Origin of the sequence: Verrucosispora sp. WMMA2121 (assembly GCF_027460185.1) — a bacterium.
In the GTDB taxonomy this organism is placed as follows: domain Bacteria; phylum Actinomycetota; class Actinomycetes; order Mycobacteriales; family Micromonosporaceae; genus Micromonospora; species Micromonospora palythoicola.
In genome coordinates, this window is record NZ_JAPZBH010000006.1 from 2,474,027 (window position 1) to 2,531,068 (window position 57,042).

Annotated in this window: 52 protein-coding genes, 3 tRNA genes and 1 pseudogene (1 of these 56 running past the window's edge); 22 read left to right on the forward strand and 34 right to left on the reverse strand. The window is 71.2% G+C overall.

Going from position 1 to position 57,042, the window contains the following annotated elements:
- The 15 genes from O7605_RS20260 to O7605_RS20330 all read right to left on the reverse strand — a co-directional run.
- Positions 1-139, reverse strand: partial view of a rhodanese-like domain-containing protein gene (locus O7605_RS20260; RefSeq protein WP_269740617.1) — the beginning only. Its footprint begins 197 nt before the window's first position; the window shows 139 of its 336 coding nt (coding positions 1-139); its start codon is at positions 137-139; the stop codon falls past the left edge of the window.
- 79 nt (positions 140-218) lie between these two features.
- Positions 219-1,184 (reverse strand): LCP family protein, encoded by a 966-nt coding sequence (locus O7605_RS20265; protein ID WP_443083948.1) that lies wholly within the window; start codon positions 1,182-1,184, stop codon positions 219-221.
- A gap of 169 nt (positions 1,185-1,353) precedes the next feature.
- Positions 1,354-2,538: an LCP family protein gene (locus tag O7605_RS20270; RefSeq protein WP_269740618.1), complete on the reverse strand. Its 1,185-nt coding sequence runs from the start codon at positions 2,536-2,538 to the stop codon at positions 1,354-1,356.
- A gap of 173 nt (positions 2,539-2,711) precedes the next feature.
- Positions 2,712-3,938 carry an LCP family protein gene (locus O7605_RS20275; protein ID WP_269740619.1) on the reverse strand — a complete coding sequence of 409 codons (1,227 nt, stop codon included), beginning with the start codon at positions 3,936-3,938 and terminating at the stop codon, positions 2,712-2,714.
- Between the two features lie 64 nt (positions 3,939-4,002).
- Positions 4,003-4,977: an NAD-dependent epimerase/dehydratase family protein gene (locus tag O7605_RS20280; RefSeq protein WP_269740620.1), complete on the reverse strand. Its 975-nt coding sequence runs from the start codon at positions 4,975-4,977 to the stop codon at positions 4,003-4,005.
- 45 nt (positions 4,978-5,022) lie between these two features.
- Complete coding sequence (locus tag O7605_RS20285) at positions 5,023-5,637, reverse strand: flavin reductase family protein (RefSeq protein WP_443083949.1); 615 nt, start codon at positions 5,635-5,637, stop codon at positions 5,023-5,025.
- A gap of 26 nt (positions 5,638-5,663) precedes the next feature.
- A complete protein-coding gene (locus tag O7605_RS20290; protein ID WP_269740621.1) occupies positions 5,664-7,355 on the reverse strand; it encodes an ABC transporter permease in 1,692 nt (563 codons plus the stop codon).
- Positions 7,340-8,104, reverse strand: a complete 765-nt coding sequence (locus tag O7605_RS20295) for an ABC transporter ATP-binding protein (RefSeq protein WP_269740622.1) — start codon at positions 8,102-8,104, stop codon at positions 7,340-7,342. Before O7605_RS20295 ends, O7605_RS20290 begins: the two co-directional genes overlap by 16 nt.
- Before the next feature lie 104 nt (positions 8,105-8,208).
- Entirely contained in the window at positions 8,209-9,849 is a 1,641-nt protein-coding gene (locus tag O7605_RS20300; protein ID WP_269740623.1) for a sodium/solute symporter, read from the reverse strand.
- A 1-nt stretch (position 9,850) separates the two neighbouring features.
- Positions 9,851-10,297, reverse strand: a complete 447-nt coding sequence (locus O7605_RS20305) for a hypothetical protein (protein WP_269740624.1) — start codon at positions 10,295-10,297, stop codon at positions 9,851-9,853.
- A gap of 121 nt (positions 10,298-10,418) precedes the next feature.
- Positions 10,419-12,497, reverse strand: a complete 2,079-nt coding sequence (locus tag O7605_RS20310; RefSeq protein ID WP_269740625.1) for a carboxypeptidase regulatory-like domain-containing protein — start codon at positions 12,495-12,497, stop codon at positions 10,419-10,421.
- A 138-nt stretch (positions 12,498-12,635) separates the two neighbouring features.
- Positions 12,636-13,415, reverse strand: a complete 780-nt coding sequence (locus tag O7605_RS20315) for a LytR/AlgR family response regulator transcription factor (RefSeq protein ID WP_269740626.1) — start codon at positions 13,413-13,415, stop codon at positions 12,636-12,638.
- Positions 13,412-14,638, reverse strand: a complete 1,227-nt coding sequence (locus O7605_RS20320) for a sensor histidine kinase (RefSeq protein ID WP_269740627.1) — start codon at positions 14,636-14,638, stop codon at positions 13,412-13,414. Before O7605_RS20320 ends, O7605_RS20315 begins: the two co-directional genes overlap by 4 nt.
- Before the next feature lie 50 nt (positions 14,639-14,688).
- Positions 14,689-16,260: a sugar transferase gene (locus O7605_RS20325; protein ID WP_164448911.1), complete on the reverse strand. Its 1,572-nt coding sequence runs from the start codon at positions 16,258-16,260 to the stop codon at positions 14,689-14,691.
- 267 nt (positions 16,261-16,527) lie between these two features.
- Positions 16,528-17,388: an Fpg/Nei family DNA glycosylase gene (locus O7605_RS20330; RefSeq protein ID WP_269740628.1), complete on the reverse strand. Its 861-nt coding sequence runs from the start codon at positions 17,386-17,388 to the stop codon at positions 16,528-16,530.
- 24 nt (positions 17,389-17,412) lie between these two features.
- Here O7605_RS20330 and O7605_RS20335 point away from each other — a divergent pair, with 24 nt between their 5' ends.
- A complete protein-coding gene (locus O7605_RS20335; protein WP_269740629.1) occupies positions 17,413-18,723 on the forward strand; it encodes a glycosyltransferase family 4 protein in 1,311 nt (436 codons plus the stop codon).
- 115 nt (positions 18,724-18,838) lie between these two features.
- Here O7605_RS20335 and O7605_RS20340 read toward each other — a convergent pair whose 3' ends face one another.
- From O7605_RS20340 to O7605_RS20360, 5 genes are all read right to left on the reverse strand, one after another.
- Complete coding sequence (locus O7605_RS20340; protein ID WP_269738909.1) at positions 18,839-20,167, reverse strand: IS4 family transposase; 1,329 nt, start codon at positions 20,165-20,167, stop codon at positions 18,839-18,841.
- A gap of 157 nt (positions 20,168-20,324) precedes the next feature.
- Positions 20,325-21,041: a CDP-alcohol phosphatidyltransferase family protein gene (locus O7605_RS20345; RefSeq protein ID WP_269740630.1), complete on the reverse strand. Its 717-nt coding sequence runs from the start codon at positions 21,039-21,041 to the stop codon at positions 20,325-20,327.
- Complete coding sequence (locus tag O7605_RS20350; RefSeq protein WP_269740631.1) at positions 21,025-22,092, reverse strand: iron-containing alcohol dehydrogenase family protein; 1,068 nt, start codon at positions 22,090-22,092, stop codon at positions 21,025-21,027. Before O7605_RS20350 ends, O7605_RS20345 begins: the two co-directional genes overlap by 17 nt.
- Positions 22,080-22,811: a phosphocholine cytidylyltransferase family protein gene (locus O7605_RS20355; protein WP_269740632.1), complete on the reverse strand. Its 732-nt coding sequence runs from the start codon at positions 22,809-22,811 to the stop codon at positions 22,080-22,082. Before O7605_RS20355 ends, O7605_RS20350 begins: the two co-directional genes overlap by 13 nt.
- Positions 22,812-22,987: 176 nt before the next feature.
- Positions 22,988-23,437, reverse strand: a complete 450-nt coding sequence (locus tag O7605_RS20360; protein WP_269740633.1) for an NUDIX domain-containing protein — start codon at positions 23,435-23,437, stop codon at positions 22,988-22,990.
- 117 nt (positions 23,438-23,554) lie between these two features.
- Between O7605_RS20360 and O7605_RS20365 the strand changes: the two genes are divergently transcribed.
- The 4 genes from O7605_RS20365 to corA all read left to right on the forward strand — a co-directional run bounded on the left by O7605_RS20365 (position 23,555) and on the right by corA (position 27,161).
- A complete protein-coding gene (locus tag O7605_RS20365) occupies positions 23,555-23,947 on the forward strand; it encodes a CBS domain-containing protein (protein WP_269740634.1) in 393 nt (130 codons plus the stop codon).
- A gap of 105 nt (positions 23,948-24,052) precedes the next feature.
- On the forward strand, positions 24,053-24,508 hold the full coding sequence (locus O7605_RS20370; RefSeq protein WP_269740635.1) for an ester cyclase: 456 nt from the start codon (positions 24,053-24,055) through the stop codon (positions 24,506-24,508).
- A gap of 128 nt (positions 24,509-24,636) precedes the next feature.
- Positions 24,637-25,731, forward strand: coding sequence for an aminotransferase-like domain-containing protein (locus tag O7605_RS20375; protein ID WP_269740636.1), 1,095 nt, complete (start codon positions 24,637-24,639; stop codon positions 25,729-25,731).
- Between the two features lie 371 nt (positions 25,732-26,102).
- Positions 26,103-27,161: a magnesium/cobalt transporter CorA gene (corA, locus tag O7605_RS20380; RefSeq protein ID WP_269742700.1), complete on the forward strand. Its 1,059-nt coding sequence runs from the start codon at positions 26,103-26,105 to the stop codon at positions 27,159-27,161.
- Between the two features lie 115 nt (positions 27,162-27,276).
- Here corA and O7605_RS20385 read toward each other — a convergent pair whose 3' ends face one another.
- Positions 27,277-28,065, reverse strand: a complete 789-nt coding sequence (locus O7605_RS20385) for a hypothetical protein (RefSeq protein WP_269740637.1) — start codon at positions 28,063-28,065, stop codon at positions 27,277-27,279.
- 59 nt (positions 28,066-28,124) lie between these two features.
- Between O7605_RS20385 and O7605_RS20390 the strand changes: the two genes are divergently transcribed.
- Both O7605_RS20390 and O7605_RS20395 read left to right on the forward strand, forming a co-directional pair.
- Positions 28,125-28,652: a peptidylprolyl isomerase gene (locus tag O7605_RS20390; protein WP_164448853.1), complete on the forward strand. Its 528-nt coding sequence runs from the start codon at positions 28,125-28,127 to the stop codon at positions 28,650-28,652.
- Positions 28,653-28,799: 147 nt separating this feature from the next.
- Positions 28,800-29,711, forward strand: coding sequence for a rhomboid family intramembrane serine protease (locus O7605_RS20395; protein WP_269740638.1), 912 nt, complete (start codon positions 28,800-28,802; stop codon positions 29,709-29,711).
- Between the two features lie 63 nt (positions 29,712-29,774).
- Here O7605_RS20395 and O7605_RS20400 read toward each other — a convergent pair whose 3' ends face one another.
- Positions 29,775-30,218 carry a PH domain-containing protein gene (locus O7605_RS20400; protein ID WP_269740639.1) on the reverse strand — a complete coding sequence of 148 codons (444 nt, stop codon included), beginning with the start codon at positions 30,216-30,218 and terminating at the stop codon, positions 29,775-29,777.
- Between the two features lie 126 nt (positions 30,219-30,344).
- On the opposite strand from O7605_RS20400, the gene O7605_RS20405 reads away from it, so the two are divergent.
- From O7605_RS20405 to O7605_RS20425, 5 genes and pseudogenes are all read left to right on the forward strand, one after another.
- Complete coding sequence (locus O7605_RS20405; RefSeq protein ID WP_269740640.1) at positions 30,345-31,517, forward strand: thiolase family protein; 1,173 nt, start codon at positions 30,345-30,347, stop codon at positions 31,515-31,517.
- A gap of 189 nt (positions 31,518-31,706) precedes the next feature.
- A complete protein-coding gene (locus O7605_RS20410; protein WP_269740641.1) occupies positions 31,707-32,216 on the forward strand; it encodes a hypothetical protein in 510 nt (169 codons plus the stop codon).
- A gap of 70 nt (positions 32,217-32,286) precedes the next feature.
- A complete protein-coding gene (locus tag O7605_RS20415) occupies positions 32,287-32,979 on the forward strand; it encodes a response regulator transcription factor (protein WP_269740642.1) in 693 nt (230 codons plus the stop codon).
- A gap of 1 nt (position 32,980) precedes the next feature.
- Positions 32,981-34,359: pseudogene (locus tag O7605_RS20420) on the forward strand (sensor histidine kinase); the annotation flags it as partial.
- Positions 34,360-34,462: 103 nt separating this feature from the next.
- On the forward strand, positions 34,463-35,053 hold the full coding sequence (locus tag O7605_RS20425; RefSeq protein WP_269740643.1) for a hypothetical protein: 591 nt from the start codon (positions 34,463-34,465) through the stop codon (positions 35,051-35,053).
- Between the two features lie 80 nt (positions 35,054-35,133).
- Here O7605_RS20425 and O7605_RS20430 read toward each other — a convergent pair whose 3' ends face one another.
- Positions 35,134-36,732, reverse strand: a complete 1,599-nt coding sequence (locus O7605_RS20430) for a ricin-type beta-trefoil lectin domain protein (protein ID WP_269740644.1) — start codon at positions 36,730-36,732, stop codon at positions 35,134-35,136.
- 164 nt (positions 36,733-36,896) lie between these two features.
- Positions 36,897-39,080, reverse strand: coding sequence for a hypothetical protein (locus O7605_RS20435; RefSeq protein WP_269740645.1), 2,184 nt, complete (start codon positions 39,078-39,080; stop codon positions 36,897-36,899).
- A gap of 215 nt (positions 39,081-39,295) precedes the next feature.
- Between O7605_RS20435 and O7605_RS20440 the strand changes: the two genes are divergently transcribed.
- On the forward strand, positions 39,296-40,000 hold the full coding sequence (locus tag O7605_RS20440) for a glycosyltransferase family 2 protein (protein WP_269740646.1): 705 nt from the start codon (positions 39,296-39,298) through the stop codon (positions 39,998-40,000).
- 98 nt (positions 40,001-40,098) lie between these two features.
- Here O7605_RS20440 and O7605_RS20445 read toward each other — a convergent pair whose 3' ends face one another.
- Together O7605_RS20445 and O7605_RS20450 are read right to left on the reverse strand one after the other, a co-directional pair.
- Entirely contained in the window at positions 40,099-40,986 is an 888-nt protein-coding gene (locus O7605_RS20445; protein WP_269740647.1) for a transketolase family protein, read from the reverse strand.
- Between the two features lie 2 nt (positions 40,987-40,988).
- Positions 40,989-41,714: a transketolase gene (locus tag O7605_RS20450; protein ID WP_269740648.1), complete on the reverse strand. Its 726-nt coding sequence runs from the start codon at positions 41,712-41,714 to the stop codon at positions 40,989-40,991.
- 46 nt (positions 41,715-41,760) lie between these two features.
- Between O7605_RS20450 and soxR the strand changes: the two genes are divergently transcribed.
- The gene (gene soxR / locus O7605_RS20455; RefSeq protein ID WP_269740649.1) at positions 41,761-42,198 is read left to right on the forward strand and encodes a redox-sensitive transcriptional activator SoxR; all 438 of its coding nucleotides are present in this window, start codon (positions 41,761-41,763) and stop codon (positions 42,196-42,198) included.
- Between the two features lie 39 nt (positions 42,199-42,237).
- Here the strand turns inward: soxR and O7605_RS20460 are convergent, their stop codons facing one another.
- Positions 42,238-43,215: an NAD(P)H-quinone oxidoreductase gene (locus tag O7605_RS20460; protein WP_269740650.1), complete on the reverse strand. Its 978-nt coding sequence runs from the start codon at positions 43,213-43,215 to the stop codon at positions 42,238-42,240.
- A gap of 148 nt (positions 43,216-43,363) precedes the next feature.
- On the opposite strand from O7605_RS20460, the gene O7605_RS20465 reads away from it, so the two are divergent.
- A tRNA-Ser gene (locus tag O7605_RS20465) sits at positions 43,364-43,450 on the forward strand.
- 43 nt (positions 43,451-43,493) lie between these two features.
- On the opposite strand, the gene O7605_RS20470 is transcribed toward O7605_RS20465, so the two are convergent.
- On the reverse strand, positions 43,494-44,222 hold the full coding sequence (locus O7605_RS20470; protein WP_269740651.1) for an SDR family oxidoreductase: 729 nt from the start codon (positions 44,220-44,222) through the stop codon (positions 43,494-43,496).
- 76 nt (positions 44,223-44,298) lie between these two features.
- Between O7605_RS20470 and O7605_RS20475 the strand changes: the two genes are divergently transcribed.
- Complete coding sequence (locus O7605_RS20475) at positions 44,299-44,664, forward strand: MerR family transcriptional regulator (RefSeq protein ID WP_269740652.1); 366 nt, start codon at positions 44,299-44,301, stop codon at positions 44,662-44,664.
- A 26-nt stretch (positions 44,665-44,690) separates the two neighbouring features.
- Here O7605_RS20475 and O7605_RS20480 read toward each other — a convergent pair whose 3' ends face one another.
- Complete coding sequence (locus O7605_RS20480; RefSeq protein WP_269740653.1) at positions 44,691-44,849, reverse strand: hypothetical protein; 159 nt, start codon at positions 44,847-44,849, stop codon at positions 44,691-44,693.
- Between the two features lie 149 nt (positions 44,850-44,998).
- Here O7605_RS20480 and O7605_RS20485 point away from each other — a divergent pair, with 149 nt between their 5' ends.
- Positions 44,999-45,532: a YbhB/YbcL family Raf kinase inhibitor-like protein gene (locus O7605_RS20485; protein WP_269740654.1), complete on the forward strand. Its 534-nt coding sequence runs from the start codon at positions 44,999-45,001 to the stop codon at positions 45,530-45,532.
- A 104-nt stretch (positions 45,533-45,636) separates the two neighbouring features.
- On the opposite strand, the gene O7605_RS20490 is transcribed toward O7605_RS20485, so the two are convergent.
- Entirely contained in the window at positions 45,637-46,347 is a 711-nt protein-coding gene (locus O7605_RS20490) for a class I SAM-dependent methyltransferase (RefSeq protein ID WP_269740655.1), read from the reverse strand.
- Positions 46,348-46,557: 210 nt separating this feature from the next.
- Between O7605_RS20490 and O7605_RS20495 the strand changes: the two genes are divergently transcribed.
- The gene (locus O7605_RS20495) at positions 46,558-48,384 is read left to right on the forward strand and encodes a hypothetical protein (protein ID WP_443083950.1); all 1,827 of its coding nucleotides are present in this window, start codon (positions 46,558-46,560) and stop codon (positions 48,382-48,384) included.
- Positions 48,385-48,398: 14 nt separating this feature from the next.
- Here the strand turns inward: O7605_RS20495 and O7605_RS20500 are convergent, their stop codons facing one another.
- Complete coding sequence (locus O7605_RS20500; RefSeq protein WP_269742703.1) at positions 48,399-49,115, reverse strand: hypothetical protein; 717 nt, start codon at positions 49,113-49,115, stop codon at positions 48,399-48,401.
- Between the two features lie 344 nt (positions 49,116-49,459).
- Here O7605_RS20500 and O7605_RS20505 point away from each other — a divergent pair, with 344 nt between their 5' ends.
- Positions 49,460-50,974 (forward strand): peptide deformylase, encoded by a 1,515-nt coding sequence (locus O7605_RS20505; RefSeq protein WP_269740656.1) that lies wholly within the window; start codon positions 49,460-49,462, stop codon positions 50,972-50,974.
- Between the two features lie 170 nt (positions 50,975-51,144).
- On the opposite strand, the gene O7605_RS20510 is transcribed toward O7605_RS20505, so the two are convergent.
- A complete protein-coding gene (locus O7605_RS20510) occupies positions 51,145-52,266 on the reverse strand; it encodes a globin domain-containing protein (protein WP_269740657.1) in 1,122 nt (373 codons plus the stop codon).
- Positions 52,267-52,421: 155 nt separating this feature from the next.
- Between O7605_RS20510 and O7605_RS20515 the strand changes: the two genes are divergently transcribed.
- Positions 52,422-53,192, forward strand: coding sequence for a CPBP family intramembrane glutamic endopeptidase (locus tag O7605_RS20515; RefSeq protein ID WP_269740658.1), 771 nt, complete (start codon positions 52,422-52,424; stop codon positions 53,190-53,192).
- An 84-nt stretch (positions 53,193-53,276) separates the two neighbouring features.
- Here the strand turns inward: O7605_RS20515 and O7605_RS20520 are convergent, their stop codons facing one another.
- Entirely contained in the window at positions 53,277-55,055 is a 1,779-nt protein-coding gene (locus O7605_RS20520) for a hypothetical protein (protein WP_269740659.1), read from the reverse strand.
- 142 nt (positions 55,056-55,197) lie between these two features.
- Here O7605_RS20520 and O7605_RS20525 point away from each other — a divergent pair.
- Both O7605_RS20525 and O7605_RS20530 read left to right on the forward strand, forming a co-directional pair.
- Positions 55,198-55,288: transfer RNA gene (locus O7605_RS20525), tRNA-Ser, on the forward strand.
- 34 nt (positions 55,289-55,322) lie between these two features.
- Positions 55,323-55,398, forward strand: a tRNA-Arg gene (locus O7605_RS20530).
- Between the two features lie 948 nt (positions 55,399-56,346).
- Here the strand turns inward: O7605_RS20530 and O7605_RS20535 are convergent.
- Positions 56,347-56,949 carry an HD domain-containing protein gene (locus O7605_RS20535; RefSeq protein WP_269740660.1) on the reverse strand — a complete coding sequence of 201 codons (603 nt, stop codon included), beginning with the start codon at positions 56,947-56,949 and terminating at the stop codon, positions 56,347-56,349.
- Positions 56,950-57,042 lie beyond the last annotated feature (93 nt).

Consider the following 57,042-nt stretch of genomic DNA (forward strand, 5'->3'; position numbering starts at 1 on the left):
CGGGGAGCTCCATCATCGGCAGGTGGTGGGCGCCGGGGGCGTGGCCGGCGGCCCACTCGTCGTCCTCCCGGACGTCGAGCAGGTACGTCTGATCGTTGATCTCGGAAACGGTCACGGTGGGTATCTGAGGTCCGAACACGGGTACCAAGCCTAGAACCTCGCCGCGCGGCTGCCCGCGACCGCACGGCGGCCACCGTCCGTTCCCGGCCCGGTGCCGGTCAGAGCCGGGTCACCCAGCGTGGATGGGCGCCGGCCCAGTCCGACATCCGGCTGCCGCGAACCGCCGCGAACAGCCCGTCACCCTCGTCGTCGAGCCGGACGTAGGACACCTGGTCGATCATCTGGGGGTAGGACGGTACCTGCACGCCCCGTAGTCCGTCGGTGGCCAGGCCGTGCAGGGCCAGCAACAGGTCCTCCACCGGCACACCGTTGGTGTCCACGGTCAGCGAGTCGCCGACGGCCCCGATCAGCCGGTGCAGCCGTACCGGGTCGGTGCGCAGCCGGGTCTCGCCGGCCTGTTCCAGCATCGCCCCCAGCAACTGCTGCTGATGGGTCTGCCGGTCGTAGTCGCCGCCCGGCAGGTCGTAGCGCTGGCGCACGTAGTCCAACGCCTGCGCGCCGTCCATCCGCTGGCAGCCCGGACGGAAGACCCGGTCGGTGTGGATCGACCGAACCTCGCTGCGTACGCACATCTCGACCCCACCGAGCAGGTCGATCACGTTTCGCAGGCCGGCGAAGTCGACGAGTGCGGCACCGTCGAAGCGGAGGCCGGTGAGTCGGGCCAGGGTGGCCGAGAGCAGGTGCGCACCGGGCTGGCCGCCGCCGCCGTACTCGTACGCCGTATTGATCTTGTCTTCGCCGCCGGGGTAGCCGCCGCCCGGCGGAATGGCCACCAGCAGGTCGCGCGGCACGGAGACCAGGTAGCCCTCGCGTAGCCCGGGCGGCACGTGCACGATCAGGATGGTGTCGGTGCGCTGCTCGGAGCCGGCGTCACCGGGACGCCGGTCCGAACCGACGAGCAGGTAGTTGAGCGGGCCGTCCAGGTCGGTGTGGTCGGCGCGGGCGCTCGGGTCGAGCAGCTCCGCCCGGGTCATCGTGCCTTCGTACCGGTCGGTGAGCACCCGCAGCCCGACCACGGCGAGCGTGGCCAGCAGCAGCACCGTCAGCCCGACGCCGAGCAGCACGCGGGGCCATCGCGGTCGTCGGGCCGGCGCGCCCGGCGACCGCTTTCCGCTCGTCCGTCCAGACCTGGCCGTGACGTCCCTCCCGCAGACCTGACATGAATCTTTCTCACGTCAGGTTACGGAAGCGTCGCCGGGAGTGTCGGCGGTTCGGTCATCACGAGCCGGCCGGTCACTTCCGTGAGGAGATCACCTCGGGGTTGTAGAACACGAACTCGGCGAGCTTGTCCTTGCGAACCGCCTGGAACATGTCCAGGGTCTGCTCGCTCAGCGCCTCGGTGCCGTTGCCCTTGGCGTTGTACGTGCCGCCGTTGGTCTTCAGCATGATCAGCTCGTTGCCGGTCACCCCGCGCATGGTGAACACGAAGTCCTCCACCGGCACCCCACCGGTGTCCAGGATGAACGCCTTGCCGGCCGCCTTGATCAGCTGGTTCAGCTTGACCGGGTTGGTCAGGCTGCCGTTCTGGGTGGCCTTCTTCGCCATCGCCTTGATCAGCTGCTGCTGGTTCTGCTGGCGGTCGTAGTCGCTGTTCTTGAGGCCGTACCGCTGGCGGGAGAAGTCCAGGGCCGCCCACCCCTCCATCTCCTGGCAGCCCTTCTTGTGCACCACCGGGGTGCGGGGCTTGCCGGTCTTCTTGGCGTCCGCGTTCCACATCGGCTCGCCGTCGACGTACGACATGTGGATCGAGGTGACCTCCTGCTTCGGGCAGATGCGCACCGAGCCGAGTGAGTCGATCACCTTCTTGAAGCCGCCGAAGTTGATGATGGCGGCACCGTCGAAGCTGACCCCGGTCATGCCCTTGATCGTCTGCGCCATCAACTGGGCGCCGCCCTCCCAGCCGCCGCCGTTCTGGGCACCGGCCTGGAACGCGCCGTTGATCTTACCGACGCCGCCCGGGTACCCGGTCTTCTCGAACGCCGGGATCCGCGCCTCGGTGTCCCGGGGAATCGAGATCAGGTACGCCTGGTCGTGGGTGGCCGGGATGTGCAGCACGATGATGCTGTCCGCGCGCACGTCGTCGGCCGCCCAGCGCTCCCGGGCGTCGACCCCCAGCAGCAGCATGTCGATCGGGCCCTTGAGGTCGGCGCCACCCTCCGCGGAGGTCTTGCCGGCATCGCCGAGCAGGTTGCGCTGGGAGATGCTGCCGGTGGCCTGACTGATCACCGCCTTGCTGCCGACGATCGCCACCCCACTCGTCATCATCAGCGCGGCACCGAAGACCACGGTGAGCCGGGCCCAGAGCGGATCCTTGCGCCGGGTGCGCTTCTTGCCGGATTTACCGGACCCGGCGTTGCGGGTGGGCGGGGCGGCGGACGCGCGCGGCGGCTCAAGCAGGGAGGGGCTGTGAACCGGCATGCGTGCTCCAGCTCGTGTACGCAGAAGGGGGCGGGAACACTTTACGTTCGCATTCCGGCGCTGGCGAGTTCACGTGGTGTCCAGTTCACGTTCTCTACCACGTCATCCTGCTGAAATGGCCGACCGTCCACAGCAAAGTAGACGATCGGCCGTTCCTGGCGTACCGGTCGTGGTCAGCCGTTGCCGGTGGTCGACGGTTTGTTGACCCGCATCCAGTCGGCCATCGTGTCCCCGGCCATCGCCCGGTACATCGTCAGCGCCTTCTCCCGGTCGGAGACGACCACCGACTCACCGTTGATGGTCTGGCTGCCCAGGTGCGGGCTGGTGACGAAGGTCAGGTTCTCGCCGCGCAGATTGCGGAACTGCACCGCCATGTCGGTGAGCGAGAAGCCCTGGTCGACGGTGACCGCTTCGGTGACCGACTGGAGGAAGGCGTTGAGCTTCTTCGGGTTGGTGAGCGTGCCGGTGCTCGCCGCCTTGTCCATCAGCGCCCGGAGGAAATCCTGCTGGTGGCGCATCCGGGCGAAGTCGCCGTCCGGGAACTGCTTGCGCTGACGGATCCAGTCCAGGGCCTCGGCGCCGTTCATGTGGTTGGTGCCCTTGGTGAACTTCCGGTACGGCTTGTGGATCGAGGTGATGGTCTGCTCCACCTCCAGGTCCACCCCGCCGAGGGCGTCGGTGACCTGCTTGAACCCGGCGAAGTCGATGGCCATCACGTGATCGATGTGCACGTCGGTGAAGCACTCGACCGTGCGTACCGCCAGGGGAAGACCACCGAACGCGAACGCGGCGTTGATCTTGCGCCGTTGGCCTGTCTCACATCCGGCACCGGCGCTCTCCGGGATCGGCACGTACAGGTCCCGAGGGATGGAGACGAGGTACGCCTGCTTGTGGTCGGCGGGGATGTGCATGACGATGATCGTGTCGGCCCGCCACTCACCGGCCCGGTCCATCGGCGCGTCCGGATCCCGCGAGTCGGTGCCCACCATCAGGATGTTGAGCGCGCCGTTCACCGCCTTGGCCGGCCGGTCACCGGTGATCTCCGAGAACGGGTCGGTGCGGGCCATGTTGTTGTCCAGGCTGCGGGCGTAGAACCAGCCACCCACGCCGGCGATCAGGGCCAGCACCAGCACCGCGACGCCGGCCACCAGCGCGATGCGGCGCCAGTGCGGTCGCCGCCGTCGCGGCGACGGACCGCCACCGGGACCCCCCGGACCCAGCGGACCGCGCGGTCCTCCCGGGCCGGCCGGTGGGACCGACTCGTCGTCGTACGCCGGGTGCCACCGGGTGTCGGCCGGTCCGCCGGCCCGGCCCCCGCGTCCCGGGCCCGGCACTGCCGCCCGGCCGGCGCTGCGGTGCAGGTGAAGGGCCGGCAGGGCGGCGGAAATGGTCGCTGACATGTAACTCAATGTACGCAGCACGAGCCAGTCTCGCCCCTACCGAGCGGTGCGCCGCCGCGTCGGGCTACCCCAACCGTTGGCGGAAGTGCTCGATGGTGCGCCGCAGCCCCTCCTCGGGAGCGACGGTCGGCTCGTAGCCGAGCGCTTCCCGGGCCAGGGTGAGATCCGGGCGACGCATCTCCGGATCGTCGGCACTGCGCGTGACGAATGTCACCTCGGATCGGCTGCCGCAGAGCGACACGATCGTCTCGGCCAGCTCCCGCATGCTCATCTCGTGCTCGGTGCCGCAGTTCACCGGCCCGCTCTCGGTCGAGTCGAGCAGCAACAGGATGCCCCGGACCAGGTCGGCGACGTAGCAGATGGAGCGGGTCTGGTTGCCGGTGCCGTGCACCGTGATCGGTTCGCCCCGCATCGCCTGCGAGATGAAGGTCGGGATGGCCCGCCCGTCGTCCGGCCGCATCCTCGGCCCGTAGGTGTTGAAGATCCGCACGATCGCGGTGTCCACGCCGCGACTGCGGCGGTACGCCATCGTCGCGGCCTCCGAGAAGCGCTTCGCCTCGTCGTAGACGCTGCGAATGCCGATCGGGTTGACGTTGCCCCAGTACGTCTCCCGCTGGGGGTGCTCCTTCGGGTCGCCGTACGCCTCCGAGGTGGAGGCCAGCAGGAACCGGGCGCCGTCGGTGGCGGCCCGCTCCAACAGGTGCAGGGTGGCCACCGACCCGACCCGCAGGATCTCCACCGGCAGCTTCTCGAAGTCGGTCGGGCTGGCCGGCGAGGCCATGTGCAGGATCGCGTCGAACCGCTCCGCCACCGCCGGATGGCTGGGCAGCCCGTCGGAGATGTCGGCCTCCACAAGCGTGAAGGTCGGCGTGTCGAGCAGGTGTGCGACGTTCTCCTTGGAGCCGGTGACGAAGTTGTCGAGGGCGACGACCGTGCAGCCGCGTTCGATCAGGGAATCCACCAGGTGCGACGGGACGAACCCGGCCCCGCCGGTGACCAGGATGCGGTGACCGGGACCGAAGCGCTGCTCAACCTTCATGAGTTGTCAGCCTAAAGGAGCGCGATGACCGCTCCGTCGGGACGGTCAGGCCAGTCCCCGGTAGCGGCCCCGGTGGTGCAGCAGCGGTTCCACGTCGTCGCCCAGTTCCACCCGCTCGATGGTCGCCTCCACCAGCAGACCCCAGCCGTACTGCCGGGCACCGTCGAGGCGGCAGCCGGCCCAGCCACCCGCGTCGTCCGGCACCGGCCCGTACGGCGTGTCCAGCCAGGCACCGATGGCGAAAAGGCCGCCCGGCGAGGGGAACAGGCCGGCGAACCGGTCGGCGAGCTGCCGGTGCGCCGGGCCGAGCGGGGCCACGGCGAAACAGCCGGCCTCCTCGACCGCCGCCCACAGCTCCGACTCGGCGTCCACCAGCCCGAGCAGACGTCCCGGCTCACCCTCGGCGACCAGGGTCGACGACACCGTCAGGCCGGCCGGCCCCGGCGCCGTCCAGAGGGTCACCGGCGCGGCGAGCCGACCCCGCAGCCGGCGTACGGGTGAACGATTCCCGGCCGGCGCGGCGAACGGGTCGGTGTGGTGGATCCGGGCACCCGGCTCATGATTCACGTGAAACATTGTGACCCGTCCGCCCGGTTCGACCGGCCCTGGCCGCGGCTTCGCGACATGCCGGCCCGGTGCGGTATCCCACGAACGGGACACCGCACCACGCCGCGTCCGGTGCGGCCTCAGCGTCGCGGGGTGACCAGGGCGAGCAGTTCGGGCTGGCGGCGGTCCAGCACGTCGCCGGCCAGGTACGCGCCGAGCAGCGCCGCGCCGACGCCGTAGGCCACGCCCAGCGGCAGGCCCAGCCAGAGCCACGCGTCGCCGAGCAGTGCCGCGGCGAGCACCATCGGTGCGGCGAGCGCCCCGGTCGCCACCATGGCCAGCAGGGTCAGTATGCCCTTGACCACCCCGGCTCCGCTGTTCATCGCGAACGGGTTGCTCGTCTCCGGCAGCGAGTACGCGCCCAGCACGGAGACGAACAGGTTGACCGCCAGCCCGGCACCGTAGGTGGCGACCAGCGCACCCGCCATGAATCCGATCCACGTCGGCCGACCGAGCACCAGCGCGATCACCACGGCGACCACCGCCAGCATCGGCAGCACGTAGAGCGAGAACGCGGTGATCCGGGCGCGCAGCTCCAGCCGCCCCGGCACGCCGGCCACCACGTTCGCCGCGTACGCGCTGCCGTCGAAGCCGAACTGGTTGGCCAGCGTCACCGCGGCGAGCAGACCGACGAAGAGCATGGAGAGGCTGACCAGCACCGGCGAGGTCTCCCCGGCAGGGCTGAATCCCTGGTCGCTGTCGAAGGTGAAGCCCTGCCCGCCGAAATTGACCATCACCGGCACGAAGAGACCGACCACCGCGATGGTGATCAGGTTGGCGCGTCGTCGGGCGTCCCGCCACCAGTAGCGCGCCTCCCTGGAGACCAGGGCGCCGAACCGGTCCCGGCTCAGCCAGCCGGCGGCCCGGGGGAAGAGCTGGGCCACCACGCCGCCGCTGACATCGGGCCTCGCCCTGGTGGGTCCGGCGCTCGCCGCGCCCACCATCGCCGACTCCAGCGAGCGTGACCACCAGGCCAGCAGCGCGACGATCGTCACCACGGTGATCAGCAGCTTCACGGGAGCGGCCCAGGCCCGGCCCTGCGCCACGTCGATACCCGCCGTCCACGGGGCACCGAGGGGGGTCCAGCCGATCACCGTCGCCACGCCGGTGAGCCGGTCCCAGTCGGTGTCCTGGATCGCGGCCAGGCCGGCGAGCTGCAACGGGCCGAGCGAGGCGGCGAGCACCGCGAGCAGGACGGCGGCCAGGTCGCGTACCCGGCGGGAGCGGAGCATGGAGGCGAACGCGCTGGTCACCGCTCGGGCACCGGCGACGCAGAGGAGCAGCCCGCAGACCACCCCGACGGCGGTGACCACGGCGGCCGACCAGCCGCCGAACACCCCGGCGGTGACCACCAGCCCGGAGAGGGCCAGCAGCGCGGCGACCGTGGGCACGCTCACCAGCGCCGCCGCGAACAGCCCGGTCACCAGGGTGCGTCGGGACAGCGGCAGCAGCGCGAAGCGGGCCGGGTCGAGGGTCTCGTCGACGCCGAAGAAGACCAGCGGCAGCAGCAGCCAACCGAGCACCGTCAGCCCACCGGCGAAAGCGGCGACCAGCAGGGCGTACCGGTCGTCGCCGGCCAGCCCGGGAGCGGCCAGGCCGAAGAAGGCGCCGACCGCGAACCAGAGCCCGATCAGTGAGCCGACCAGGAACAGCGCCACCCGCCAGCCCTGACCACGGAAGTTGTTGCCCATCACCCGCAGCTTGAGCCGGACGAAGTGACGCGCCGAGACCGGCCGCACCTGGCTCGCCGGTGCGGTCACCGGGACAGCCACGCCAGCTCCTCACCGGTGGCGGTACGGCCGCCGACCACCTCGACGAAGACGTCCTCCAACGAGCGGTCGCCGCGTACCTGCTCCAGCGTGCCGACCCGCTTGATGGTGCCGGCGGCGAGGATCGCCACGTGCGAGCAGAGTCGTTGCACGACCTCCATGACGTGGCTGGAGAAGACCACCGTCCCACCGCCGGCCACGTACCGCTTCAGGATGTCCCGGATGAGTGCCGCCGAGACCGGGTCGACCGCCTCGAACGGTTCGTCGAGCACGAGCACCCGGGGACCGTGCAACAACGCGCAGGCCAGACCGATCTTCTTCTTCATGCCGGCGGAGTAGTCGACCACCAGGGTCCGGCCGGCGTCGGCGAGGGCCAGCACGTCGAGCAGCTCCGCCGCCCGCTGGTCGACCACGGCCGGGTCCATGCCGCGCAGCAGACCGTGATAGGCGAGCAACTCGGCTCCGCTGAGCCGGTCGAACAGGCGTACCCCGTCCGGCATGACGCCGAGCAACCGCTTCGCGGTGACCGGGTCGGCCCACACGTCGTGGCCGAGCACCCAGGCGCCGCCGGCGTCGGGACGTAGCAGTCCGACGGCCATCGACAGGGTGGTGGTCTTGCCGGCGCCGTTCGGGCCGAGCAGCCCGTAGAACGAGCCGGCCGGGACGTCGAGATCCACGCCGGCCACCGCGACCTTGCCGTCGAAGCTCTTGGCCAGGCCGCGCAGCGCCAGCGCCGGGTGCTCACCAGTCATGCGCCCGACCGTATCCCGTGCCGACCAGCCCGCCGCCCGACCGGAGGAGGATCCGCAGCTCATCCCCGAGGCGGACCAGCGCCGAGCCGGTGCCGCAAGCGCATTCACGAGTGGAGGGCGTCGGGGGCGTGCAGGCGGAGCATGGTGCGGCCGATGTCGGCCGGGGCGCGACGGCGGGTGGCCAGCGAGACCGCGATCATCACCGTGAAGGCCAGCGGCACCGTCCAGGCGGCCGGCTGGGCGATGAGGGTGGCCGGCCAGCCGGTCAGGGCCGGCCCGAGGACGGTGACCAGGACCGACGCCACGGCGGCCCCGCCGCCGACGAGGATTCCGGCGGCGGCGCCCGCGTCGGTGAGACCCCGCCACCAGATGCCGAGCACCAGCAGCGGGCAGAAACTGGACGCGGCGACCGCGAACGCCAGGCCCACCACCTGTGAGACGTCCAGACCGGAGACGTTGAGGGCGAGGACCGTCGGCACCACTCCGGCGATCACCGTGGCCAGCCGGAAACCGCGCACCGAGCCTCGACCGAGCACGTCGGTGGAGATCACCCCCGCGACGCTGGTGAGCAGCCCGGACGAGGTGGACAGGAAGGCCGCGAACGCCCCGGCGGCGACCAGCGCCGCCAGTAGTCGACCGGTGGTCCCGGCACCGAGTGCCGCCTCGGGCAGCAGCACCACCACGGCGTCGGTCTGGCCGGTGATCAGCAGTTGCGGTGTGTAGATCCGGCCCAGCACGCCGTAGATGGTGGGCAGCAGGTAGAAGACGCCGACCAGGGCAAGCACCACCAGTGTGGTCCGGCGGGCGGCGGCCCCGTCGGGGTTGGTGTAGAAGCGCACCAGCACGTGCGGCAGCCCCATGGTGCCCAGGAAGGTGGCCAGGATCAGCGAGTACGTGCCGAACAGCCCCCGGTCGTCGGAACCGGCGTCGCTGGGCAGCAACCAGTCGGTGGCACCGTTGGCCACCCCGGAGACCTCCGGCACCGGTTCACCCTCGGCGAAGCTCAGCTCGTCGCCGGGGCGTACCTCCAGGGTCTGACCGTCGGCGAGGGTGAGCACGGCGCGTTGCTCGACCACGACGGTGGTCGCGGTGCGGAACGTGGCTCCCTCGGGCGGGGTCACCGCCGGGCGACCGTCGGCCTGCCACTGCAACGCGAGGAAGATCGCCGGTACGGCCAGCGCGGTCAGCTTGAGCCAGTACTGGAACGCCTGCACGAAGGTGACCGCCCGCATCCCACCCAGGGCCACGTTCGCGGTGACGACGGCGGCCACCACCAGCGCGCCGACCGGGTACGGCGACCCGGCCAGCGTGGCCAGCGTCAGACCGGCACCCTGGAGCTGCGGCACCAGGTAGAGCCAGCCGATGAAGATCACGAAGACGGTGGCCAGCGTCCGTAGCCGGCGGGACCCGAGCCGCAGCTCGCAGAAGTCGGGCAGGGTGAAGGCACCGGATCGACGCAGCGGCGCGGCAACGAACAGCAGCAGGGCCAGGTAGCCGGCGGCGAACCCGACCGGGTACCAGAGCACGTCCACGCCGTACTTGAGGATCAGCCCGGCGACGCCGAGGAAGCTCGCCGCCGACAGGTACTCGCCGCCGATCGCGGCGGCGTTCCAGGTGGGGCTGACCACCCGGGAGGCGACCAGGAAGTCGGAGGTGGTGCGGGCCAGCCGCAGCCCGTAGAAGCCGATGGCGACGGTGACCAGGGTGACCGCCACGATCGCCGGTACGACGAGATTGTTGCCCACGTCAGCGCTCCGGCCGCTGGACCAGGTCGGTGAAGTCCTGCTCGTTGCGCTCGGCCAGGCGGACGTACGTCCACCCGACGGCGACCAGGAACGGGAAGGAGAGCACCCCGAGCAGCAGCCACGGCAGGTTGACGCCGAGCACGGTCATCCGGCCGACCGAGGGTGCGATGGCGAACAGCCAGGGCAGCCCGCCCAGCCCGACCATCACCACCGCCGACAGTTGCAGGGCCAGCGCCAGCTGAGCGCGGACCAGGCCACGGACGAGCGCCTCACCGACCCGGGTCTGCTGGGTCAGCTCGGTGTGGGTGCCACCCGCCCAGCGCGACCGGCGGGACACCTCGGCCAGCACCACCCGGGTACGCGCCGGTGGCCCGGTTCCGACGGTCGAATCGGAGGTTGCGTCGGGTTCGGGTCGGCGGGGTGCCGGCGGTGCATCCTCGGCGGCCATCCCGGCAGTCTGGTCCGCCGGACGGGATTGTCAAGGGGCCTGTGGACAACTTGTGGATAACGAGGTGGAGCTGTGGACAACCGCATGGCCCGGGGGCGCCTGTCGCCCCCGGGCCATGCCATCAGCTGGTCGAGATGACCAGATCAGCGGTCATCGAACCCGATGCGGGCACGGTGAACCGGGCCAGCCGTCGGGTGCCGTCCGGGTCGGTCACCTGGTACCGGCCCGAGTACATCTGCTCATCGTCGAAGTACACGTCGTAGCTGAAGAAGATCCGCTGGCGGCCGGTCAACCGCATGGTGAACTCCCCGTTGGAGACCCAGCCGCTACCGGCGTAGTCACCGGTGTCCACGCTGTGGGCGAGCACCCAGCCGCTGCGCAGTGGCGTGCCTTCGGTGTTGCGGAAGGTGCCGTTGAGCTGCACGCCACGCCTGAGCGTCGCGTCGAGGTTGGCGGTGGCGCCGGCACCTACCTGCACCGGAGTCGCGCTGAACCGGCTTGCCGCACCGCCGGACCAGACGGTCGCGTACCCCCCACGGCTGAAGACCACCGGCCACTCGTACGGGCCGAGCCGGCTCAGCGTGTAGTCGCCCTGGTCATCGGTGACGGCGTCCTCGGCGCCGACGCCAGGATGGCCGGTAAGCACCGAGACGTTGACGTCCGGCAGGGCAGCGCCGGTCTCGGCGTCGGTGACCCGGCCGGTGACCTGGCCCGCCCGGTCGAGCTGGATCACCGGGCCGGTGGCCACCTGGCCGACGGTGGCGGTGACGGTCGCCGCCTCCCGCTCGTCGCCGGTACCGCCGGCGGCGCCCACCCACTGCCGGCCGTACGTCGTGTTCTGCGGTACGGCGAAGAGCTTGTACTCACCGGCGGTGAGCGGACCGACGCGAACCTGGCCGCTGCGGTTGCTGCAATTGCCGTAGCCGTCCCGCAGCGTCGCCCGCTTGGGCGCGAAGGCGTCCAGGCAGACCCCGGAGACGGGCGAGCCGCTCTGTCGGTCCAGGACGGTGGTGGTGATGACCGCGCCCGGACGGAGCTTGATGGTCAGCTCGGTGGTCTGGTCGGCACGCACCCGTACGCCGGTGCGCTCCCGGGGGAAGTACCGGCCGTCGGGCGCGTACACGTAGATGTCGTGCCGGCCCTGGGTCAGGTCGCTGATGGTCACCCGGCCGCTGCCGTTGCTGCACCCGTCGTGGGCGCAGAAGTTGGCCACCGGTGCTCCGGTCACCGAGTCCACCGCGCTGATCCGTACGGAGCCGGTGCCCAGCAGGCTGTCGGTGATGGCGGTTTGCTCGCCGCCGCGCACGGTGACCAGTTCGGCCTGGTCGGATTCGAGCTGCCCCGGGTAGTACTGGTGCCGCTCGTTCGTGTAGAGGCCGACCTTGTAGGTGCCGGCGAGAAGCTGGGCCTCGAAGGTGCCGTCGGCGCTGGTCCCGTCCGAGTGCACGCTGTACATGTTCGGGGTGTAGACGTAGACGTCCGCGTTCGTCAACGGTGCCCCGGCGGCGGTGGTGAACCGGCCAGACAGCGTGCCCACGGACAGTACGGTGTCGTCGGCCACGACCCGCGCGCCTTCGGTGACCTCGAAGAGGGTCGCGCTCTCCTCGTCCACCTGCCCTGGCACGTACTGCCTCTGGTAGGAGCCTTCGATCGGCTCGAATTGCACCCGGTACCGGCCCGCGACCACGTCCATCTCGTACCGGCCGTTTTCGTCGGTGCGTGCGCTGGCCACCAGGTTGGCGTCGGCCTCGATGGCGAGCACCCGCAGGTCGAACACGGGCTCACCGGCGGCGTCCAGGAGCTGGCCGGAGATGGTGCCGGTGGGCAGTAACTGTTCGTCGACCGTGGTCGTGGCACCCGCGGTCACGACGACCGGGTCGGCGTCCCAGGGTCGCAACTGTTGCCGGTAGTACTGCTCCGGACGGCTGTCGGGCAGGTATCCGACGGTGTAGGACCCCGGGTTGAGCTGGGGCAAGGTATACGCACCGTCGGCGTCGGTCATCGTGCTGGCCACGACGTCGTACTCGCCACTGGGATAGACGACGACCGGGACGTCAGGTGCGGCGGCGCCGGCGGCGGTGGTCAACCGGCCGCTGATCGTGCCGGTCGAGGCGGCCAGCGCGGGTGTGGCGCCCGGCAACAGCACGGCGGCGGCCGTGACGCAGGCCAGGGCGGCCCGGCGGATGAGGGGGATATGCATAGCTGTCCAAACCGGAGGGGGTGGGGCGGCTCAGGCAGGCACCGCGCCCACGCCGGTCCCGCGCCCCGTGTTGGACCGGCCACCGGAGGATAGAACAGCAATGATCTCTATAGGGGGCGAGAACGGCTCACCGGCCGGTCAGCGGCTCCACTCCTGCTTGGCGGCCCGGACCAGCTTGTCCTTCAGCTCGCGGGTGTGCCGCCGGCTCACCGGCAGCTCGGTGTCGTCGATGACCACCACGTAGCCGGAGTTGACCAGGCGGAGTTCGGCGATCAGCCGCAGCTGCACCAGGTACGACCGGTGGATCCGGACGAACCCCGCATCGGCCCATCGTTCGGCGAGCGTCGCCAGGGAGACCCGTACCAGGTGCGAACCGTCCGCCGTGTGCAGCCGGGCGTAGTCGCCCTGCGCCTCGACCCACCGCACTGCGGAACGGGGCAGCATCCGGGTGGTACCGGCCAGCTCGACCGGGATGGTGGGATCCTCCTCCGCCCGGGCCAGCGCCGCGGGATGGGTGGGTACCACCCGCGCGCCGACCACCCGGCGCAGCGCCTCGGCCAGCCGCTCGGCGCGTACCGGCTTGCGTACGTAGTCGGTGGCACCCACGTCGAAGGCGTCCGCGGCGCCGTCGTCGTACGCGGTGACGAAGACGATCGCCGGCGGTCGGGCGAAGCGGCGCAGTACCCGGGCCAGCTCCATGCCGTCGAGGCCAGGCATCCGGATGTCCAGGAAGACCACGTCCACGTCGTCGTCGCGCAGCACCCGCAGCGCCTCGGTCGCGTCACCGGCCGTGTGCAGCCGGGCCACCCGGGGGTCGGCCCGCAGGTGGTACGCCAACTCGTCGAGTGCCGGTGGCTCGTCGTCGACCGCCAGCACCCGCAGGAAGCCGGCGCCGGGGGCCGGGCCGGAGCCGGTCACGAACCGGCCCGTACGCCGGGGTGGAACTTCGGCACCCGCATGCTCACCTTCGTACCCGAGCCGACCCCGGTCTCGACGACCAGGCCGAAGCCGTCGCCGAAGACCGACCGCAGGCGCTCGTCGACGTTCGACAGCCCGACGTGCTGGCCCGGATCGTCCCCCGGGTCGCCGGTGGACCCGGCCAGCTCGGCGATCCCCGCGGTCAGCGTGGCCGGATCCATCCCCACTCCGTCGTCCTCCACCGTTATGTGGCATTCGGCGCCCGCGTCCCGGGCCTCGATGCTCACCATGCCCGTGCCCGGCTTGCGCGACAACCCGTGGCGTACCGCGTTCTCGACAAGTGGTTGCAGGCACAGGAACGGCAGGGTCACCGGCAGCACCTCGGGGGCGATCTGGAGCCGCACCTGGAGCCGGTCGCCGAACCTGGCCCGTTCGATGGTCAGGTAGCGGTCGATCGAGCGCAGCTCCTCGGCCAGCGTGGTGAACTCGCCGTGCGCCCGGAACGAGTACCGGGTGAACTCGGCGAACTCCAGGATCAGCTCCCGCGCCCGTTCCGGGTCGGTGCGGACGAAGGAGCCGATCGCGGTCAGCGCGTTGTAGATGAAGTGCGGGCTGATCTGGGCGCGCAGGGCGCGTACCTCGGCCCGGGCCAACCGCTCCCGGGACGAGTCCAGCTCCGCCAGGGCCAGTTGGCTGCCGGCCCAGTGGGCGGTCTCCAGGGTGGCCTGGACCAGACCGGGTGCCGGTGCGCCGTCGGTGACCGCGACCAGCGCACCGGCGATCCGGCCGGACGCCCCACCGAGCGGGGCCACCACCGCGCCCCGGACCGGACAGTCGATCCGGTCGCAGGTCAGCTCCGCCTCGCCCAGCACGGTGGAACGCTCGGACGCGATCACCCGTCGGGCGGCGGTCCGGAGCTGCTCCCGGTGGTGCGCGCCGCGTCCGTCCAGCGCGAGCAGGTCGTCGGCGTCGGTCAACGCCAGCCCTTCCGCGCCGACCAGGGTGCGCAGGTGACGGGCGGCCTTCGCCGCGCCAGCCGGGCTGAGTCCGGCCCGCAGCGGTTCGGCGGCCAGTCCGGCGGTGTGCAGCACCTCGTAGGTCGCCCGTTGTCCGGGCGTGGCGATGCCGCGCCGACCGCGCAGCCGACCGACCGCGTACAGCGCCCCGGCCAACACACTGACCAGTGAGAAAACGCCGATCACGGCGGAGATGTTGCCACCCACGTCGACGATCCTGCTGGTTGCGGGCGCTGCGGGAAAGGGGTGGGCGCCGGTCAGTAGGCGCCCTTGCGTGCGACCACCACGCCGACGGTGCGCCACAGGATGCTCAGGTCGTACGCCAGCGACCAGTTGTCGACGTAGTACAGGTCCAGCCGGACGGCCTCGTCCCAGGAGAGATCGGAGCGACCGGACACCTGCCACAACCCGGTCATCCCCGGACGGACCAGCAGTCGGCGTCGCACATCACCGAGGAAGTCACCGTCGTCGGCGGGCAGCGGACGCGGCCCGACCAGCGACATCTCACCCTTGAGCACGTTGATCAGCTGCGGCAGCTCGTCGAGCGACGAGGCGCGCAGGAAGCGGCCCACCGGGAACACCCGCGGATCCTGCTTCATCTTGAACAGCATGCCGTCGGTCTCGTTCTGGTCGACCAGGCTGGCCAGCCGGTCCTCCGCGTCGACGTACATGGTCCGGAACTTCCACACCCGGAACGTGCGCCCCTCGTGCCCCACCCGGGGTTGCCGGAAGAACACCGGACCCGGGTCGGAGATCCGGATCGCGATGGCGATCGCGATGAACACCGGGATCAGCGCGAGCAGTCCGAGCCCGGCGGCGACCCGGTCCATCATGTTCTTGGCCAGCAGCGCCGGCCCGGAGAGGGTGGGCTCCTCGACGTGCAGCAGCGGCAGGCCCTCGATCGGGCGGATGTGCACCCGGGGCCCGGCGATGTCGGTCAGCTGTGGGGCCACCACCAGGTCGACGCCGGAGCCCTCCAACTGCCAGGCCAGGCGGCGCAGCTCACCGGGTTCGGCGCTGGCCGAGCCGCAGACCGCGATGGTGTCGGCGCCCATCTCGCGGACCAGGGCCAGCACGTCGCGACCGGCGTACACCGGGACCGGGGTCTGCACGCCCTTGGCGGCCGCGTACCCGTCGGTGATGTGGATGGCGACCGGGACCAGCCCGGCGGCCGGGGTGCGGGTGACGGCTGTGTACACCTCCAGGCACTCCGGCAGGGTGCCGACCAGCACCATCCGGTGCGCCGCCTGCTGGATGTTGCGCCGGACGGTGTGCAGCACGAAACGGGCCAGGATCCGGCCCAGCAGGATCAGCAGCAGCGCCAACAGCAGCGCCGTGCCGACGGTGAACCGGGACAGGTCGGTCTTGGTGGCGAAGGCGAGGAACGACAGCGCCGCGCAGACGGCGACCCCAGCCCGGATCACGCGCTTGAACTCGTCCGGCCCCAGCCCGAGACAGCGCCGGTCGTAGGCCCCGTTGAACCAGAGGGTGACCAGCCAGCCGAGCGGCAGCAGCAGGAACGCCACCGTGTAGAACCAGGTCGGGTCGTTCTGGGCCTGGTGGAAACCCGCGGTGGCCTGGTCGAAGGTGCGGATCGCGGTGTAGCTGGCGAAGGCCGCGGCGGCGAAGTCGAGCAGCAGCAGGATCGCCGTGTACGGCCGGTGCCAGCGCGACACGCGACGCCGCGCCCGAGCCCACGCCGATCGGGGTACGCCGTTCGGAGACGGCGGGTTCGGCGGCTGGATCTCGAAGCTGTCGACGTGCCGCACGAGTCTGCTCCGGCCTTCGTTGGTCACCGGGCGCTGGAGGCTAGCCGTCACCTCACCCATGTCCTCCCGCATGACCCGTGGCGTTCACTCGCCGTGACCGCCCGGGTCGCCCACCGTTCCAGTTTCCCACGCGAGTTCCGTTCCGTCGCCGACCCGAGGGACATTGCGCGGCGGCCACCTACCGCCTGGGATCTGGCCGGCCCCATGCCATCCGGAAGCCGGGGACCGGGGCCACTATACCGATGGATGGCGGCCCCGGTAGAGCGCCGGACCGGTGGTTGCGCACCGCGCGTCCGATTCCGCTCCGTAATCAGTGAGTGGTGTTACTCACCGTACGAGTCTGGACAACCGTCGGTCAGCAAGCGGCTTTCCGCCGGTCTGGCAGGTGGGGCAGTACTGGAGGCTGGAGTCGGCGAACGAGACCTCCCGTACGGTGTCGCCGCAGACCGGACAGGGCAGCCCGGTACGGGCGTGCACCTTGAGCCCGGACCGCTTCTCGCCCTTCAACTCCGCCGCCCGCTGCCCCAGCGACCGGGTCACCGCGTCACCCAGCACCCGTCGGGTAGCCGCGTGCAGGGTCGCCATCTGGTCGTCGGACAGCCGGTCGGTCAACGCGAACGGCGACAGCTTCGCGGCGTGCAGGATCTCGTCGGAGTACGCGTTGCCGACCCCACCGAGCACCGACTGGTCGGTGAGCACCCCCTTGACCTGGCCCCGGCGGCCACGCAGCGCGCTGGCGAAGGTGGCCAGGTCGGCCGAGAGCGCGTCCGGCCCGAGCTTGGCCACCCCCGGCACCACCTGCGGGTCCGTAACCAGGTAGGCGGCGAGCTTCTTCTGCGTACCGGCCTCGGTCAGGTCGAAGCCGGAACCGTCGTCGAGGCGTACCCGGATGGCGATCGGTCCCTTGCCGGGGCGTAGCGGGACGGTCGAGGCGAACGCCTCCCGGTAGTGCAGCCAGCCGGCGCGGGCCAGGTGGACCACCAGGTGCAGACCACCGTCGAAGACCACGTCGAGGAACTTGCCGTATCGCCGGGCGTCGGTCACCGCCCGGCCCGCGACGGCGGTCGGCGCCGGGTCGTACGTCTTCAGGGCGCTGATGGCGGCGACCTCCAGACGGTCGACACGCCGGCCCACCGCACGCTGTCGCAGGTAACCGGCGAGCGCCTCCACCTCCGGTAGTTCGGGCATCGTCCAACGGTAGCCTTCTTTCCCGTGAGAATCGTGGTGGCGCACAACCGGTACCGAGAAGCTCAGCCGTCCGGTGAGAACACCATCGTCGACGCCGAGATCGCCCAGCTCACCGCCGCCGGGGTGGAGGTGCTGCCGTTCCTGCGCAGTTCGGACGAGATCCCGACGATGCCGAGGACGGCGAAGGCGCTGCTGCCGATCTCCCCGATCTACGCTCCCCGCGCCCAGCAGGAGCTGGCCCAGCTGCTCACCGAGCACCGGCCGGACGTGCTGCACCTGCACAACCCGTACCCGCTGCTGTCGCCCTGGGTGGTGCGGACCGCGCACCGGCACGGGGTGCCGGTGGTGCAGACGGTGCACAACTACCGACAGGTCTGCTCCTCGGGGCTGTACTTCCGGGACGGCATGATCTGCCAGGACTGCCGGGGTCGGGCCCTGGGCGTGCCGGCGGTGGTGCACCGCTGCTACCGGGGGTCGCGGGCGCAGAGCGCGCTGATGGCCACCACGCTGGCCGTGCACCGGGGCACCTGGAAGTCGGTGGACCGGTTCATCGCCCTGACCAGCGCCGTCGCGGATCACCTGCGCGACTACGGCATCCCCGATTCGCGGATCGTGGTGAAACCGAACGGGATTCCGGACCCGGGTACGCCCGCTCCGCTCGGCCAGGGTTTCCTGTTCCTCGGCCGGCTCTCTCCGGAGAAGGGGCTCGGCCTGCTGCTGGAGGCGTGGCGCCGGCACCCGGACGGCGCGCTGGGCCCGCTGCGGGTGGCCGGGGACGGCGAACTGCGCCCGCTGGTCGAGGCGGCGGCGGCCGAACGCGCGGACGTCACGTTCCTCGGCCCGCTCGATCGGGCCGGCGTCCGCGACGCGCTGACCGCGAGCGCCGTGGTGCTGGCCACCTCCACCTGGCACGACGTGCTGCCCACCGTGATCATCGAGGCGCTGGCCAGTGGGCGGCCGGTGCTCGGCACCGCGCTCGGCGGCATCCCGTACCTGCTCGGCGCGGACACTCCCCGCGAACCCGCCGGCACCGGTCCGGCGGTGACCGCCTCGGCACCCGCCCCGCCCAGCCCCGGCGGGCCCACAGCCCCCGTTGCGCAGGCCGGCGGGGCGGTTACCCAGCCGCAGACCGGCCTCCCGGTCGGGATCCGGGCCGGCGAGGCCGGCTGGGTCGTGTCGCCGGACCCGGCCGCGCTGGCCGCTGCGCTGCCGATAGCCGCCGCCGGAGCCGCCGCCCTGTCCAGTTCCGCCCGGAACCGCTACGAGCGCACCTTCCACCCCGACGTGGTCACCAAACGCCTCATCGACGTCTACGCCTCCCTAACCCACCCCTGATCAACCCCACCAACAGCCTGGTTGATCATGAGGTTGGCGGCACTAATTGATCTTCAAGGTGCCGCTAACCTCATGATCAACGGGGTGGGGCAGGGTTAGCGGCAACGCCGCTCAGTTAGGGCGGTGGGTTGGTTGTCAATGCTGCCGCGTCGAGGATGTTGATCTTGAATGTGGCGTGGTAGGTGGTGCGGTCGATGGTGCCTTTGGCGCGGTGTTTGGAGATCGCGCGTTTGACCACGCGGGGGCTGATTCGGGTGCGGCGTGGGGGGAGCAGGTCGGCCAGGACGGCGCGGCCGATGGCTCCGACGAGGTCGATGACGGTGTCGGCGATGACACCGGCGGCGTGGGTGATCTGGTCTCGGGCGGCGTGGACGGCGATGGTGAAGCTGGCCCGGTCGGGGTTGGTCGTGGGCCGGCTGGCGGTGGCGTCAGCCATCGCCAGCCGGACCGCTTGGTAGGTGGTGAGCAGGGCGTGGACCTCTTGACTGATCCCGTTCGGGGTTCGGGCTCGCAGGACCCGTCCGCCCAGCAGGGTGGACTTCAACTCCAGGTATGCCGTTTCGATCTCCCAGCGGTGGTGGTAGAGGGTGACCAGGTCCATGGCCGGGAAACGGCGCTGGTCGGTGAGGGTGGTGATCAGCCGGTACCGGCCGATGTGGCGTTTGCCGTTCATGCTCACGACGATCTCGGCGTCGACGACCCGGACGCTCATCGTGCCGATGACCGACAGCCAGGAACCGTCGTGATGGCGGCGGATGACGGGTAGCCGCCGGTCGTCCTTGTCACGGATGAGTAGGTCAGCGCCGGTGCCGGCGAACTGCTCGATCATCGTGCGGGCAGCGAAGCCCCGATCGGCCAGCAGCAGCATGCCCGGGTGCAGACAGCCCAGCAGACGAGCGGCGCAGCTCAACTCGCCGGTGCTGATGGGAGTGAACACCGCATCGATGAGGGTCCGCGTGCCGCACACGACGACCGCGACCAGCCGCAGCATCGGATAGCCCGAGCCGCCGTGAGTTCCGGCCTGACGAGGATAGACCGCGAGGTTCGCCGTGCTGTCGGGCACGAACATGCTGGTGCCGTCGATTGCACACACCAGCAGACCTCGCCATCGCCCAGCCCCGGCAGGCGGACCTGCCACCAGCCGGAACAACGCTGCCAAAGGTTTGTCCCCAACCCGACGGCGAGCCTGAGACAGGGCTGAGGAAGTCGGCATCGCCACCGGCAACCCGTCCAGACCAGCAACCAGCCGAGCCCACACCTGCCGATAACCCAACTCGGTGAACAACCCCGCCGCGAGCAGCAGATACACCACCACCCGCGACGGCAGATCCCGCACCCGCGCCTGCACCGCCCGCGTCTGCGCCAGGACGGCATCGACCATCTCGAAGGGCACCTGCTGCGTCAACTCACCCAGATGACCTGGCGCGAACCGGCCGGCTGCCACCGTGGCGGTCCGAGCAATGGCACACTGTTCCAACGGCGGGGCTCCCGGTCCAGAGGCTGTCTTGGAGTGACAAACCTCTATACCGAGACCCCGCCGCCCTCGTCTATCGACACGCTCTTGACAGACGCCCCGTCTCCCTAACTGAGCGGCATTGGGGTTAGCGGAGGGAGGTGTGGGCGGAGAAGGCGATGCTGGCCAGGAGGAAGGCGCCGTTGACCGCGGTGAAGGCGATCATCGCCCATAGGGTGAGGGCTGGGGCGACGGCCAGGACCAGGGCGGCCACGAAGATGACGGCGCCGTAGTCGCGGACCAGCTTGACCAGGCGTACCGGCAGGCTGGTGGAGGTGACCATGCTGGCCGCGTTCGGGCCGGACTGCATCACCGAGGTGACGAGGTTGACCATCCAGGTGCCGGCGAACGCCGCCACCAGCCAGGTCGGCGTCGTCGGCCGCTGCGCCACGGCGGTGGCGGACAGGGCGGCGACCAGGGCGATCTGGGCGGCCACGTCACAGAGCACGTCGACCCGGGCGCCCGCCGCGCTGCCCTGCCCGGTCACCCGGGCCAGCTGACCGTCGGCGCAGTCCAGGGCGTACGCGATCTGCCAGCCGACGAGTGCGACCAGCCCGACCAGCGGAGCCGGCACCTCCCCGGCGGCGACCGGCCCGGCGAGGGCGACCACGGTGACCGAGGTGGCCAGCCCGAGCAGCAGGTTGGTGATGGTCAACGCGGTCGGCCGGAGCCCGAGACGCTGGGCGACGAGCGCGAAGACCGCGCCGATCCACTGGCTGACCGACTCGCTGAACAGGCCACCGCCCCGGTTCACCCGGTGGAAGTCGGTGACCGTGGGGTGGGACGGCTCAGCCAAGGTGCTCACGAAGGGCGTCAACGTAGTCTCCCAGCCGGGTACGAAGGTCGTCGGCGGACAGCGTCAGGTGTTCGAGGATCGTGTAGCGGTCGGGACGGGTACGCGGGGCGAAGGCCACCGCCTCGACGAACTGCTCGTCGGTCAGCCCGAGGTCGCCGGGTCGGGTGGACAGCCCGTGCCGGTGCAGGCAGCGGGCGAGCTGGCCGAACCGTTCCAGGTCGCCCCGGAGGAAGGTGCAGAAGAGCGCACCGAGGCCGGCCTGCTCCCCGTGCGAGGCGGTGCTCGGGAAGAGGTGGTCGATGGCGTGCGAGATCTCGTGGTCGCCGCCGCTGGCCGGCCGGCTGGACCCGCAGATCGACATCGAGATGCCGCCCAGGATCAGCGCCTCGGCCAGCGTGGTCAGGAACCCGTCGTCGGTGATCTTCCCGGGATGGTTGACCAGTGCCTCCGCACCGGTGCGAGCCAGCGTCACGGCCAGCCCGTCGATCGGCTCGCCGCGAACCTCGTGGGCCAGCTCCCAGTCGGCGCAGGCGCTGAGGTTGCTCACCGCGTCGCCGATGCCAGCCTGGGTCTGCCGGTCCGGTCCGTTCTCCACGAAGTCGAGGTCGACCAGGACGGCGATCGGGATGTGCACCCCGTACGAGCCCTTGCCGCCCTCGTGCGTCAGCGACGCCACCGGAGAGGCGATCCCGTCGTTGGCGAGGCTGGTCGCCACGGTGACCATCGGGATGCCGTAGCGGGTGGCGGCGTACTTGGCGGTGTCGATGGTCTTCCCGCCGCCGATCCCGACCACGGCGTCGTAGTTGCGGCGGCGCAGCTGGTCCCCGAGCTCGTTGGCGGAGTCGACGCTGCCGCCGGCGACGGTGAACACGTCGGCCGACCCGAGCGAGGGCCGGCACAGCTCCACGATCTTCTCGCCCTGACCCGGGCCGACCACCACCGCGACGTCGCCGCCGCTGGAGATCCGACGATCGGCCAGCAGCGAGCCGAGGTCGGCCACCGCACCCCGGCGGACCTCGATCGACAGCGGCGTCGCGACGGTACGGGCTAGTAGCGGCACGCGATCTCCCGCGCCCGGGCCAGGTCGGCGTGGTTGTCGACCTCGACCCAGGCCACGTCACCGATCGGTGCGGCCCGGACCTCGCCGCCACGGTCGGCGAACTCCTGGTACCCGTCCTCGTAGTACAGGTTCGGGTCGCGTCGCCAGGTCGCCTCCAGGGCGTCGGCGAGCGGCTCGGCCACCTGCGGCTCGATGAGCGTGGCCCCGATGTACTCGCCGTACGCCTCGCCCGGGTCCATCAGCTTGGTGATCCGGGTGAGCTGGCCGGCGGCGTCGAAGGTGGTCTTCATCTCCTCCTCGGCCAGCGGCTTGAGGGTGTCGACCGCGAGCAGCACGCCCGGCCCCCGCTCGGCCAGCAGGGTCTTCTCGATGCTCACCGGGTGCACGGTGTCGCCGTTGACCAGCAGAACGCCCCGGGAGAACCAGGCCCGCGCCAGCCAGAGGGAGTACGCGTTGTTCCACTCCTCGGCCTTGTCGTTGGGCACCAGGGTGATCGTGACGCCGTACCGACGCTCCAGCTCCGCCTGGCGTTCGCGGACGGCGTCGGCGGCGTAGCCGACCACCACCACGACCTCGGTGAGCCCCACCTCGGCCAGGTTGCGCAGCGCGATGTCGAGGATGGTGATCTCGCCGTCCACCGGCACCAACGCCTTGGGCAGGGTGTCGGTGTACGGGCGCAGCCGGCGACCCGCGCCAGCTGCCAGCACCATTCCGACCATGCCCGCATCAGTTTCTGTTCTCGCAGCGTTCACCGAAGGAGGATAGCGCCGCCCGGGGCGGCGCTGTCGCCGGTCAACCGGCCACCGCTCGTCCCCGTCCGGCGGCGACCTCGGTCAGCCCCGGCAGAACCGCCGGGTCGGCTCGTCACCCGGTGACCGCGGCCCGGCCGCGTCGCTCACGAACCGGTGGACCGCAGGACGGCGAAGGCCCGCTCGGCGATGTGCCGGATCAGCCCGTCGTTGACCTCACGGTGCTCGTCGAGCAGGTCGAGGTCGCCGGGGCCGAGCCAGCGGTACTCGGTGTGCTTGCCGGCCTCCAGCACGGGTGCGGTCAGATCGCCGTCGACCCGGACCAGCCAGTCACTCTCGATCCGGGCCAGGCCGTCGTCCCCGACGTAGCGGTACTCGCCGATCTCGGCGATCACCTCGGTGACCCGCCAGCCGGTCTCCTCGGTGACCTCCCGGTGCAGCGCGTCCTGCACGGACTCGCCCGGTTCGAGATGCCCGCCGACGATGTCCCAGCAGTTGGGGAAGAGCCGCCGGTGTGGCGAGCGGCGTTGGAAGAACAGGCGTCCGTCGGGGGCGACGATCAGCGCTCCCGCGCAGCGCAGCGGCTCGGTGGGCACGTCAAGCACAGTAGTCGCGACCGTACCGCCACGACGATGTCCGGTCTTGTCCTGGAAACCTGCGGGGCTCACCATTGCGGGTAACCGGGTGCAGCCGTCCCAAAGGGGTGATGTGTCATGCAGGTTCGGGAAGCCATGTCCAGTGAGATCCTCGTGGTCGGTCCGGAGCACACGCTCCGGCAGGCGGCGCGGATGATGTCGGAGCGCGGTATCGGGTCGGCGGTGGTGATCGACCCGGATTCCGAGGGCATCGGGATCATGACGGAGCGCGACGTGCTCAACGCGATCGGAGCCGGGCTCGACTGCGATATCGAGCGGACCGGGGCCCACCTGACCTGGGACGTCGTCTACGCGGGGCCGGAGTGGACGATCGAGGAAGCGGCGGCGGCGATGGCCCGGGGTGGCTTCCGGCACCTCGTCGTCCTCGACGGTCGCGAGGTCGCCGGGGTGATCTCGGTACGCGACATCATGCGCGTGTGGGCAGCCAGCCGGATGGTCGGCACCGGCTGACCACGGTGGGCCACCGGTCGATCCGTCGCGGGTTGGGCAGGCTGATCGGCGGGTAATGCCCTAGCTGCGGGCGCGGGCGGAGCGTGTCCCGCGTGGGGAGGCGTGATGCGTGGCGCGGACCGGTTGATCCAGCAGCAGTACGAGATGCTCCTGCGGCGGGACGTGGCTCGCCTGCCGGAGCTGTACGCGACGGACGCCCACTACGCCATGCCGGGCGTCACGGTGCGTCCGCCCGAATTGCCGGCCCTGCTGCGTACCTGGACGGGTGCCTTTCCCGACCTGCGGGTCGAGCCGCTCGGTGCGGTACGCACGGCCGGTGGAGCGGCGGTCGAGCAGTTGCTGACCGGCACCCACACCGGCGTGCTGCACACGCCGTTCGGGACCGTCGCGCCCACCGGACGGGACGTCGCCTGGGAGGTGGTGGACGTGGTCCGGGTGCGCCGGGGGCGGATCGCCGCCTGGCGGTCCTACTTCGACTGGGGCCAGCTGATGACTCTGCTGGGTCTGCAGGTGGCGGGGACGTCCCGGCGGCCGTCGGAACCGGTGGGCGTTCCGGCCTGAGCTGCCGCACAGTCGGCGCGGGCGGGTCAGCCACCGGACGCGCCCGTTCACCCGACCCGGTGGCTCAGGATGCGGACATCGCCGTGCCTTCCGCGTACGTCCCACCTCCGCCCGTACGCTGAACAGCCATGACCGCCGAGCAGCTGATCTCCTTCGCCCGTGGCGCCCCCTCACTGGACATCGTCGATGTCGAGGGGCTCAAGGCCGCCGCCGTCCGCGCCTTCGACGCCGACCCAGCCGGGGTGACCGCGTACGGCACCTCCGTCGGTTACGTCCCGCTCCGCAGGTGGATCGCCGAGAAGCACGGTGTCGAGGCGGAACAGGTGCTGGTCACCAACGGCTCGTTGCAGGCCGACGCCTTTCTCTTCGACCACCTGGTCCGCCCCGGCGACGCGGTGGTGGTGGAGCGGCCCACCTACGACCGCACCCTGCTCAACCTGCGGAACATGGGCAGCGAACTGCACGCCGTCACCATCCAGCCGGACGGGATGGACACCGCCGAGCTACGCAAGCTGCTGGAGTCCGGGGTGCGCCCCCGGCTGGCCCACGTCATTCCGAACTACCAGAATCCGGCGGGTGTGACGCTGTCCCTGGAGAAGCGTCGCGAACTACTGGACCTGGCCGCCGAGTTCGGTTTCACGATCTTCGAGGACGACCCGTACGCCGACATCCGGTTCCGGGGTGAGGCGCTGCCGTCGATGCTGTCGATGGACACCCGCAGCGTGGTCGTGCACGCCTCCAGCTTCACCAAGACCGTCTGCCCGGGCGTTCGGGTGGGCTACCTGGTGGGTCCGGCCGACCTGATCGGCGACATCGCGAAGAAGGCGACGAGCCTCTACATCTCGCCCGGCATGGTGTCCCAGGCGATCGTGCACCAGTTCTGCGTGTCGGGGGACATCGGCCGGTCGATCGAGACGGTGCGGGCGGCCCTCGGCGAGCGCGCCACCGTGCTCGCCGAGTCGCTGCGCCGGCACATTCCGCAGGCCCGGTTCGTGGAGCCCGACGGTGGCTACTTCCTCTGGGTCGAGTTGCCGGAGGACGTCGAGGTCGACCGGCTGGCCCCAGCGGCGGCCGAGCGTGGCGTCGCGGTGGTCAAGGGCAGCGACTTCGTCCTGGACGGTGGGCGGCACGCCCTCCGGCTGGCCTATTCGGCGGTCACCGCGGACCGGATCGACGAGGGCGTTCGGCGGTTGGCCGACGCGATGACGTCGGTGCGTGGCTGAATTTCTGTCGGGTTTCTGACAGAACAGCAATACCGGTCGGCTCGGGTCTCCCGCTGACGGGGCTCGGGGCCCACAATGCTGCGAGCGTTACTCACCACGCGTAGGCACAACCCCCGCCCCCACGGCGCCGGGCGGGCCGGATCACCCCTCACCCCCCGATGCGGTCCGGTCCGTCCGGCGCCACCCCCGGCCGTCCGGCCATGATCGCTGTGGCGGCGTAACCTGCAAACCGCAGCCGGCGGGGGGAGGGCGTGATGACGGAGCGGACGCGGCGCACGGGGGCGACCGCCCCGGCCACCGCTGGCGACCGGACCGCGAGCGCCAACGGCAGCCGGGCCCTGCGGCCGCGGAGCTGGTCGCCGGTCCGGGCCGTGACTCGTCGGCTCAGCCCCGACGGATCGCAGTCCGGCCAGCCGCCGACCGAGCGGCGACGCAACGCCGTGGTCGACTGCGCGCTCTACCTCGACGGTCAGCGGCAGGCCGGCGACTGGGACTACGCCGACGCACTGGCCGCGGCGCGCGGTGCCGAAGCGGGTTTCGTCTGGCTCGGCCTGCACGAGCCGGAGCTGGCCGAGATGACCGAGATCGCCACCACCTACGGGCTGCACGAACTGGCGGTGGAGGACGCGGTCAAGGCCCAACAGCGTCCGAAGCTCGAACGTTTCGGCGAAGTCAGCTTCCTGGTGCTGCGCACCGCCCGCTACTGCGAGCACACCGAGCTGACGGAGAACTCCGAGGTGGTGGAGACCGGGCAGGTGATGCTCTTCATCGGCCCGCAGTTCGTGATCAGCGTCCGGCACGGTGACGCCTGCCGGCTGGCGCCCGTCCGCGAGGAGCTGGAGGCTCGCCGGGAGCTGCTGCTCAACGGCCCCTGGGCCGTCGCGTACGCGATCACGGACCGGGTCGTCGACCTCTACCTGGAGGTCGCCGACCAGCTCGAGGACGACATGGATGTGCTGGAGACGGAGGTGTTCGACCGCCAGACCAGCGGCCGGATCCAGCGGATCTACCAGATGAAGCGGGAACTCGTCGAGTTCAAGCGGGCGGTGATGCCGTTGCAGCGGCCGCTGGTGACGCTGACCTCCCAGATGAACCGGGACGTGCCCAAGGAGGTGCGCCGCTACTTCCGGGACGTGCAGGACCACCTCAGCCGCACCGTCGAGCAGGTCAACTCGTACGACGACCTGCTCAACTCGATCCTCCAGGCGCGGCTGGCCCAGGTCACGGTCGATCAGAACAACGACATGCGCAAGATCGCGGCTTGGGCGGCCATCGCCGCCGTGTGGACCGCGATCGCCGGCATCTACGGCATGAACTTCGACTTCATGCCGGAGCTGAGGATGACCTACGGCTACCCCGTGGTGCTGGCCCTGATGCTCAGCATCTCGTTGGCCCTCTACCGCTGGTTCCGCCGCAACGACTGGCTCTGACCCTCGCCCCACCCGACCGCGCGCCGCGCCGTCGCGTCGACCATGAAATTGTTGCCGCGCTCACCGGAGTGTCGCGGCAACAACTTCATGATCAACCCCGTCGGGGCGGGAGGGGTCAGGCGCGGGTGTTGGACTTGTGGTTGGTGGCCTTGCTGAGGTCGTCGGCGGGGCGGCCGGTGGTGGTGCGGGCACCCTCGGCGGTCGAGGGGACCTTTCCGGAGGTGGCGACGCCGGACGGGGTGGTAGCGGTGGTGGCGCTGTCGCTGGCGGCCACCGCCGAGCTGCCCGCGCCGGTCGAGACCTTGCCGGCACCGGCCGGACCGGCCGTACGCACCTCGATGGTCTCCACCTCCTCGTGCATCGGCTCAAGCGCGGCACCCGCGTCGTACTCGGCCCACTCCTGCTGCTCACGGTGCCGACGCAGGGCCATCGCACCGGCGAGACCGGCCACCGTGCCGGCGGCCAACAAGCCGATCATGGTCCCGCTCCGGCGGGACTTCTTCTTCGCCTTCATCTTCTTCGCCTTCCTGGTGACCGAGGCCTGCTTGGCGAGGGCTGCCTTCTTTCCCTTGACGGCCCGATCGGCCGCGTCGGACTGCGCGTGACGCACGGCCAGCGCGAGCGGCGCGAGAGCCGCGGCCGTCGACGCGAGGCCGCTCGATGCCCGGTCCCGGACGACGACGGCGGTCGGTGCCACCGCACCGCGAGCTGCCTGGAACCGAGGGCCGACCGTGTCGCCGGCGCCTCTCGCGGCATGCGTGGCGGCCTGCCGCAGGTGACCGATGCCGCGGTTCAGTTCGGTCCGGGCCAACTGCGCCTGGCTCTTGCGCCGCCAGTTTCCAAACACGGTCCCACCTCCTGGGAGTTGCTCTGTCTCATCCTCCACCTTCGGATGCCTCCGCATGTCCAGATCGGGCACATGGGAGGATCCGCATGGAACTGACCAACAAGTAAGGAGTACCCGTGGCCGAGGCTGTCTACGCCACCGTGCACACCAACGCCGGCCCGATCCGGCTGGAACTCTTCGCCAACCACGCGCCGAAGACCGTTCGCAACTTCGTCGAGCTGGCCGAGGGCACGCGTGAGTACACCGACCCGCGGACCGGGCAGCCGGGCAACGGTCCGTACTACGACGGCACCATCTCGCACCGCGTGATCAGCGGGTTCATGATTCAGATGGGCGACCCGACCGGCACCGGGCGTGGCGGGCCGGGCTACACCTTCGCCGACGAGTTCCACCCCGAGCTGCGGTTCGACCGGCCGTACCTGCTGGCGATGGCGAACGCCGGGCCTGGCACCAACGGTTCGCAGTTCTTCATCACCGTCTCGCCGACGCCGCACCTGAACAACCGGCACACCATCTTCGGACAGGTGGCCGACGAGCAGTCCGCGAAGATCGTCGAGGCGATCGCCAACACCCCGACCGGCCCCAGCGACCGGCCGCTCCAGGACGTCGTCATCGAGCGCATCGAGATCGAGCGCTCGGCCTGACCCGCGCTGGACCCGGCCCGCCGGCCGAGGCTGGGCGCGGCGGGCCGGGCGCGGGCGAGCTGGACGGGGCACACGCCTACCCGCCTGAGCGGTGGCTCGGGGTACCTTTGCTCGCATGACTGAGCGCTCGGGTGTCTGGGGCCAGCGATGAGCGAGTCCCCGCCGACCACGCCGGCCTGCTATCGCCACCCGGGCCGGGAGACGTACGTCCGCTGCACCCGCTGCGACCGGTCGATCTGCCCCGACTGCATGAACGAGGCGTCGGTCGGCTTCCAGTGCCCGGAGTGCGTGTCGGAGGGACGCCGTAGCGTGCGGCCGGCGCGCACCGCCTTCGGTGGCGGGGTCGTCGGTCGGCAGGGTTACGTGACCAAGACCCTGATCGCCCTCAACCTGCTGGTGATGCTGGTGTCGATCGCCTCGGACCGGGGCGGCGACGCGGCGGCCGGCGGCAACGGCTTCGGCGGGTTGATGGGCGGCGGCACCCCGTTGACCGAGTGGGGCGCGGTGCTGGGTCGGGCGATGTTTCTCGACGGCACCGTCGGCGGCGTCGCCGAGGGCCAGTGGTACCGCCTGGTCACCGCGATGTTCCTGCACTACGGCGTGGTGCACCTGCTGCTGAACATGTGGGCGCTCTGGGTGCTCGGTCGTTCGCTGGAGGCGGTGCTCGGGCCGCTGCGCTTCGCCGCCCTCTACTTCATCGCCGGCTTCGGCGGCAACGTCGCGGTCTACGTGTTCAGCGCGCCCAACCAGATGTCTGCGGGAGCGTCGACCGCCATCTTCGGCCTGTTCGCGGCGATATTCGTGATCATGCGGCGACTCGGGCGGGACACCTCGGCCATCGTCCCCATCCTGGTGATCAACCTGATCTTCACCTTCACCGTGCCGCAGATCTCGATCGCCGGTCACCTGGGCGGCCTGGTGTTCGGCGCGCTGATGGCCCTGGTACTGGCCTACGCGCCGCGCTCGCGCCGGACGCTCGTGCAGGTCGGCGGTGGCGCGATCATCCTCGTGGTGCTGCTCGGGCTGGCCCTGGTCCGCACCGCCGCGCTACTGGGCTGACCGCTGCCGGCGCCGTGCCGGCGGGACTGGTCCGCACCGCCGGCCCGGGTGCGCCGGAGCGGATCAACCGGTGCCGCCGGGACCCGCCGCCCGGGCGGCTCGCAACGCGTCGGCGACCTCGGCCGGATCGGTTCCGAGATCGAGCCGGCTGAACAAATGCAGCGAGTCGCCCGTGTCGATCTCCAAGGTCGGTCCGGCGAGTCCCCGCCCGGACCGACGGTGCACCTCGATGGTCGCCACCGTCGGCCAGGGCAGGTGCCGCCGGCTCAGCATTCCGGCCGGCACGGTGACGCCGGTCGCGTCCACCGCCAGCCGTACCGGTGCGAGCAGATCCCGCAGGCCCCAGCCGACGAGGACCGTCGCGGCCAACCCGCCGAGCACCGGCCGGAGCGGGTCACCCGCGGCGAGCAGCAGCCCCAGGGTGAGCACGACAACCGCCGCAACCAGCTTGAGGACGGGTAGGGCGGGTGGCACCCGCCACTGCTGTGCGATCGTGTCGTCCGCCACGGCACCAGCATGCCAGCGCCGCCGGGAACCGACATCCGCCCCGGGGCCGCGCCCGAGGGCGGGTCGGATAGGGCGGCCCGGGTGGGGCGTAGGATCGGGGGCAGCCCAAGTTACCGGGGAGTAGACATGAGTGACGCGGTCATCGTCGGTGCGGTGCGCACCCCGGTCGGGCGGCGCAAGGGCAGCCTGGCCACGGTGCACCCGGTGGATCTGTCCGCACACGTGCTGCGCGCCCTGGCCGAACGCACCGGGATCGATCCGGCCCAGGTGGACGACGTGGTCTGGGGCTGTGTGTCGCAGGTCGGGGAGCAGTCGTGGAACGTCGCCCGCAACGCCGTACTGGCCGCCGGCTGGCCGGAGTCGGTGCCGGGTACCACGGTTGACCGGCAGTGCGGTTCCAGCCAGCAGGCCCTGCACTTCGCCGCGGCCACCGTGCTCTCCGGCCAGGCGGATCTGGTCGTCGCCGGCGGGGTCGAGTCGATGACCCGGGTGCCGATGGGCTCCAGCGTCGCCGGTGGGATGCCGTTCAGCGAGCAGATCCTGAACCGCTACCGGGGGGTCGAGGGAGTCGCCGAGGACTCCCCGCTGCCCTTCAACCAGGGCGTGGGAGCGGAGCTGATCGCGCAGCGCTGGCGCCTGTCCCGGTCCCAGCTCGACGAGTTCGCGCTGACCAGCCACGAGAAGGCCGCCGCCGCGCAGGACGCGGGAGCGTTCGAGGCCGAGCTGGCCCCGGTGGCGCTGGCGGACGGCGGCAAGTTCGCGGTGGACGAGGGCATCCGGCGCGACACCTCGCTGGCGAAGCTGGGCGAGCTGCCCACTCCGTTCCGCCCCGACGGTGTGGTCACCGCCGGCTCGGCCTCGCAGATCTCCGACGGTGCCGCCGCGCTCGCGGTCACCACGAGCGAGTGGGCCAGCCGGCACGGGCTGCGCCCGCTGGCCCGCGTACACACCGCCGTGGTCGCGGCCGACGACCCGGTCGCCATGCTCACCGCGCCGATCCCGGCGACCGCGAAGGCGCTACGACGCGCGGGGCTGGGCATCGAGGAGATCGGGGTGTACGAGGTGAACGAGGCGTTCGCCCCGGTACCGCTGGCCTGGTTGGCGGAGACCGAGGCGGACCCGGAGCGGCTCAACCCGCGCGGCGGTGCGATCGCCCTCGGGCATCCGCTCGGCGGCTCCGGTGCCCGGATCATGACCACGATGCTCGCCCACATGCGCGACAACAACATCCGCTACGGCCTGCAGACCATGTGCGAAGGCGGCGGCATGGCCAACGCCACCATCCTCGAACTCCTCTAACCACCCACCCCACCCCACCACCCACGTCCCGCCACGTTGATCAAGAAGTTTTGGTCGGGCTGAGCGCGATCGGCGACCAGAACTTCTTGATCAACGCGGTGGGTCCGGGTGGGTCCGAGGGTGGGGTGGAAATTGCAGAAAGCAGGTTGAGGGCCGCGTCACCGCGGGGACCGGGTCGTTGGGCAGGTCATGGACGTCTTCTCCCGAACGTTCCTTCCGGCCGCCGCCGAGGCCGGCCTGGCGGTGCAGACCGCCAGTCGGCACATGCCGGTGTTCCGTCGCTGCGTGGGTTCCGGCGACGCCACCGTCCTGGTCACCCGGTGCAGCCGGCCCGACCGGCCGGTCCACGGGGAGTATCTGCTGCTGCTCACCCATCGACGGCTGGTGGTCACCCGGCAGACGCGGGTGCTGCACCGGCTCCGCCTGCACCTCAACACGGAGCTCCGCGAGCTGAGCCACGTCACCTGGAGTCCCGACCCGCGGCTGCACTGCGTCGAACTGGCCGCCACCGCGATCGACGGCATCCGCGAGCGGTTCCTGATCCGCACCCAGCGCCCGAAGCAGGTGTGGCAGCTGGACGCCTTGCTCGATCACGCGTTCCGGACCCGCGTCCGCAGCGCACAGCCACGGGTCGTGACCACCGTCGCCGAGCCCGCCACCGCTCGGCCGGTCACCTTCCAGCCCGTCGTGGCACGCTGAGCGGGTCTTCTTACCGAATCCGAACACGGCCTGACGCTGCCGGATCCCGTCGATCGGCAATCATGGCCCAGTGACCGCCGAGAACCCGCAACGCGGGCTCGTCCTCGTGGTGGAGGACGAACCGAGCATCGCCGACCTGGTCCGGCTCTACCTCAGCCGGGACGGCTTCGGCGTCCACGTCGAACGGGACGGCAGCGCCGGTCTCTCGGCGGCTCGCCGGCTGCGTCCGGTGGCCTGCGTGCTCGACATCGCCCTGCCGGGTCTGACCGGCACCGAGATCTGCCGCCGGCTACGCGAGGCCGGCGACTGGACCCCGGTCATCTTCCTCACCGCCCGCGACGACGAGGTGGACCGCGTCGTCGGCCTGGAACTGGGGGCCGACGACTACCTCACCAAGCCGTTCAGCCCCCGGGAACTCGTCGCCCGGCTGCGGGCGGTGCTGCGCCGCGCCGCCGGTCCGCCGGGTGGTGCCGGGCAGCCCGTCGTGCTCGGCACGGTCACCGTCGACCCCGACCGCAGGTCGGTCACCGCCGACGGCGTGCCGGTGCAGCTGACCTCCACCGAGTTCGACCTGCTGGCCCACCTGATGAGTCGGCCCGGTCGGGTCTTCTCGCGGGAGGAACTGCTGGCCGCCGTGTGGGGGTACGCGGCACACGCCGGCACCCGTACCGTCGACGTGCATGTGGCGCAGGTGCGGGCGAAGCTCGGCGGGGCCAGCGTGATCCGGACCCATCGCGGAGTCGGATACGCCGCCGATGGCTGATCGTCCCGGCCGTACGCTCACCGCTCGCGCGGTGTTGGTGACCTGCGCGGTGGCCCTGGTGTCGGTGCTGGTCACCGCGATGGTCGCGGTGCCGGTGGCGGTCCGCGCCGCCGAACGGCGGGACCGGCAGGCGCTCGCCGCACAGGCACAGGTCGCCGCTGAGCTGCTGCGGGCGCGCCCCGGCCGGGTCCGGGAACTGGCCGGCGAGCGGTTGATCCGCCAACTCGGAAACCAGGGCACCACCATCTTCCTGATCTCCGGCGGTGAGGTGGACCGTGCCGGCCTGCCTCCCCAGGTGGTGAGCCGGGTGTCCAACGGGCGGAATGTCTCCGGTCGGCGGTTGGTCGACGGGAAACGGGCGCTGGTCGAAGGCCGGGCACTGCCCCGCGGCGACGGCGTGGTGCTGACCCGTCCACTCGGCGCCGGGGTGTGGCGTGAGGTGCTGCGCGGCCTCTGGCTTCCGCTGCTGGCGGGGATGGTCGCGGGTGCCGTGGCCGGTTCGCTGCTCGCCCGTCGGCTGGCCCGGCCGATCCGCCGGGCGGCCCTCGTCGCGGCCCGGCTGCGAGCCGGCGACCGCACCGTCCGGGTGCCGGTCGAGTCGCCGGCCGAGGTGGCCGACCTGGCGTACGCGCTGAACGGGCTGGCCGCCGCACTGGCCACCAGCGAGGGACGACAGCGGGAGTTCCTGCTCTCCGTCTCGCACGAACTGCGTACCCCGCTCACCGCGATCCGTGGCTACGCCGAGGCGTTGGCCGACGGGGTGGTCGAACCGTCGGCGGCGGCCGAGACCGGTCGGACCATGCTCGACGAGGCGGAGCGCCTGGACCGCCTGGTCACCGACCTGCTCGCCCTGGCCCGCCTGGAGGCGGTCGACTTTCCCCTCGAACCGGTGCCGGTGGACCTGGTCGCTCTGGCGGCCGACGCCGGCCGGACCTGGGCGGACCGCTGCTCCTCGGTCGGGGTGACGTTCCGCACCGAACTGCCGGGGCAGCCGGTGCCGGTGTACACCGACCCGGGGCGGATCCGGCAGGTGATCGACGGGCTGCTGGAGAACGCGCTGCGGGTGGTGCCGCCGGGTGCGCCGGTGGTGCTGGCGGTCCGGCCGGCCGGTGCCGATCCGAGCGCCGGCGGAGTGGTCGAGGTCCGCGACGGTGGACCCGGGTTGACCGACGACGACCTGACAGTGGCCTTCGAGCGTGGGGCGCTGCACCAACGCTACCGGGGGCTACGGAAGGTCGGCAGCGGGCTCGGCCTCGCGCTCGCCGCCGGCCTGGTCCGCCGGCTCGGCGGTCAGACAAGCGCCGGGCACGCTGCCGAGGGCGGTGCCGCGTTCACCATCCGGCTGCCGGGATTCCTTACCTGACCCGAACGTCGGCCTGACGGTCGGCTCATCCGGTCGGTCCACGCTGAGGGGACGGATCCGCGCCGGCCCTGACGCGGCGCCACGAGATCCGACGGACCAGCACCGACGAGAGGACGAGGAATGGCACGCAGGGGATCCTTCACCGCCACCGGCGCGCTACTGGTGACGGTCGCGTTGGCCGCCGCCGGCTGCGGGGTGGGCCGGGCCGAGCGGGACACGCTGCAGGACAGCGCCGTCGAGGTGGTCGCCGCGCTGGGCGCGGAGGGCCAGGCACTGGCCGCGCTCGGTCTCGACCCCGAGGAACTGGACGCCGACCCGGGCACGGCCGCGCCGGTGGAGCCGACCCCGAGCGCGGCCGACAAGCGCAAGGAGCGGGTCGAGGAGTGGCGCAAGCGCCGGGCGGCCCGGGTGCTGCTGCGCAAGAACACGTTGCACGGCGACGTCGTGGTGCAGACCAAGGACGGCGGCACCAAGACCGTCTCGGTGCAGCGCGGCGAGGTGACCGCCCTGACCGACGACAAGATCACGGTCAAGTCGACCGACGGCTTCACCAGAACCTGGACCTTCACCGACGACCTGCGGGTGATCGAACGGCGCAAGTCGATCGCCGCCACGGACATCAAGGTCGGCACCAGGCTGGGCGTGGCCGGCACCGTGTCCGGCGAGCAGGCGCAGGCCCGTCTGATAGTCGTACCGTTCGAGCAGAAGTGACAGTGGGCCCGCCGGGCCCGGCGCGGTGATCGAACCAGACCACCCGGTGCCGGGCCCGGCGGGCCCGCCTGCTCCCGGCCTCAGTAGACCCGGGAGCCGATGAAGTCGTCCCGCCCGTACCCGACGGGCTGGGCGAACGACCGCGACTCGAACGACCACTGCTGCCGCGAACTGCTGGAGCAGGTGGCCAGCCGCAGTCGGGGCGTACCGAACAGCGGGTTGTCGAAGGCCAGACAGAGGTTGGTGGCACCGGCGGCGCGGATCTGGTTGCCGGAGATGGTGAACCGCTGGTTGGTGCCGCCGTGGCAGTCGTAGACGTTCACCGCCGTGCCCGAACTCAGCGATCCACCGGCGACGTCCAGGCAGCGGTCGTGGGAGAGTTCGGAGTGCAGCGACTGCCGGGTCGGGTCGTACCAGAAGCCCTGGTTACGTCCGCCATGGCAGCGGTACGACTGCTGCGCCGTGCCGTTGCGTGAGTTGTAGCCCTTGCCGTCCACGCAGGTGCCGGTGGCGGCGTTGCGCAGCTGCCGGAACTCCATCAGGCCGGCGTAGAGCTGACCGTCGCCGGTGCTGGCCGGGTCGACGCAGGTGCCCTGCTGCTGGCCGGAGGCGTAGAACTGGGTGATGCACTGGGCGAACATGCCGTGTCCCCGGTAGTTCGGGTGGAACGACTGGCGGGCCGCGTTCTCGTCCCAGATCCCCACCTCGATGTAGAGCCCGCGTACCGAGGTGTTGTCGGTGCAGACCTCGTGGCCGTGGAAGAGGCGGCTGGCGTCGAGGTAGCGGGTGCCGGTGTTGGCCGCCGCCGCCCGCAGCGCCGACTCGAACAGCGGCACCGCCTTGTTCCGGGCGAACGCGGCGTCGGCGAGGTACAGCAGGCAGCCGCCGGAGTACCAGCCGGGGAAGTTCGGGTTGTCCTCGACGTCCGGACTGCCCGGGCTGGAGTACGACATGAACACCAGCTCGTAGTCGGAGCTGAGATAGCCGGCGTTCGTCATGGTCCGGCGGATGTCGGTGAGTGCCTCCTCGACGGCCCGACGGCTGCCGTCGGTGCGTACCGTCCACTGGTCGGTGTAGGTGGGCCAGCAGGGCCCCTGGAAGAGGACGCGGCGGAGCGCGCAGTCGGTGGCGACCGGGCCGAACTGGATCGTGCCGTCGCCGTTGGCGCCGGCCACCACCCAGATCAGCTTGATGTGCGTGTTGCGCGCCTTGATCGCCAGGTGGTCGCCCTGGTTCAGCTCGTTGTGCTGGGTCGGACCACCGGCGATCAGGTTCCACGGGGTGGCGCCGGAGCAGGCGATGTTGTAGCGCTCGTCGGCGGCGATACCGGTGCGGAAGACCGCCTGGTCGTACGAGCGGTCGCACCAGTTGCCCGGCTGGTGGGTGCCGGGCACGTAGTTGCCGACCCCCTCCCCGGAGATCTGGCTGTCACCCATGGTGATCAGTGCGGTGCGGCGCTGGTCGATCGGCCGGATACCGGGGTCGCCGTAGAGCGCGGTGGCCTCGGCGGCGCGGATGGTTTCGAGGTGGGCGGGGAGCGGCTGGACGGCGGGACGGTCGGCCGCGGCGGCGGGTGAGGCCGTGGCCAGCATCGGCAGGACGAGAGCGGTGGCGAGGACGGCGACCTCGGCAAGACGCCGTCGAGGTGTCCGTTCACGCCTGGCGTGGGTACCAGACATCGACGCACTCCTTTCGGTCCGATCGCGGGACGTCGATCGGGTTACCGGACGGTAACGCGTGCGATGCAGGTATGTGAATACGTCTCGGAATACTTGCGTGCTGCGGCGAACCGGGCCAATGGTCCTTTACCGGCCCGGACCGCTCGACGTGCCGCGCCGACCGGTCACCGCTGCTCCGGCAGGGCGTAGCCGACGTAGCTGCGGAACTCCAGCCGCCAACCGGCGGGCACCAGGTCGGCGCAGAGTTTCCGGCTGCCGACACAGAGGATCGCGTCGACCGAGGCCGGATCGGCCGGTGGCCGATCGTCGAGCACCGACTGGAGCGCCAGCAGCTCGGGCGGGGTGCCGTCCGCGTCGCGGAGCAGCAGCCACCAGGGGTACTCCCAGTCGTCGTTGCGCTGGGACAGCCCGATCCGGCGCGCGCCGGCGCCCCGGACCGCGTCGGCCGCCCACCGGTACTCCGCCGCCCACTGCGGACGCCGGATGAACCGGCTCTCCCAGTCGGAGGTGGTGAAGACCGAACCCGCGCCGACCAGTCGGCGCGGAAAGCCGTACGACACCGCCAACACCCCGGCCAGTGCGCAGGTGGCCAGCACCGTCACCGCGAGCCCGGCGGCGAGGGGTCGCCGACCGCCGGTGCCCGCCGGATCACCGCCCCGGACGCCGGACGCGACCCGACCCGAGCGGCGGAAGAGGGCGTCGAGCCAGAGACCGGCCAGCGGCACCGATGCCGCCAGGGCGTAGAGGATCAGCCGGTTCCCCCACGGTTGCCACTTGATCATCGCGGTGTGCAGCACCACGGCGACGACCACCACCAGGGCGTACCCGCGCAGCGCCCCCGCCGCGCCCGGACTGACCCGGGTCGGGCCGCGCAGCGCCGCCAGCGCGCCGATCAGCGCCAGCGCACCGGCCAGCGGGAAGGCCACCCGGTCCTCGTCCGGATACCAGGACGCGACCGGGAAGATCTCCCGGCCGAACGTGATCGCGCGGTCCTGCGGGTCGACCCCGATCAGCCCGGCCAGCCCGATGATCGCCTCGGCGGACACCTCGCGCAGCGGCGCCAGCGGAGTGTCCAGCGCGGTGTGTCCGATCCGGAGCGCGTTCACCAGGACCGATGGTGGGTCGTGGCGTTCCATCGGCACCGACTCGCGCAGCCGCTCCGGTCCCAACGGGTGGCCGAACTCGACGTACACCCGGCCCAGGAAGGGGCCGACCACCGCGGCGGCGACCAGCAGGATCAGCACCGAGGCACCGACGGTACGGGTGATCCCGGCGACCGGGGCCCGGCGGTGCGTGGTCGACCCGTCGAGGTACGCCAGGCGTAGCTGGCCCACTCCCCAGAGCACCAGCAGCGGCCCGACCGCGAGCAGTCCGCTGGTCTTGGTGACCGCGGTCAGCCCGGTGGCCGCGCCGAGCGCGAGCAGGTCACCCAGGTGCGCCCGTCGACGCAGCCCGTCCAGGGCGAGGGTGCCGGCGCAGAGCACCCAGGCGGCGCAGACCAGGTCGGTCTGGGTGCTGGTCGCCTGCAGGGTGACCATCGGCGTGGTGGCCAGCACGAACACGGTGAGCAACTGCGCCCGCCGACCGCCACCGAGCTGCGCGGTCACCCGGGCGGCCGCGAGCAGGCAGACCAGGCCGGCGGCCCACTGCACCAGGTGATGCAGCGCGTCACCGCCGGTGAGCAGCCGCAGGTGCAGCAGCAGGTACTCGGCGCCCGGTGGAATGGTGACCTGCCGGTGGACCGCGGTCGCCCAGAACGTCAGGTCGCCCTGGGCCACCCACCGTTCCACCTTGGGCAGGTGGTACGTCTGCGAGTCGTAGTTGTTCGGCGCGGCCAGCAGGGCGATCAGCAGTTCGACCAGGAGCAGCCCGGCGACCGTACCGGCGAGCAGTCGTTCGCCACGGCTGGCCGTACGCCAGAGATCGCCGGCGGCGCTGCGCCAGCCGCCGGTCGTGGCGGCACCCGGCCTGGTGTCCGGATCGGCCGGCGCCGGACGGTCCGGACCCACGGTGACCGTACCGACCGTCGCCGTGGCCCCCGACGCCTCGCCGGCACCCGCCGACGGCCCCGCCGCACCGGATCGGGCAACGCCCGCCAGCGACGGTGGCGTGCCACCACCGACGGTCACGGTGCCCGGGAGCCCGGCCGCGTCCCGCTCGCGGCTGCGGTTGTCGACCCGCCGTCGCCACACCGCCGCCAACGCCGTCACGACGAGGAAGCTCAGCCACGTCAGGGCGAAGGCGGGCGCGGTGAGCAGCCGCAACGCACCGAGTACCTCGACGGTCGCCACCGCGAAGGTGCCGACGACAAGGGTCGCCCGGAGCACCGCGAGCCGTCGGGATGCCACGACGCCCACCTTCCGTGGCCGTAGGGCCACGCCGAGTAGAACGAGCGCGGCGACGGGAACCAGGACGAACGGGAAGCCGGCGGCCGACATGGCCGGAAGTAAACACCATCAGCCTGGACGCCCGAGCGTGGATCGCCGTCGGTGGTCGTCGCCACCTGGCTGACCTGCCGGGCTAGGCTATGGCCGACACATTGCCCGCCCTCGTGGAGATTCCCGTGAAGCTGTCGATCCTCATGCCGGTCTACAACGAGGAAGAACGCATCGCGGATGCCCTCAAGCAGGCGCTGGCGGTGGAGTATCCGTGCGAGATCGAGCTGCTGGTGGTCGACGACGGCAGCCGCGACGGCACCGGGGAGATCCTCGGGCGTGCCGACGACGCCCGGCTGCGGGTCATCACCCACCAGCGCAACGCGGGCAAGGGCGCGGCCATCCGCACGGCGGTGGCCAACGCCGACGGCGAGTACATGGTCATCCTCGACGCCGACCTCGAGTACGACCCACAGGACATCCCCAAGCTGCTGGCCCCGGTGCTGGACGGCCGGGCGACGGTGGTCTACGGCAACCGCACCTTCGGCAGCCACAGCGCCTACAGCTTCTGGTACGTGATGGGCAACAAGGGCGTCACCATGGCGGCGAACGTGCTGTTCAACTCCTACATCGGCGACCTGGAGACCTGCTTCAAGCTGATGCCGGTCGCGCTCTACCGCTCGCTGGACGTGCGTTCCCGAGGGTTCGGCATGGAAGCCGAGGTGACCGGCAAGCTGCTGCGGCGCCGCATCCGACCGTACGAGGTGCCGATCAGCTACCGGGCCCGGGGACGCGAGGAAGGCAAGAAGATCACCTGGCGGGACGGTGTCGAGGCGCTCTGGATCCTCGGCCGCGAGCGCACCCGTCGCAATCCCGGCACCACACCCCGCTGACCGTCCTGCCGGCCGCGCCACGAGGTGGCTGCCGGTCGCGGCAGGTCGGGCCGTACGTCGCTGGTGCAGACCGCGACATGCCGCGAACCGAGCAGCGCTCAGACCAACGCCGGTGACAGGAAGTCGGTGATCGAGCGGCGCAGCCCGGCCGCGTCGAGCCCGTGCCACCGGGCGTGATCCGCCGCCGAACCGTAGCGCCGTAACTCCTCGCGACGAACCCCGAGCGCCGACAGCCGGTGCGGTCGATCGGCCAGCGCGGCCGAGACCAGCCGGGCCGAGGTGCCCGCCAGGTACGGCTCGACCAGGATCACCGCACTGTCCACGAGCGCCCGTAGGCCGGCGGTGTCGAACGGGCGGGGCCGGTGGGTGTACGCCACGGTCACCGGCAGGTCCGCGGTCGCGTCGAGGGCCGCGTCCACCGTGGGACCGACCGCCACCAGCAGCGCCGCCCCCGGCCCGGCGTCCCGGAGCACCCGCAGGTCGCCCGCCTCCGGGTACGCCCGCGCGTTGCTCTGCGTGGAGAGCCGCACGTATGCCGAGCCCTGGCCGCAGACCACGGCGCGCAGCAGCCCGGGTACCTCGTCCCGATGCCCGGGCACGTGCACCGTCCAGTCGTGCAGGGTGTCGATCAGGGCGACGTCCGCCGGGCTGAGATGGGTGCGCCCGGCTGCCGCGCGGTCGTACGACGCCCCGACGCTCACCAGCACCGCGCCGACCCCCTGATGGTCGAGATCCAGCTTGATCTGCTCGTACGCCCGCTCCACGAGGAACGGTGCGTAGCTGTGCACGATGGGGCGCAGCCCGGTCAGTGCCAGGCCGCCCGCCACCCCCACCATGAGCTGCTCCCGGATGCCGACGTTCACCACCCGGTCGGGATGCCGGGCGGCGGCCGGAGCGAACGCCGCGGCGGAGATGTCGGCCAGCACGACGACCGTTCGAGGGTCGTCCAGGAACTCGGTCGTGGTGGCCACGAAGGTGTCCCGCACGATCACTCACCGTCCCCGACGAGCGCGACGACAAGATGTGGCCGGTGACCGTGGTGTCCGGTCAGTGCCGGGTGGAGGGCGTCCCGGTCCCGCCCGTCCACTGTCGCGGCGGTCCAGCCGTTGGCGGTGAACCGGGTGGCCACTCCGCCCGGCCAGCCGTGGGTGGCGGAGAAGTTGTCGACCACGATCGCGGTCAGGTTGCCCAGCCCGACCGCTCCGGCGTACGCGATCGCCTCGTGATTCGAGCCCTCGTCCAGCTCGGCATCGCCGAGCAGCACGTAGACCCGGGGGGCGAGCCGGCCCTGGGCGCGTAGCCCGAGTGCGGTGCCGACGCCCAGCCCCAGACCGTGCCCGAGCGAGCCGGAGCCGATCTCCACGCCGGGGATCAGGGTGCGGTCCGGGTGGTCGCCGAGCCGACTCGACGGCCCGCCCTGGTCGTCGAGCCAGTCCGGCGGAATGAAGCCCCTCGCGGCGAGCAGGGCGTAGTAGCCGGCCACCGCGTGGCCCTTGGAGAGCAGAAAGCGGTCACGGTCAGGGTCGTCGACGGTCGCCGGGGTGATCCGTAGCACCCGGTCGTAGAGCACCTGGAGCACGTCGAGGGTCGACAGGACGTTCGCACCGAACTCCCGGCCGGCGCGAACGCGCTCAAGCAGCGGGGCGAACTGGTCGCGTCCGTCGATCGGCGCGGCGGCCTCGGCGACCCGGGCCGTGGTGGCGGATGTGGTCATACGGATAGCCTGCAAGTTGAAGCGGGGTTCAACTCAAGGCGACGTGATGCAGGAAGCATTGACCATTGGCCAACTCTCCGCCCGCAGTGGGGTGGCGCAGTCCGCGCTGCGCTACTACGAGCGGCTGGGGCTCATCCGGGCCGAACGGACCAGCGGCAACCAGCGCCGCTACCACCGTGGTGAGCTGCGCCGGGTGGCGTTCATCCGGATCGCCCAGCAGGTCGGCATCTCGCTTGAGGAGATCCGTGCCGCGCTCGACTCGCTGCCCGCCGCCCGTACGCCCACCGCCGAGGACTGGGCCAAGCTCTCCACCGCCTGGCGGGCCAGGCTCGACGAGAAGATCCGGCTGATGAGCCGGCTCCGCGACGACCTGGACGCCTGCATCGGCTGTGGCTGTCTCTCGCTGCGGCGCTGCACCCTCTACAACCCCGAGGACAACCTGGCCGGCGACGGCCCGGGGGCCCGGCTCGTGCTACCCGGTTAGTTTCCCGACCGCTGCCCGGCTGCCGGCACGTGATCCGGCTCAGCCGACGGTGAGCAGGACCTTGCCGACGTGCTCGTTGGACTCGACGAGTCGATGCGCCTGCGCCGCCTCGGTGATCGGCAGTCGCCGGTCGATCACCGGTCGCACCCGGCCCGCCTCGACCAGCGGCCAGACCTGCTCGCGCACCCCGCGTACGATCGCGGCCTTCTGCTCAAGTGGCCGGGAACGCAGCGCGGTGGCCGCGACGGTGCCGCGCTTGGCCAACAGCGCACCCAGATCCAACTCACCCTTGCGACCGCCCTGCATGCCGATCACCACCAGCCGTCCGTCGGCGGCCAGGGCGGCGACGTTCCGACCCAGGTACGACGCGCCCATGATGTCCAGGACGACATCCGCGCCCCGGCCGTCGGTGACCCGCCGGACCTCCTCGACGAAGTCCTGCTCCCGGTAGTCGACAAGCAGGTCGGCCCCCAGCGCACGCAGCCGCTCGTGCTTGCTGGCCCGCGCGGTCGCCACCACCGTCGCGCCGAGCGCGGCACCGAGCTGGATCGCGAACGTGCCGATGCCGCTGCCGCCGCCGTGCACCAGCAGCGTCTCTCCCGCCGTCAGGCGGGCCACCCGCACCACGTTCGACCAGACCGTGCAGGCCACCTCCGGCAACGCGGCGGCGTCGACCAGGTCGACGCCGGCCGGCAGCGGCAGCAACTGTCCGGCCGGCACCGCCACCCGTTCGGCGTACCCGCCGCCGGCCAGCAGCGCGCAGACCTGGTCACCCACCCGCACACCGGCCACCCCGGGACCGGTCGCGCTCACCACCCCCGAGCACTCCAACCCGGGGTACGCGGGCGCGCCCGCCGGCGGCGGATAGTGCCCCTGCCGCTGCAACAGGTCGGCCCGATTCACCGCGGTCGCCCGTACGTCCACGACCACCTCGCCCGGACCCGGCCGCGGGTCCGGCACCTCGCTCCAGGTGAGTACGTCGGGTCCGCCAGGCTCGGCAATGGTGATCGCTCGCATGGCCCAGTCTTACCCGATCCCGGGCCGGCTCCACGTCGCGCCCCGAGCGACCACGCAACGTCAGTGCTCACGGCGCACCGGGTAGCTCGACCGTTCGCCGACGTACGCGGCGTGGCAGACTAGGCACGGCCGCGCACGGCGTGGTCCGGGAGGGTTCGCCTAGTGGCCGATGGCGCTGGTCTTGAAAACCGGTAAGGCAGCGATGTCTTCGTGGGTTCGAATCCCACACCCTCCGCTCACCTGGCCCGCGAGTGGGATCCCGGCTCGGCGAGGACGGCTCAGGCTGCTGCCAGCGCCGCCAGGGCGCGCTCCATCGCGGCGTTGAACTCCTCCGGCTTGAGCGGTAGCCGGGATTTGACGTCCCGGCTCCACTGGTCCGCGAGGACCTCGGCGGAGCCTGCCTCGACTCCGTCGAGCGCCGCGTCCGCCAGGTCCGACGGTGCGATCTTGTCCACCGGCCAGCCTGCGGACATGTCGGTGTCGGCCAGGCCGAGGTGCACCGCCGTCACGAGAGTGCCCTGCTCGGCGAGTTCCAGCCGGACTCCGTTGGTCATGGCCCACGCGGCGGCCTTGGTCAGGTGATAGGCGTTGGCGCCCCGGACCCCGAACCACGACATGGCGGAGAGGACGTTCACGATCGCGCCCCCGCCGTTGCTGGCCAGCGTCGGGGCGAACTCCCGGATCATCCCCAGATGACCGAACACGTTGGTCTCCAGTTCGTGCCGGACCGCGGCCAGCGAGCCGGTCACCAGGTCGGTGCCGGTCTGGATTCCGGCATTGTTGACGAGCAGCGAGACGTCCGAGGCGGCTTCGGTGGCGGCGCGTACGGAGGCGGCGTCGGCGATGTCGAGCGGCAGCACCTCGACCCCGGGCAGATCGATGGTCTCGGGCCGGCGGGCTGTCGCGTAGACCTTGCGGGCGCCCCGTTCGAGCAGGCGCCTGGCGAAAGCGTGGCCCAGGCCGCGATTGGCTCCGGTGACCAGGGCAACCGAGTTGTTGATATCCATGCCGGCTACGCTAAAACCTGACGCTGACGTCAGAGGCAAGCTTTGGACGTCGGTGCCGGCGTGAGAGGAGTCACCATTGACCACCGAGGAGCGACTGATCCGGATCGGCGAGGTGGCGCGGGAGGCCGGCGTCTCGGTACGCGCCGTGCGCTACTACGAGCAGCAGGGGCTGCTCACCGCGGAGCGCAGCCCGTCCGGGCAGCGTCTCTACCGGCAGGACGCGGTCACCCTGGTGCGCTTCTTCCAGCAGATGTACGCCGCCGGCCTGACCAGTCAACGGATCGCCGAACTGCTGCCCTGCTGGAGTTCCGGGCACACCGACGCCGAGCAGCGAGCCATGCTGCGCGCCGAGCGCGACCGCATCCAGGCCAAGGTCGACGACCTGCGGGCCGCCCTGGACCGCCTCGACGAGGTCATCACGATCACCGACGCGCATCCCTAGGACTGGTCGACCGAGTGCCACCCGCCTCAGGTGCTCTCCGGAGGGCGCTTCCGCTGTTCCTCGCGGATCTTCTCGTCGGCGAGCCGGTCCAGTGCCCGGCGGCGTTCGTCGTTGAGGGCAGCCTCGTCACGTCGGCGCACGGCATCGATGACGGCGGTGATGAAGTCACGCCAGACTCCGGCCAAGAGACTCCTTCGCTAGTTGTTGCAGGGTGACAACCGCCGTGAGGCGCTCTCGGTTACGGCGGACTTGAGGCTGGTTCTGTCGAATGTCAGCGCGGCACAGGGTATGAAAGGGGCGCAGAACACCACTTCCACCGGAAGGACCTGTGTCGATGACCCTGGAACGTCCCATCGCTCCGGACCCGTACGAGCTGCTGCCGACCGTCGCCTCCTTCACGCTGACAAGTGACGATGTGCAGAACGGTGAGCCGATGGACGCCGCGCACGCGCACGGCAGCACCGGCGGCGACAATGTCTCGCCGCAGTTGGCCTGGTCGGGCTTCCCGGCCGAGACCAAGGGTTTCGTGGTGACCTGTTTCGACCCGGACGCACCGACCGGCAGCGGCTTCTGGCACTGGGTGCTGGTGAACCTGCCGGCCGACATGACGGAACTGCCGCGCGGCGCGGCCGAGAAGGATCTGAAGGGCGCGTTCACCGTACGCAACGACTACGGGGAGCACGGTTTCGGCGGTGCCGCGCCGCCGCCCGGCGACCGTCCGCACCGGTACGTCTTCGCGGTGCACGCCCTCGACGTCGAACGCCTCGACGTCACCCCCGAGGCGACTCCCGCCTACGTCGGCTTCAACCTCGCCTTCCACACCCTGGCCCGGGCCACCATCCGCCCCACCTACCAGATCCCCGGCTGACCCGACCCAGCCTCGATCGATCATGAGGTTGGCGGCGACTTCGATCTCTGCAAGTGCCGCCAACCTCATGGTCAACGGGACGGGGTCGGTCCCGGGCAGCCTGGTTAGGCGGGGGTGCGGGCCACGGCGAAGACGGATTGGCCGAAGGGGGGACGGACGAGCTGCTCGGCGGCCTTGGTGGCGGGGAGGACCAGGGTGTCGTAGACCTTCACCATCGGGCCCTCCTTCGGCATCAGGCGGAAGACCTTGGTGGCCATGAAGTAGCCGATCAGGCCGAGCGCGTTCGCGTAGTGGATCTTCTCCACCTGTAGGCCGGCCTCGGTCATCGCGCTGGCCAGCGTCTTCTTCGTGTACCGCCGGACGTGGCCGGTGGCGATGTCCGCCGGGCTCATCGCGAACTGGAAGGCCGGCACGATGATGACCACCGCGCCACCGGGCCGGACCAGCTGACCCATGCAGCGCAGCGCGCCGACGTGGTCCTCGATGTGCTCAAGCACGTTGTAGGAGACCGCCGCGCTGTAGTCGCCCCGCTCCGAGTTGGGCAGCAGCATCTGGCGAACCTCGATCGAGGGCCGGTCCGCGAGACGCTCCTTGAGGGCGACCAGTCGGTCCGGGTCGGCCTCGGTGGCGGTGAACCGGGGGAAGCTCTCGCTCCACTCCAGGGCGTAGTCGCCGAGGCCGCTACCGATCTCGATGGGGTTGTCGCCCAGGTAGGGCACGGCCAGCTCGACGAACCAGCGCCGGTGATTGACCGCCGTGGCGAGGCCCTCCAGGACCTCGGACTGCACGCGCTGATCCCCAGTGATTTCTGCCATGCGTCGCTTCCTCACGATACGACTCGACCCGCGTCGGGACCGACTGAGTGAACCATCCGCTCGGACGGCGGGAATATCGGGGCCCGCGATGGCCGATTAACGGTAGGGGTGGCTGCACGATCGGTGGTGGCCAGCGAACCTTGCCGATACTACGCCAGTGCCCCGAAGCCCGCACGCTGGCCACTTAGGCCAACTACGCTGTGAATTGTTATGACTACTCCCGATTCGGCGCGACAGCTGCCGCGGTCCGAGGCGGGAAGGGCGGCGCGCCGGCCGGAAGGACCGAGTGGCGGGGCGGGTCCCGGACGGTGGAGGGACGCCGCGGCGGTGGCGAGCTTCGCGGTTTTCGGCCTCTGGATCACCGCACGGATGTGGCTGAATCCGCACGACGGTATTCGCGACAACCCTACCGATATGGCGCAATTCGAGTGGATGTTGGCGCATGGTGCCCGGGTGGTGACGGAATTCGCCTACCCGTTTTCGTCGGACCGGATGAATGTGCCGGAATCGGTCAATCTGATGGCGAATACGTCGGTTCTGTCCGTCTCGTTGCCGATGACGCCGATAACCCTGCTCTTCGGCACCCGGGCCGCGTTCCTGGTATTCCTCACCCTCGGCCTGATCGCCACCGCCACCGCCTGGTACTTCCTGCTCTCCCGCGTGGTGCTGCCCGGCGCCCGCGGGCCGGCCTGGCTGGGTGCGACGTTCTGCGCGTACGCGCCGGCCATGGTCTCCCACGCCAACGCGCATCCGAACATCGTGTCGCAGTACGTGGTACCGCTGATCATCTGGCGGACCCTGCGGCTCGGTGACTCCGGGCGATGGTTGCGCAACGGTCTGCTCCTGGCCCTGGTGATCGTCTGGCAGGCGTTCCTGAACCTGGAGATCCTGCTGATGACCGCGATCGGTGTCGCCGTGGTGGTCGTCGCGATGGTGATCGGCCGGTCCGAGCTGCGGGCCCGGGTCCGTCCGTTCGCCGCGGGCATCGGGGTGGCCGCCGTCGTCTCCGCCGTGCTGCTGGCCTACCCGCTGTACGTGCAGTTCTTCGGTCCCGGCGCCTACCACGGGCTGTCCTGGGTGATCCGGGGCTACTCCACGGACCTGGCCTCGTTCTTCGCCTACTCCCGCGAGTCACTGGCCGGTGACGCCCGCAGCGCCGCCGGACTGGCCAAGAACCCCACCGAGGAGAACGCCTTCTTCGGTTGGCCGCTGGTGATCCTCGTGACGGCACTCGTGTGGTGGCTGCGGCGCAACGTCGTGGTGCTCGGCCTGGCCGCCGTCGGGCTGCTCTTCGCGGTGCTGTCGCTCGGCCGGGAGATCCGCTTCGATCGGCGTGGCACCGGCGTACCCGGGCCGTGGGCGCTGCTGGAGGAACTGCCGGTGCTGCACTCGGTGGTGCCGACCCGCTGGGCGCTGGCCATCACCCCGATCATCGGACTGATCCTGGCGTACGGTGCGGAGCGGGTCCGCGACCTGGCGTCCCGGTACCCGGACCGTCGGTCGCAGATCCGGCTCGCCACGGTGACCGGGCTGGCGATGGCGTTGGTGCCGGTGCTGCCCACTCCGTTGCCGACGAAACGGCTCGAACCGGTCCCCGCGTTCGTCACCTCCGGTGCCTGGCGGCCCTACCTGGCCGGCGGGCGCAGCGTGGTGACGTTGCCGTTGCCCGACACCGAGTACGCCGAGCCGCTGCGCTGGTCCGCCCGCACCCGGCAGGAGATGCCGATCGCCCGTGGCTACTTCCTCGGCCCGGACACCCGGCCGGGGCAGGACCGGGTCGCCCTGTTCTCCGCACCTCCGCGCCCCACCAGCAGCTTCTTCGGCACCATCCGCCGTACCGGCGAGGTGCCGCCGATCAGCGAGCGGGCGCGTCGGATGGCGGTGGAGGACCTGCGGTACTGGCGGGCCGGGGTGGTGATCCTCGGGCCGCACGAGCACGCCGACGCGCTGCGTACCGGGATGACCGAGCTGACCGGCATCCAGCCCGAGCACACCGGCGGCGTCTGGCTCTGGGACGTGCGCCCGCTGACGGAGTGAGCGGCGGGACCGGCTCAGCTGCGGATGCAGCAGCCCTGGCAGACCTTCGGCTGGGGCAGGGTGAACGCCAGGCAGCAGGTGCGGCGCTGCACGACCGGCTCACCGTTCGGCCCGGGCACCAGCTCCACCAGGTCGGCCAGATCGAGTGCGCCGAGCAGTGTGTCGATCGCCTCGACCGTGGAACCGGGCACGTTGTCGGCGGCACGCAGCAGCCCGTGGGCGATACCGGACGCCACCGAGCCGAGGAGGGTGCGGGCGCCGATCCGCACCCTGCCCTGGATCGCGGAGACCACGGGCGACAGGTGCCCGTCCAGGAGGGTGGCGCGCAGTGCGGTGAGCAGCTCCCGCTCGTCGGCCACCACCCGCACCTGGGGCAGCCCGGCGAGCGCCAGCGGATCGTTCGGCAGCACCGCGACCGGGATCGACTCGCGTAGTCCCACGGTCACCAGGGCACGCCGGTCGGCGAAGTGGATCAGTGCCTCGGTGTGGTCGAGCAACGGCACCCGACGGGCGGCGGCCCAACCGAGCACCACCGGCAGTGCGGCCCAGTAGCTGTACGCCTTCCAGGCGAGCGCGGCGGAGGCGTGTGGGGTGCCACCCCAGAGCCGGACGGCCGAGTCGAGCAGCTCCGGCAGTCGGGCACCGGTGAGGGTGGTCGCCGGGGCCCAACCGGCCTCGTCGACGACCAGTAGGCCCGGGGCCAGCCCGGGCAGGTCGTCGGTGCCGAACATGGCCCGCAGGGTTCCGGTGACCGGCGCCAGGGGCGTGGTGGCCGGATCCTGACGGGGCAGCACCGCTGTCACCTGATCCACCCCCCACTCGATCCGAAGCGTCCATGACGCCTACTAAGGCTAGCCTAACCACACTTCTGGGCACAGGGAAACCCGACGGTGGGATCGGGTGGGCGACGCGGGTCACGGCGCTGGCGAGCGCTACGCACGGTGTCGGCGTGGAAACTGCGGGCAGTATCGGTAGGAACCGCACATCAGTCAAGGTTCTTGTCGACTAGGTGCCAGATGAGTGTGCGGCCGGCGACTCAACGTGAAACTTGGTACTCCCGGCCACGAGGAAGCTGATGACGACCTCACCGCTCGATCGGGCTGCCGACTCCTTCGCCGCCGAACTCGCCCGGCACCGGACGGAACGGGGGCTGTCCAAGAAACAACTCGCCACCCTGATGGGCTTCGACCCCTCGTACGTCAGTCACGTCGAGGGACGCCGGCACCGGCCCACGGAGGACTTCGCCCGGCGCGCCGAGGCCGTCCTGGAGGCCAGCGGCGCGATCTGGCAGCGCTTCCGGGAGTACGACGACCTGCGCCACGCCCGCGGCGAACGTAACCATCGGGAATCCAGCCTGCCCGGCCAGTGGATGCCACCCGGCACCGGACTGATCGTCGAGCGCGAGACGGCCGTCCTGACCCACACCGAGGACGCCTATCGCTGCGTCATCCGCCGTGAGCTGTACAACGCCGGGGTCGAGCCGGTCACCCGCTACCTGATCCGCGTCGCCGTGGACCGCTATCCGAGCGATCCGGGCCGCTCCAACCGCCACCACCGGGAACACCCGCTCAGCTTCGCCGAACTGCAACTGTCCGCCTGCCGCGAGGAGTCCGGCGAGCGGGAGACCATGCACTGGCGCGCCAAGCACGACCGGGACGCGTTCAAGGAGATCTGGCTGCTCTTCGAGAACGGCGAACGCCGCTTTCCGCTCTACCCCGGTCGCCGCGCCACCATCGAGTACGCGTACACGGTCGGGCAGGACAAGTGGGGGCCGTGGTTCCAGCGGGCGGTCCGCGTACCGACTCGGCATCTCGCCGTACGCCTGGATCTGCCGGTCGCACTGGATCCTCAGGTCTGGGGCGCGGAAACCTCGCTCTCGGCGGAGGAAGGCCCGCTGCGCACGGCGGTGACCCGTCGCGACGAGGGCGAGCGAGCGATCTTCGACTGGGCGACCGACGAGCCGCCACTGAACGCCCGGTACCGGTTGCAGTGGCGGTTCCGGGCCCAACCGGAGCCCGAGACGGACGGCGGGCGCGTCCGACCGTCGGACCGGATGCGCGGGCTCGGCATCGTGCAGCGCGGCGCCGACCAGCTGCGCCAGCCGGCCCGCCCGTTCGACCTGCCGCGCGAGGAACCGGTCGCCCGGGAGATCGTCGACCGACTGGTCACCGCGCTGGCCCGGCTGGACGAACTGCACCCCTTCACCAAGGGGGTGGGAATCGCCGCCCCGCAGCTCGACCTCGACCGCGCCGCCGCGGTGGTCCGCCCGCCGGACCGAACCGCCGAGCCGGTCGTGCTGCTCAACCCCCGGGTGGTCGACGCGGCACCACACACCGACGAGCAGTACGAGGGGTGCCTCTCCTTCTTCGACCATCGCGGACTGGTGCCGCGGCCGCTGCGGCTGGACGTCGAACACGCACAGTTCGACGGCGGTCGGATCATCACGTCCTTCGAGTTCGGCATGGCCCGGCTGGTCGCGCACGAGATCGACCACCTCGAAGGTCGGCTCTACGTCGACCGGATGGCACCCGGTGTGCCGCTGGTGCCGATCGAGGAGTACCGCGAATCCGGCCACCCGTGGCGCTACTGAACCCGATGTGACGACCGTCCGGGCACGAGGCGCGACCCCGCCCGCCCGGGTGGGAACGACGGCCGGACGGGCGAGGTGGCGCGGGGCGGTGCCGGGCCGCCCGATCGGGGGACCGGGGCGCGTGCCCCAGGGGGCAGGGGCACGCGCCCCGGCTCGGGGGGAGCAAAGTTCTACAGGTTGCCGAACGTGTCGTACCGGGTCCGCTGCGGCGGTACGTCGTCGGCGGCGAGCACCCGGAGGGTGGCACGCACCATCGGCGCCGAACCGGAGATGAAGCAGTCGTGCGTCGTCCACGGCCCGTACCGGGCCACCACGTCGGAGATCTCGCCCTGCTCGCCGTCGAAGTCCGGGTCGTCGCTGCACGCCGGAGTCACCGAAAGCCACGGATGGGCGGCGACCAGATCCCGCAGCCGGTCCAGACCGTACAGGTCCGACTCGGTCCGGGCACCGTAGAAGACGTGCACCCAGCGGGCCCGGTTGTAACCGGTCAACTCCTCCACCAGCGCCTTGATCGGAGCCAGTCCGACGCCACCGGCGACGCAGAGGATGTCCCGCTCGGACGAGCGGTCGACCGTCATCGAGCCCATCGGCGCGGCCACCCGCAGCAGGTCGCCCGGCCTGGTACGACGGACCAACGCGCCGGAGACCCAACCGGCGGCGTCGGCCGGCGTCCGGACGTGGAACTCCAGGACGTTGTCCTCGTTCGGCGCGTTGGCGATCGAGTACGTCCGCCACACCCGGGGATGATGGCGCGGCACCTCCACACTGACGTACTGCCCCGCCTTCCAGGACAGCGGATGCTGTAACGCCCGGCAGGTGAGGACGGCCGTGTCCGGGCCGTGCCGCTGGTGGGTCAGCACCTCGGCGTGCCAGAACGGTGGGTCGTCGTCCGCCGCCGCCCCGGCGAGCATCTTCTCGGCGATCGCCGCGTACGCGTCCCGCCACGCCTGGTCGTACTCCAGGTTCCAGCCGTCGCCGGCGATGCTGCGCAACGCGTCCAGCAGCGCCACGCCCATCGTGTCGTAGTGGGCCGCCTCGACGTGGTACTTGCGGTGGTCCCGGCCGAGCGCCCGGAGGAACTCGTCGAAGCCCTCCGGGTCGTCCACGGTGTGGATCGCCGCGATGATCGCTTCGAGCAGTCGGTCGCCCTGGCCGGTCATCTGGACCGGGAAGAGCTTGCGCAGCTCCGGGTCGAGGAGGAAGAGCCGGGCGTAGAAGTGACCGCTCAGCCGAACCCGGTCCTCCTCGACCAGGGTCCAGCTCTCCTTCAGCAGCCGCGCGAAGTTGTCCACCGGGGGCGCTCCTTCTTCTGACGGCGGATCGGGCCCAGACAGAATCTCCACGGAGCGTGTATGAAGGTCGCACAGAATGTGCGATCGCATCATGAGGGTTGCTCGCCGGAGGGCGGGTGTCACCAGGAGCGTCGGCGGTCGGGCAGAGTGGACCGGTGACCGTTGAGCTCACCCGCCCGGTGTCCCGCCGGCTGCTCGGCACCGAGACGCTCCTGGTACTCGGTCTCTCGCTCGGCCAGTCGGCCGTCTACGCCGCCGTGTCGATCATCGCGAAGTTGACCGCGGAAGGTGGCCTGTCGCGACAGACCGCCGCGCTGAACACCTCCGCGTCGGCCCGGCCCTACCTCGACCTGGCGTACCAACTGCTCGGCATCGTCTTCGCGTTGCTGCCGGTGCTGCTCGCCGTACACCTGCTGGCGCGGGATCCCGGCGACCCGGCGCAGATCCTCGGCCTGGACGCCGGACGGCCCGGGTCGGACCTGGCCCGGGGCGCCGGGCTGGCGGCGCTGATCGGGCTTCCCGGCCTGGCGCTGTTCTGGGCGGCGGCCCAGCTCGGCATCAACGCCACCCTGGTGCCGGCCGCCCTGCCCGACCTGTGGTGGACGGTGCCGGTGCTGATCCTCGCCGCGTTCCAGAACAGCATCCTGGAGGAGGTGATCGTGGTCGGCTACCTGATGACCCGACTGCGCCAGCTCCAGTGGCGGGTCGGCGCGATCATCGCCACGAGTGCGCTGCTGCGCGCCTCGTACCACCTCTACCAGGGCTTCGGAGCGTTCATCGGCAACGCGGTGATGGGAGTGGTGTTCAGCCTCTTCTACCTGCGTACCCGTCGGGTCATGCCACTGATCGTGGCCCATGCCCTGCTGGACATCGTCGCCTTCCTCGGCTACGCACTGCTTCCCCGCGAGTGGTTCAGCTGGCTCTGACCAGCCAACCTCCCTCCCGGCGAAGCTCGCAGCCGCCGCCCGGTCCCCGTGTCCCGACGCGAACCTCTTGGTCAACCGCCTCCGTCAGTGACCGGGGCGAGGCCGGCGGGCTGGGCGGTAGTCGGTGGTGGCGCGGTAGTGGGTGGTGGCGCGGTAGTGGGTGGTGGCGCGGGCGGCCAGCCGTTCGGCCACCGACGAGTTGCCGGCCGCCGCGGTCAACGCCGCCGTACCCGGCAACAGCCGGGACACCAGCCGCAGCACCAGCCAACCACCCGCCTGCGCGGCCAGCGGGGCCGCCAGTCGCCAGGCCGCCTCGACCGCCCGAAGTCCAAGCTCCTCCTCCGGTCCCTGCGCCGCCCGCGCCGCCGCCACCGCCGACTCCGCGCTCGCCAGGTCGGGGTGCACCTGAGTCAGGGTGAGCAGCTCCGCGGCCCGAGCCGGATGCGCTGGATCATGGCCGTACGCCGCCGCCAGATGCAGCACCAGGTTCGCCTGCGACCAGAGCACCACCGCCAGTTCGACCACCGGCGCGACGACGCCGGTGAGCGCGGCGGTCGCCCCACCGACCCCGGCCTGCCGGGCGAAGCGGCGAGTGGCGAGCCGGGCCAACCCGTCCGCATCCGCACCCGGGTACAACTCCCGCAGCCGCCGGGCCCACTCGGCCGCACCGGGTCCGAGGGCCTCCACCGCGGTCAGCGCCAGCAGCTCCGGGGCGAAGCCCGGGTGGTCGAGCACTCGCGCGACGATCACCCGCAGCTCCGATTCCGGCGTACGCTCCGAGACGCCGCGCCCGGCGACGGCGTCGAGCGGCGCGGCCCCAGCCGTCGCGCTGGTGGTCGTGGCGTCGGTGGCCGGTCCGCTGCCGGCCGTCGCGCTGGTGGGCGTGCCGCCGGTGACCGGCGCGCCGGTGGCCGTCTCGCTGATGTGCGTGTCGTCGGTGACCGGTCCGCCGGTGGCCCTCCGGACTGCTTTCTTCGTGGCTTTCCGGGCCGCCTTGACCGGTGCCGTCTCGGTAGCCGCAGCCGCCTCGTCTGAGGCGGCAGCCGCGCCGGCTGTCGTTCGCCGCGTGGCCTTCCTCGCCGCCTTCGCAACGCTCGGCGCCGCGCTTGCCGGTTCAGGTGCCTTCTCGTCGCCCGCTCGCGCCCTTCTCCGCGCCGCGGCCTTTCCTGCCGGAACCCCTCCGGCCTCGGTCGCCGCCGAACCCGTCGTCGCACCGCCCGTCTGCTCCGAAGCCGCCTTCCCGGTGTCGACGGGGCCGGTGTCGATGGTCCGGGAAGCCGTGCCGCTGTCGTCGCTCCGCTGGCTGCCCCCCTTCGTGGCCTCGACGGCTCGGGCGTCGTTCGACGGGGCTTCGGAGCGGGAGCCGGCAGATCCAGCCTGCGTTGGCAGCACCCTGTCCGGGTCCGCCTTCCGGCGGGTGGGGCGGACGTCGGCCGGAGCCTTGTCCGCCTTGGCGGGGTCCACACCCGCGGCCGCCGACTGGCCGGCCCGACCGCGGCGACGCGCCGCGGGTACCGCCGTCGCATCCCCGCTCTTCCCGATGACCGGCGAGACCGTACGTTCGCCGGGGTCGACCACCCCGGAGCCGCTGGTGAACGGCGGCACCGGAGCGACCGGAGGCGCGGCGGGGTCCGCCCCGGACCGGGGTGGCAGCGGTTGCTCCGGCACCGGTGGCGGCTGGAAAACCACGCTCGGTGCCGCCTTCGACCGTCGAGGACGGGACCCGGCAGGATCCTCCTGATCCTCGGGCGGCGGCGGTGCCGGAGGTGCCGGCGGTGGCGTGAAGGTCGCCTTCGGGGAGCGTCGACGGGCTCCCTCAGCAGGCTCACGGCGGTTGTGCTCGCTGGGCGGCTGCTCCTGCATGTCGATGGAGCGTAGTCCTGATCACACCAATGCACAGCGGGAGCGGTCCCCTCGCACCTGGGCGCAGCCTGTTCCGGTAGTCGCTTTGCTCCCGGCCGGGCGGGGCCTGTATCCTCGGGCCCGGTGGTCTGCGGGCCACCTGGGAGACTTCGCCTAGTCTGGTCTATGGCGCCGCACTGCTAATGCGGTTGGGGTCTTAAAGCCCCTCCCGGGTTCGAATCCCGGAGTCTCCGCGCGAAAGCCGGTGTGTAGACTGGCCGAGCACCAGCGCCCGTAGCTCAACGGATAGAGCATCTGACTACGGATCAGAAGGTTAGGGGTTCGAGTCCCTTCGGGCGCGCCACGCGATCAAGGCTGTGACCAGCGGAAACGTCGGTCATGGCCTTGACTCTTTCCCAGCATGTGCCATGATCTCCCACGATGTGGGAGCTTGGTGCTCCGTTGGTGCTCCAAAGTTTGCGTGCCGTCTGAGGGGCGGTTCGTGCGCGTGTGTGCTGACCAGTGCGTGTGCGTGTCGCACCGTCTGGATCATGGCTGAGGTGGCCGTCATCCGAACGCGGATGACTGTCCATTGTGATCGGCGATGTGGATCTTACTAGTGGTGATGCTGCGGGGGTGTCGCGGTCGGTGCTCAGCTGGGTCGACGCCGTGGCGGTAGGGCGGCACGGCCAGCTGGAGGCGGATGGTTGGAGGTGACGATCATGTGCCCGTGCATCTGATTGCGCCACGGTTGATCTGGTGGCGTGGTGGGGGCGAGATTTCCGATCGGGAAGGGCTGAGGTGGCGTGGGCAGCCGAAGCCGACCCTCGTGACGGAGAGCCGGTTGCTTGATCGAGGCCCCGCCTGCGTTGACGGGCGGTAGGCGACACGGCGCGGCCGACCCTGAGAACCGGTCGGGACGCGTTCAGGGGCCGCCGGGCGGCGCGGCAGCGAGTCGGACAGCGCCCTATCCACGAACGCTGTCCGTGTTGCCGGCAGCCCATGGCGGCGTTCGACCGGGCACGCTCATGGCACCCCTCTATGTCAAGGCGTGGCCGGAGAGAGTGTTCTAGGGCGGGGCTTGGCGGGTTCGGGAAGTGGCTCGTCCGAAGTGTCGGGCCTTGGGCCGACGTGGTCATCATGCCCTCTCCCTGAGACAGGTCGGTCACCGATCCAGTGCCCTGATAACGACCGCGGGCAGGGGTCGCGTTCGCGCCGCGGTGTGCTGGCGTGCGACGGCGGACTAACCGCCGCCTGAGATCGCTCCAATCACAACGCACGCGGTCGCCTGGTGGCTGGGTGTGTTGTGGTGTCAGAAGGCCGCCAGCCGCGCGTCCGGGCCCGAGCCGCAACGGTGGGCGGCCAGCAGATCGCCGGGCCAGCTACCGCCGGGCGCCCGCCGCGGGTCGTTTTCCGCTTGTGCGACGACGATTCCGCTGAGCACGCGCTCGACATCCAGGCGGGGTAGCTCGCCCTCGGTCGCGCGTCGTAGCTCCGGGGTGATCAGTTCGTCGCCGAAGTCGGCTCGAACGGCAAGCCGCACCAGACGGGCCGGGGCGCTGATGCGCTCGGCGATGTGAGGGCTGGTGTGGACGGCGATCGCCGTCCACACAGCTTCGAGTCGGTCCGTCGTCCAGCCATGCCCGGTGAGCAGGTCGACGGCCAGGTCGGCGCCCTGCACCTCGAAGCGTTCTGGACCGCTCGCCAGCCTCGAAGCCCCAATGTCGTGCAGGAGGCAGCTATGTACCAGCACTTCGTCCTCGACGTCGAGGTTGTCCTGCTCGCGCAGCGCCAGCGCATAGCGCAGAACCCGGATGCTGTGATGAACGATCGCCGGATCACAGGCATCGTTGAGAAGGGCCAAAGCTGCCGGCCCTGCGGGGACTGCGTACACGAGGCTGTCGGAGATGCCCATCCAAACCTCCTAGCAGATCGGCCACCTGCGCCTCGTCAGAGCAGCGTTGACCACTGCCCCAGGTACGGGCCTGGAGCGGCGTCGTTCAGCAGA

What these genes read in the sequence shown, in the direction of transcription:
- O7605_RS20280 (WP_269740620.1), bottom strand. Translation starts at nt 4,977, where the DNA reads ATGAAGGTTGAGCAGCGCTTCGGTCCCGGTCACCGCATCCTGGTCACC.
- O7605_RS20425 (WP_269740643.1), top strand. Translation starts at nt 34,463, where the DNA reads ATGGCACGCAGGGGATCCTTCACCGCCACCGGCGCGCTACTGGTGACG.
- O7605_RS20505 (WP_269740656.1), top strand. Translation starts at nt 49,460, where the DNA reads ATGACGACCTCACCGCTCGATCGGGCTGCCGACTCCTTCGCCGCCGAA.
- O7605_RS20520 (WP_269740659.1), bottom strand. Translation starts at nt 55,055, where the DNA reads ATGCAGGAGCAGCCGCCCAGCGAGCACAACCGCCGTGAGCCTGCTGAG.
- O7605_RS20490 (WP_269740655.1), bottom strand. Translation starts at nt 46,347, where the DNA reads ATGGCAGAAATCACTGGGGATCAGCGCGTGCAGTCCGAGGTCCTGGAG.
- O7605_RS20270 (WP_269740618.1), bottom strand. Translation starts at nt 2,538, where the DNA reads ATGCCGGTTCACAGCCCCTCCCTGCTTGAGCCGCCGCGCGCGTCCGCC.
- O7605_RS20495 (WP_443083950.1), top strand. Translation starts at nt 46,558, where the DNA reads ATGACTACTCCCGATTCGGCGCGACAGCTGCCGCGGTCCGAGGCGGGA.
- O7605_RS20355 (WP_269740632.1), bottom strand. Translation starts at nt 22,811, where the DNA reads ATGGTCGGAATGGTGCTGGCAGCTGGCGCGGGTCGCCGGCTGCGCCCG.
- O7605_RS20330 (WP_269740628.1), bottom strand. Translation starts at nt 17,388, where the DNA reads ATGCCCGAACTACCGGAGGTGGAGGCGCTCGCCGGTTACCTGCGACAG.
- O7605_RS20275 (WP_269740619.1), bottom strand. Translation starts at nt 3,938, where the DNA reads ATGTCAGCGACCATTTCCGCCGCCCTGCCGGCCCTTCACCTGCACCGC.
- soxR (WP_269740649.1), top strand. Translation starts at nt 41,761, where the DNA reads ATGCAGGAAGCATTGACCATTGGCCAACTCTCCGCCCGCAGTGGGGTG.
- O7605_RS20295 (WP_269740622.1), bottom strand. Translation starts at nt 8,104, where the DNA reads ATGACTGGTGAGCACCCGGCGCTGGCGCTGCGCGGCCTGGCCAAGAGC.
- O7605_RS20470 (WP_269740651.1), bottom strand. Translation starts at nt 44,222, where the DNA reads ATGGATATCAACAACTCGGTTGCCCTGGTCACCGGAGCCAATCGCGGC.
- O7605_RS20405 (WP_269740640.1), top strand. Translation starts at nt 30,345, where the DNA reads ATGAGTGACGCGGTCATCGTCGGTGCGGTGCGCACCCCGGTCGGGCGG.
- O7605_RS20375 (WP_269740636.1), top strand. Translation starts at nt 24,637, where the DNA reads ATGACCGCCGAGCAGCTGATCTCCTTCGCCCGTGGCGCCCCCTCACTG.
- O7605_RS20535 (WP_269740660.1), bottom strand. Translation starts at nt 56,949, where the DNA reads ATGGGCATCTCCGACAGCCTCGTGTACGCAGTCCCCGCAGGGCCGGCA.
- O7605_RS20370 (WP_269740635.1), top strand. Translation starts at nt 24,053, where the DNA reads ATGCGTGGCGCGGACCGGTTGATCCAGCAGCAGTACGAGATGCTCCTG.
- O7605_RS20310 (WP_269740625.1), bottom strand. Translation starts at nt 12,497, where the DNA reads ATGCATATCCCCCTCATCCGCCGGGCCGCCCTGGCCTGCGTCACGGCC.
- O7605_RS20485 (WP_269740654.1), top strand. Translation starts at nt 44,999, where the DNA reads ATGACCCTGGAACGTCCCATCGCTCCGGACCCGTACGAGCTGCTGCCG.
- O7605_RS20430 (WP_269740644.1), bottom strand. Translation starts at nt 36,732, where the DNA reads ATGTCTGGTACCCACGCCAGGCGTGAACGGACACCTCGACGGCGTCTT.
- O7605_RS20460 (WP_269740650.1), bottom strand. Translation starts at nt 43,215, where the DNA reads ATGCGAGCGATCACCATTGCCGAGCCTGGCGGACCCGACGTACTCACC.
- O7605_RS20395 (WP_269740638.1), top strand. Translation starts at nt 28,800, where the DNA reads ATGAGCGAGTCCCCGCCGACCACGCCGGCCTGCTATCGCCACCCGGGC.
- O7605_RS20325 (WP_164448911.1), bottom strand. Translation starts at nt 16,260, where the DNA reads ATGGGTGAGGTGACGGCTAGCCTCCAGCGCCCGGTGACCAACGAAGGC.
- O7605_RS20385 (WP_269740637.1), bottom strand. Translation starts at nt 28,065, where the DNA reads ATGCGGAGGCATCCGAAGGTGGAGGATGAGACAGAGCAACTCCCAGGA.
- O7605_RS20450 (WP_269740648.1), bottom strand. Translation starts at nt 41,714, where the DNA reads ATGACCACATCCGCCACCACGGCCCGGGTCGCCGAGGCCGCCGCGCCG.
- O7605_RS20500 (WP_269742703.1), bottom strand. Translation starts at nt 49,115, where the DNA reads ATGTTCGGCACCGACGACCTGCCCGGGCTGGCCCCGGGCCTACTGGTC.
- O7605_RS20410 (WP_269740641.1), top strand. Translation starts at nt 31,707, where the DNA reads ATGGACGTCTTCTCCCGAACGTTCCTTCCGGCCGCCGCCGAGGCCGGC.
- O7605_RS20305 (WP_269740624.1), bottom strand. Translation starts at nt 10,297, where the DNA reads ATGGCCGCCGAGGATGCACCGCCGGCACCCCGCCGACCCGAACCCGAC.
- O7605_RS20365 (WP_269740634.1), top strand. Translation starts at nt 23,555, where the DNA reads ATGCAGGTTCGGGAAGCCATGTCCAGTGAGATCCTCGTGGTCGGTCCG.